Here is a 57,671-nt window from a genome sequence, read left to right as displayed (position 1 = left end):
ATGGCACACAACTGCAAACAAATGAAAAAATCGTGCAAAATGGAAGAGAAGTATATAAATGGGCAACACGCACGGTGCCAGCAGGTATAAAAGAACTATTACATACCGCAAATATGCAAATAGATGATATAGACTGGTTCATACCACACAGTGTTAACTTACGAATGATTGAATCTATTTGTGAAAAGACCGAAATTCCAATTCAAAAAACTTTAACAAGTGTAAAATACATGGGAAATACATCTTCAGCTTCCATTCCACTCGCTCTAGATTTAGCTAGAAAAGAAGAAAAATTAAATAATGGAGACACACTTTTACTATACGGATTTGGTGGTGGTCTTACGCATTTAGGGCTTATTGTGGAGTGGGATTTAAACTAACATTTTTCTTTTATACAACTAACTACAAAAAAGCTGCATTCAAGGATTGGTTACCTCCCTTTGAACGCAGCTTCTTTTATCTTAACTTTATTTACCTGTCCGAGACCATATCACAACAGGAATAAGCATGAAAGCTAAAACTCCTTCAGCTAATGACAATGACGCATAACTTGAATTTGCCACTACCATACCTGACATCGCTCCGCCTGAAGCTCCAGCTAATGCAATGAACACATCTATTTTCCCTTGTGTTTTTGCACGTGTGGAAGGTATAGTTGCATCAACAATTTGAGCCGTACCACTTATTAAACCGAGGTTCCATCCTAATCCAAGTAAAGATAAAGCAACAATTAATAGTATTAAAGAATCACTCGGCGCGATTGCAGCTATGACACCTGCTGCTAGTAAAATTACTCCGCCAGCTATACTCATCGTAGTTCTTCCAATTTTATCAATTAACATTCCAGTAACGAGAGAGGGAAGGTACATTGCACCTACATGAAAACCAATCACAAGTCCTACTGCACTTAAGCCATGACCGTGATGCCCCATATGAACTGGAGTCATCGTCATAATCGCAACCATCACAACTTGAGTAAGTATCATTACGATTGCCCCAACTGTAATACCTCGCTTGTTTTCTATTGCCTCTTCTATTACTGGTTGCCCTTTATATGTATGCTCTTGTTTATATGTTTCTATCATATTAGCAATAAGTAACGGATCTGGACGAAGCATAACAAATAAAACAAGACCAGCCAGTATAAATGCCGCTGCCGATAATATAAACGGACCAGCAAGTTCAGGAATTCCAATTGAATGAGCAAATCTTCCCATTACACCTACTAAATTGGGACCTGCGACTGCACCAAAAGTCGTCATTACCATAGTGATACTAATAGCTGTTGCTCTTTGCTTCTTATTCGCTAAATCCGTTCCAGCATAACGCGCTTGTAAATTCGTAGCTGTGCCCGCGCCATATATAAGTAAAGAAACTAGTAAAAGAATAATACTATTTGTTAAAGCTGCCATCACAACTCCAATAGCCCCTAACCCACCTACTATAAAACCTCCTGCAAGCCCTACGCGGCGACCATACTTTTGCGATAACTTCCCAACAAAGAAAGCTGCTACCGCAGATCCCATTGTAAACATAGCTGCCGGTAATCCTGCATATGCATCTGTCCCAAGCATTTGTTGCGCAAGAAGTGCACCTACTGTAATCCCAGCAGCTAACCCTGCTCCTCCGAACATTTGTGAAATACTTACGATTAGTAATGTTCGTTTGTATAATTTTTGTTGTTCTTCTTCTGTATATATACGATTACTTATTGAAACATCTGCTGTATCTATCATTTTCTCACCCTCTCTATAAAACTAATATCTCTTGTTAATGTACTATAGAACAACAAAATCCCCAAATTTAAAATGCTGAAATTTATTTATACATGTAAAAAACCCCACGGTTTATATTTTTCCCATTACCGAGGGGTTCCCAAAATTACAGGGTGACTCTACTTTATATTTCATATACAAACTTTGTACTATTTTACAACTTTATCTTGATTAGTTTCAAAGCCTTCTATCTTTCCCTCTTTTATTTCATAATAATAAGAAGGTAATTCTATATTATGTTCTAAAAGGTAATCCTCAATTAATGAAATAATTACTTTCAACGTTTTCAATCGAGCGTATAATTTATCGTTACTTGCAATAATTTGCCATTTTGCATTTAGTTTATTTGTTTTTTCAAACATGTCTTCCATTGCTTCAACATACTCGTCCCATTTTTCACGGTTACGCCAATCTTCGTCTGTAATTTTCCATCTTTTTAAAGGATTGTTCTCTCTATCTTTAAACCTCTTTAATTGTTCATCTTTACTAATATGATAGAAGAACTTCCCGATTATATAATGATCATCTGTTAATAGTTTTTCAAAATCATTAATCTCATCATACGCTCTCGTCCACTCTTCCTTTGTAGCAAAACCTTCAACCCGCTCAACTAACACACGGCCGTACCATGAGCGATCAAAAATAGTAATCTGCCCGTACTGAGGAAGTTTTCGCCAGAAACGTTGCAAGTAATGGTACCGTTTTTCATGAGGTGCCGGTGCTCCGATTGGATTTACTTGAAACCCGCGCGGATCAAGGTGTTCCGTCACTCGCTTAATCGCTCCGCCTTTTCCAGCCGCATCCCAGCCTTCCATAACGAGCATAACTGCGATTTTTTCTTCTTTTACAATTTGCTGCAACGCTAATAAACGTCTTTGATATTTTTCAAGTTTCTTATTGTACTTAGATTTCGATTCAATTCTTTTCGTTACATCTACTTTAGCAAGATATCCATTCTCCATAAAACAAATCCCCCTTGTTGTATGACAATGTTATTTTAACATATTATTGGAAATAATTTCACATTAGAAAAAACTGTGTAGAAAAATCTCTACACAGCTTCCTTCTCTAATTGCACATCTACTTCAATATTCTCATTTTTATTTTTCACAGCTTTCATAAAGAACACAGCAGTTAATATAACGGTAATAATTGTACCTACAATATAAGATGTATTTAGCGGAATGTTAAAACCAATTTTTGCATTTAAAATGTAAATGACAGTCATGAGCGTCATAAATATCGCTGGAATTAAGGCAACAACATACGGTTTTCCTTTTATGAATAAATACATCGTTCCAATCCATAACGCAATTGCTGCAGTCTATTGGTTAAACCAAGAGAAATATCTCCATCTTATTCACTAAAAGAGACTATATTTTTTACAATTGAATTATGGTATACCCTCTCACAAAAAGAAGATAATAACAAATAAATCCGTTACAGAATGGGAGCTCTCTAAAAATGAACCGAAAAATATTTTCTCTCTTTGCACTAATCTGTTTAGCACTACCAATACAAGCTAGTGCATACACATTTCAATCACTACCAATTGAATCAAAGTCAAAACAGTGGTATATCGAAATTGACAAATCTCATAACGCAAACAAGCAAGCAGTGCAACAAAAACAGGGTGTGTATGATACATATCGTTTACTCGTAAAAAACATCGGTAATGATGTGTCAAACGTAGCTGTAGAAATAGTTGATAACACTCCCTCTAAAGCTACTTTTAATCCTACTACATTACATAACAACGTTTCAAAAAGTCAGACAAGCTTTGACTATATCGTATTCCCTTTAGATTTTAACAGCCATAATTTCAAAGTCGTCATCACTTGGGAAGAAAAGAATTTCTCTTACAACGGCCATCCGGTAAATGAGGGTAAAAAAATGAAACAAACATTTGTATTTAATGAAGAGTAAGCCCTAATTTGATTAGGGCTTACTCTTTATTTATAAAACCAGATTGAATTGCTTCTGTCACTTCTTTTGTAATGTCCAGCTTTGTTGCTTCGGTGCTAATTTTCTTATACCAAATATGTACGGAAGGCTTTTCGTTACAAAAATGTTTTATTAATACTAGTTGGTTATATGCTAACTTATTTTCTCTATGGGTAGCGATATAGACTGTAAAATTTTTTGCTTCAAAGACCTTTTCTTGCAAAGCGTATTGGCTGTCCAATTCCTTTGCGACTATATCTTTCAAGTTTTCTATCATCATATAAGTCGTTTCTCCCTCCCTTATATCATCAATCAAATCGTCGAATACTCGGTACACATAATGCTACTCCAATTGTTACAAGTACTAAAATAGCTAATGTTATAATCGTTATCTCGCCACCTATGACAGTAGCTAACCATCCTACAACTACATAACCTAGTGGCAATAAAGCAAATGAACCTAACATATCAAGGCTTGCCACTCTTCCAAATGCTTCTTCTGGTACAAGCTCTTGTAAACTCGTTTCCCAAATGAGTCCAAATATCATCATACCGAAACCTTCCATTGCCATTAACCCAATTAAAGCAGGTGCCCAAGAAATAAAAGGCATTATTAAAAGCGCACAACCACTTATTAATACACCACCATAGGCAAGTAATCCCCGCTTACGCCACCGTTCCCTCCCGCCAAATATTAGCGCGGCAAGTACAGCTCCAACACCAGAGGATGCCATTCCTAATCCATACACGTATGCTTCAAAATGATGATGAACATTAAATAACCATGGAATTAATACGACGATAATTCCTGCATAACAAATATTGATGAAAGAAAAGACTAATATTGTAATCCATAGCCACGGATGACTTTTTAAAACGAAAACACCTTCCATAAACTCTTGTTTGTAATCGATTTTACTCTTTTCAATGGGTTTTACTTTTTTAAACTTTATTTCTCTTAAAAATAATAAACAAAAAAATGATAACAAATACGTTACTGCATCTAGTCCAAATCCTATTCCGGCAGATGCCACTGAAACGATCAATCCTCCAAGAGCCGGTCCAATTAGTCGTATACCTTGATTACTCATTTGCGTTAATGCATTAGCAGCATTTCGAATTTCCGGTACAAATACTTTCGCTCTTACAGCCGCATACGCTGGCTGAAATATCCCTTCCATAAGTCCATATAATGCTACGAGTACATATAGAAGTGGAATTGTTAATACATCCATAAATATAAGTGTTGCAAGTAATAGCATTAATATGCAGCGAATTATATCTGTAAATAACATTAATTTCACTCGATCAATTCGATCTACGACTAATCCAGCAAACGGTAACGCAAGAATATTAGGAAGCATGTACATCGCCATCGTCATTCCCATTACAACTGTTGAACCAGTCAATGAATACACAACGACGGGCAAAATAACCATCGTTATTGAACTACCTAAAGTCGAAAGCAATTGCCCAATCCACAAAAATTTAAAATGTGGTGACGCTTTAACTGGCAATAACAATTTACCGACATAACTTACATTTTTCTCTGTTTGTATTTCTCCTTGCATACTTCTCTCCTCTTTTCAAATTAAGTTAATACTAAATATAAAACAGAAAATTCAATCTTTAATACTTATAATTATATATGAAACTGTTAAATTATTGATAAAAATATAAAAAGGTGTTTTCATAAGTGAAAACACCTTTTTTGTCTATAATTTTAAGTTCTTCTTCAATGTCCAATATTTTTCTTGAGTATTTTCAAATGAAAATTCTACCCAACCGTTTGGATCTTCACGGTATACATTTACTTTCTTGCCATTTTCTAATTTTCCAACTTCATTTTGTGTAACATTTGGTACACTCTTAATTGGATTGTTAAACGGGAATGGAACTTGGTAGTAAGATCCTACCGATTGAACTGTAGCTTTTGCATCTTTTGCATAATCTTTATATGGAATCGCTTCGCCTAGTGCATTTACATTTAATGTATTAGGATTTTTCGCTAATCGTTTTACATTTTGATAATCTTTGTTATTGAAAGGCTTAATACGTTCCATAATATTAGCTATTTTTCCAGCCCATGCTTTATCTGTTGCATACTTAACATTCATATCAGGTAATGTGTAACCATTGAAATGAGGAGCGCCTTCTTCTAAGTAGTTCTTTCTTACATAATCAGCATTGTACGAAATACTTTGCCCGTACGATGGTAAATATTTTGCATATGCAAATGGATCCCAATCAAATGCCTTTAGTCCAAATAGATTATGTTTCCGATATGCAATTTCTGATTTCCCGTAACCAGATTCTAAGATTGCATGTGCAGCTAAGTATAATGCGCTCACACCATACTCATTTTGTGCTTGAATAAAATCTTTACCCGTTCCAATAAGCGGACTGTCAGGATGATACTTTCCAATGAAATTATCAATCTCTTGTGCTGTTACGTTAGATGGTAATGTTACATTTAGATTAATGTACGATGGCTGTTCAACAGGAACATCCTTTTTAATTTGCATCGCTTTATATAATAGTTGTGCATAGCTTTCACGTGTTAATACACCTGATGGATCAAATCCTCCAAGGTTATTCCCTGCTGCTACACCATTTGATTGCAATGCACTAATTGATTCTTTCGCCCACCAATATGTTGCATCTATATCATTAAATGTATGTGGTGCTTTAACTTCTAATTTAAATGCTTTTTGCAAAATAACAGACATCTCAGCACGAGTTAACGATTCTTTCGGTCTAAACGTCCCTTTACCATCACCTACAAAAATCCCCATATCTGTTAGCGCTAAAATTTCTTTTTGGAACATCGTCGTTCCTGCACTAATATCAGAGTATGGATTTTTATAATCGCTTTTTGCTTCTGGTTTTAATGCGCGATACATTAATGCTGCTACTTGCTCACGAGTTACAACATCTCCAAAGCCAAATTTACCATTATCGTAACCTGCAATAACCCCTTTTGACGTTAAATCATTAATCGCTTCAAGTGCCCAATGATTTTTCGGAACGTCTGGAAATTCTTTTGTAGATGCAAACGAAGTTGCCGGAGCCATCACTACTTGAAGTGCGACTGTCACTGCTAACACATTAGAAATAACTTTTTTCATAATTTTTTAACACGTTATGTATATGCTTGTCCCGTGTTAACTTGCCTCCCTTTATCGTATAATTTTCCCTATTAAACTAACAAACTCTTAATTAGTCAACAGTAAAAGTATACGTGATAAAAATAAACTAATCTACCATTATTTTATTTATAATTAGCATAATACGATGTATCTTTTTATTCCGATATAAAATTACAAAAGTTCACACGAAAAGCCCATCTCTATATAGACGATGGGCTTATCAATCAACATTGTTATTTAGCTAAACGATATTTGGAAACATCGAAACCTTTCCATTCATAATAATCTAAAATACCAGCATAAACTGCCTCAGCAGCAATTTGTCTTCCTGATTCAGTAGCTAATTTACCATTATCTATATCATTATCAATAAAGGCAAGCTCTGTTAAAACTGCTGGTACTGTATTATTATTTACTACATAAAGTGAGTGATCGTCTTTTATCTTTCTATCTCTTGTATGTAGTGCTTCTACTACTCTATTTTGAATTTTCTTCGCTAATACTTCGCTATCCTTTTCAATCTGTGTCTCTTCTCCACGCTTGGATTTTTTATAATAATATGTTTCCGTTCCATGACCATCATGTTTTTCAGAAGAATTTGCATGAATGCTTACAAATATATCCGCATTGTTCTCTTGACCAAATTTCACTCGATTCGCAAGAGATTCATTTTTGTTACTTCCTGGATTTCCGTTCTCTTCACGTGTTAACAAAGCTTTTAAAGGTGTATTTTTTTCTAGCAACTTCTGTAATCTTAAAGATGTATCAAATACAATTTTACTTTCTTCTACACCTTGTCCTGGATTCCCTGGATCAAATCCTCCATGACCAGGATCAATAATAACTACCTTTTCTACTAAAGGGTTTCCTATTTTAAGCGAATCTGCTTTTTTAATAAATTGAGCTGCTTCTGCTTTAGTTAGAATTTTCTTAGGTTCCCATTTGTCACCAGTACCAACTGAAATCCCTAATTCAACTAAGATGTTAGCTTTTTCTTTACCCCAGTTTAATGTTTCTAAATCTTTGAATTTAGTTGCTGGAGTACCGTTTACTTTAGACTCTAATTTGTAAGCTTCTACAAGAAGAGATGCCATTGAAACACGGTCGATTTTTCCATTTGGATCGAATACGCCTTCGCCTTTTCCTTTAACAACGCCAGCTTTTTCTACAGCTGCGATGAATGGAGTATACCATTGTTTTTGAGAATCGCCGAAAGATGGTTTAGCATCTTTATCGAATGGTAAGTTTAAGATTTTAACCATCATTGTAGCTGCTTCTGCACGAGTGATCTCTTTTCCAGGCTCGAACATTCCTTTCTCGTTACCTGTAACTGCGCCTTTTGCTGCTAAGTAGTTAATAGAATCTTCTGCCCAGTGCCCTGCTTGGACATCTGGAAACGTTTTTGTTTGTGCGAAACTACTAGATGAATAAGATAATATACTAGCTGCAATTAATCCTGCTGCGATTATTCTATTTTTCATAGAATATATTCCCCTCTCAAGTACAATGTATTTATGTAACAGACTAATTATAGTTCTGAAAATTAGTAATAGTCAATTGTAATTTGTATAATTTTGTATTATTATTGTATTTTTTGTCATATATAACTATAGTTAAAAACTATAAGGTTTTAAAAGGGAGAGATTCGTATGAGCAACAATTGGAAAGATATAGAACACCGTATTTACACGATGTGTATGATTCAGCGGAATAACGAAGTATTGCTAATACAGCGCCCCGATCATCTAGGCTTCCCTGGCTACATCGCTCCTGGCGGAAAAGTAGATTTCCCAGAAAGTATCGTTCAAGCTGCTAAACGAGAAGTAAAAGAAGAAACTGGATTACTTGTTTCAAATTTAACTTTTAAGGGATTAGATGAATACGTAAATCCGAAAGAAAATGTTCGATATATGGTATTTAATTATTGGACAGACTCATTTGAAGGCGAACTTCTTATGAATCCTCCAGAGGGCGAATTATTATGGGTACCAATCGATACAGCATTAAATCTTCCTATGCAAAATTGGTTTAAAGAGAGATTCCCATTATTTTTTGAAAAAGGTACGTTTGAAATTCAACGTGTTTGGGACCGCGACTTAGATAAACAAGTTGCTATGACAATTACGCATACGTAAAAAAGCTTGGAATCTCTCCAAGCTTTTCTTACTTCTCCTCTTTTTTCTTAATCTTATAATCAATTTCTAAAAACTTAACTCCAAATATCCACATTCTATGATTAGCTTCTAATATGTGATCCGTGTTCTCTTTAATAATAAAAGTCTCTGCTAACGGTAAACGTATTGTAAAGAAACGAGTATGTAAATAAATCCCCTCATCTCCCTTCCCATTTCTTCTCAGCTTACTAGTAATGATTAAATCATTACTCTTATTACATACTTTCAAAATCCCTGTCATATTCGAATATGGCAAAGGTAATGCAATATTCATATACGTCTCGTCCTCATATGTATGTTTTGAGTAAAGAGCTACAAAAATAGATTCTTCTGCTTCATTTTTTCTTAGCCAAGCCCTTACATTCTCTCTCCCATCCTTCTCATCTATTACCCCGATGATAGAGCCATGCATCATTTCCCACTTGCCGCCCATTCCTAAATGTATTTGCCCTATACGTTTACTCATTTTCTCATAGCAAAATGCTACCGGACGGAACCAGCGAGTCCATTTAATATGTGATTGTAACTCATACTCTTTTGTATTTTCATAAAAGCGAATAATACTTAAAGGAATCTTCGTCACGTCAAATGCCTCACTATGAAAATCATTCATATTATCAACTAAACCTTTGTATTCTTTACTATCTATTAAATTTCTGTTATGTAAAAATGCTTCACCAACTGTCGCATTTCCTCTTAACCCGCTCATTGGCTTCCCGTAATATTTATAATTTGGAGCACTATTTTCAATCATCCAGCCGACAAATGCTGGTAACGCTACTCCAATTCCATTGACAACACCGTGAATCCAAACCATTTGAGCAATTGTAATCGTCATTACATGTTTCAAATTCCCATACGAATATATAAGTGAAAACATAATTGTTACCATGAGTGTGCTAGACGATATGATCAGGAGAATCTTTGCACTAATAGCATTAAATTTCGTGCGCCAAACATAAATACCATACACATAAATCGCACATAAATATAGCAACACAGCAAAAAATTCAAATACCCTTGAGTATGTAATCCCGATCGCAACTGACATAGGTGAAATGACGATGACAAACATAATGGCATCATATACTTTACTTCTCTTTTCTCTTTTTCTCCCAATTAAACCAGCTGATAACGGCAATAGAAATGCCGAATAATGAAAATGTGCAGCTGTGAGTAAAACAATGTCAGAACTAAAGTGCATAATGGAGAGTTTTGATACAGAAGCAAAAAACCAAAAACCACCTAAAAACAAATATATAAACGCACTATCGATAGCTGTCTCTTCTAGCGGTTTCCATCCTCTTTCTAGTAATCTACTCACACCAAATAATGTAACAATTCCTGTATATACAAACCAAAGTAACGCAAAAAAATAGTGGTTTGTTACGAAAGCTAACATTGCACTAATTGCTGCGATTGGATATAACAACGATATAAATTTATAAAAAAACATATATGATCCATTTCTTGTTTTCTTATCAATGATGCAAAATGACATCGGTATAAATAACAAAATAGATAATAAAATAATTGCTTCAACTGGGTTTACATTTGACCACTCACATATTAGAAAAATAATATAACAAGCAAGTCCAACTATTATATTTTTCATATCATTTATTTCCTTTCCACAAATGTCCCCTTATATGAAAATAATGAACCAATTAACGGATTTCGTACTTGTACATGAATTCGAAAGCATTGCCTTGTTTCATCATAACTTTCTACAATGTCGGCCTCTCCATATAAGAATCTAGGCAACGGGACTTTTCTTCCAAACATGTAAAACCATTGTTTCTTTGAAGAAATATGCATTGCCCCCACTTCATCAATATGAAAATTCAGAGTAGAAACAAGTATGTGTGGTTCACCAAAATAATCCACAATTTCATTATTCTCTTCATCCCACTGCATAACAGCGTTAAAATATCTTTTTTTATTTTGAAAATAAAAAGTACGATTCCATCGTACAAATTCATTTCCATTTTCATCTCGCTCAGCGGTATTATGTATTGTAAATGGCACTTCCTTCCCCCGCTCAGAGAAAAACATTCTAAACTTCGATGCAATTTTTAATATCAATTTTACGAAAAAAGAACCTCCGTAAATTTCATCCATATTTCCTTCTCCAGTAAAGCTATTTTCTTCCGTAATTTCATAGCGTTTCTGTAATTTCGGATGAAGTTTTGTATAAGAATCCCCTAATAGTCTTTCATACATATTAGCCATACATTATTCCTTTCTTTTCCTCTTGCAATTTTTTGCACTTGGCAAATTCGCACTATTTATATAACCGACAATTGATAACCCCATTAGTAGAACGTTTAATGTAATTGGATTAAACGGCTCTGTAAAGCTTGCGACATTCGTAAATCCTGCCGCTATCGTTAAAGCTATTAACATAAAAATATGTACGATAAATACTTTTCGTTTTTGAAATGGCAACAGCCATAGGACACCAAAAATAATTTCTAGTAATCCAATTATTTTAACTAGAAAAATACTATGCGCAGTTGAACCAATTATCACAGACAACATTTTTACTTCTTCTGAATGAGTAAACACTAGTTTCGGCACTATCCCTTGATACATCCATACAAAAGCAATAAAAAAACATACGAGCCAATATGTCATTGTTCTTCTAATTAGTAACCTTGGATGGAGTCCCTTTTCTAACCATAACTTTAAAGCATCAAAACTCCAAGCAGTCGCCCAGCCTAATAACGGCCGAAATATATAGAAATCTATTACATTCCCTATACGACCAAACCTCGTATCATAATCATATTGCGTCTCAAAATGAATGTGTTCTTTACGCGGTGTATACTTCCAATAACCACGCCCTGTTTGAATAAGAGATAATCTATTATCCGTCCAAAATTTTAAAGAAGAAATACGTTCTCCCGTTTCTTTTCTTATTTCACCTATCGATTCCCCTTCACCAGCTATTTCAAGTCCAAATCCGATTTTTGTTTTATATAAAAACTTCTGTGGTTCTCCTTCTTTTTTCTCTAAATACGAAATTTCAGTAAAGCGGGCATCCCATTCTGTATGTATACGTGGTTCTTGCGTGTATTCCCATAATTTCTCCATTGTTGTGTTCATTTCTGCCGAAACATAAATAGGCTTTTTCCTCTTCATTCTTCCACCTCCAATGCACTATAATTTTAATGTACATGCAATGAATTTATTTTGCTACATTTTTCACAAACTCCCTTTATAAAAGAAAGAATTTTTAAAATTTATACAAAACACTTGATTCCCCGAAAAATTTAAATTATTATAAAACAAATGTTACCAACAACTTCATAAATCAAACACTCTCGCCTAAAACGTGAGATAGAGGTTGCGATACTTATGAGTATTCTAATGGAGACACAGAGATGTCTATGAAATTAGATGAAAGGAAGTATTGCCGAAATCGATAATTTTCTCTGCATTTATCGATTGGGGCTGTTTTCGAATAGAAACAGAACTGTCATATGTACAGACGTGTACGTATGAAGAGCTATCTACAAAAAAGAGATATCATTTTTATGATATTCCTTTTTTGGCGGTTTTTTTATTAGCTCCGTTTTCTGTTTCCCTTTTCCTGTAACAGCACCATCCTCACTTATTTGAGATGGTGTTTTTTGTTTTTCTCTGGTAACTACAGGAATATTGGGATTAATATATGTCCTGATCTATTCTTAAAAATGGATGAAAGAAGGAATTCGTAATGGAAACGATTGTACAAAAATTTGGTGGCACTTCTGTTGGAAGTGTTGAGCGTATTCAACATGTAGCAAATTTAATTATTGAAGAATATGAACGAGGACATAGTATCGTCTCTGTCGTTTCAGCAATGGGAAAAAGTACAGATGAACTTGTCGCACTTGCTAACGCTATTACAGAAAATCCAAGTAAACGCGAAATGGATATGCTTCTATCAACAGGAGAGCAAGTGACTATTTCATTATTAACGATGGCACTACAAGCAAAAGGTTATAACGCAATTTCATTAACAGGATGGCAAGCTGGTATTACAACAGAATCTGTACATAGTAGTGCACGGATTACTGATATTCAGACAGATCGAATTCAATCTTATCTTACTGAAGGTACGATCGTTATTGTAGCTGGATTCCAAGGAATGAGTGAAAATCATGAAATTACAACGCTTGGACGCGGTGGTTCTGATACGACTGCTGTTGCATTAGCTGCTGCACTGAAAGCAAAAAAATGTGATATTTACACAGATGTGACCGGCGTATATACGACAGATCCACGAGTTGTAAAAGATGCTTATAAATTAGATGCAATTTCTTATGACGAAATGTTAGAACTTGCAAACCTCGGTGCTGGTGTATTACACCCGCGTGCTGTTGAGTTTGCTAAAAATCATAATGTCATTTTAGAAGTTCGCTCAAGTATGGAACAAGAAAACGGAACAATTGTAAAAGGAGAATGTAACATGGAACAACAATCAATCGTTAAAGGTATTGCATTTGAAGATAATATTACACGCGTCACAATGAAAGGATTGGAACAAGGTGCACTTTCAACAGTTTTCTCTACATTAGCAGCGGCACATATTAATGTAGACATCATCATTCAAAGTATTACAAATGAAGGAACTGTTCATCTCTCCTTCTCAATCCATTCTAATGATTTAAAAGAAACATTAGAGGTATTAGAACAAAATCAAGAAACACTTCACTATGAATCTGTAGAATATGAAAATCATTTAGCAAAAGTATCAATTGTAGGATCTGGTATGGTCTCTAATCCTGGTGTTGCTGCGAATATGTTCACTACTTTAAAAGAAGAAAATATTCATATTAAAATGGTAAGTACATCAGAAATTAAAGTGTCTGTCGTTATTGACCGTCTTCATTTAGTAACAGGTGTTGAAGCGCTGCATCAATCATTTATGGCGAAAATTGAGCCTTTAGTGCAGATGAGTTAATTTCCACTAGTAAAACTTAAAACAAATTATATGAATCTATTTTCTTCCTATATAAATAGAAACAGGGTAGGACTATTTTGTTGGAAAGTCGAAGTTCTTTTAGTGAATAGCAATTACAGTATCAAATTCTTGAAACTACTTGAACATAATAAGTTCGCGCATATTTATATCATAGAGGGTTTACGACGTCTTGTTCGTTAACAAGATATTATATGCTATACCCGAAAACACCTTTTCACATTTTCATACACTGTGACAAGGTGTTTTTTGTTTAGACGGAATTTTGTATAATTACAAAGATAGTTAGATAATAAATTTATACATATAAGGAGATACAGACTATGGCAAGCAACAGATTACTAAGAATGGACAATGTCAGCATCGTTGTAGAATCACTTGATAACGCAATCTCTTTCTTCGAGGAGATTGGATTAAAACTCGAAGGGCGAGCTACTGTCGAAGGTGAATGGGCTGGTCGCGTAACAGGACTCGGTTCTCAGTGCGTAGAAATTGCTATGATGGTAACCCCAGATGGCCATAGCCGAATTGAACTTTCACGATTTCTCACACCACCTACTATTGCAGATCATCGGACAGCTCCTGTAAATTCCCTCGGTTATTTACGCGTCATGTTCACCGTTGAGGACATTGATGAAATGGTATCGAGACTGACTAAGCATGGTGCTCAGCTCGTTGGTGAAATAGTTCAGTACGAGGACTCATATCGACTCTGCTACATTCGCGGAACCGAAGGAATTTTAATCGGTTTAGCGGAAGAACTCGGTAACAAATAAGTAATGTTTTACTGAAGTAAAAATATTTGAAAGAAATTCTTTCTTAATAAAGCTTAGATGTTCAACCCCGTCCTAGCTTTAGAACGGGGTTATGCTTGTTTGGACTTTTTAACATACTATCAATATCTCAAAATTATTATAAAACAATTCAATTGCTTGTTATACTCTTTCCTAGGAAATATAACCGACCCTTCTCACTTCTTATCATACATATCTTTTCTTTTAAAAAACGATCTGAACTCATTCAAAATCACTTTCTTTACGTCAGAGTAAAAAACCATCATGAATAGTGCAACTCCTAATACAACTACCTGTATTTTTTCATAATCAATGAAAGCACTCATAATTAACAAACCACATCCAATATAAAAACCAAACTCATTCTCTTTCTCAAAATCCCCATCTTCATCAATATGTATTTTCCCTTTTAAATTTCGGCTCCCTTTTACTAACTCATCGAGCGTAACATTATACATTTCGCTCAATAAAATCAAGTTTTCAATATCAGGGCAACTTTTATCATTTTCCCACTTACCCCGCTTTAACAGGCAATAAATCTCATCAAAGCTTTTAAGCACAATCAAGGCAGCCAGATGCGATTAACTGCCTATAAAAGCCCGATTGGTTCAACTAATAATCAGTAGGATAAATCGCCCACTGATTAAAGTTTCACTTTATACACTGCTTGCCTCGTTATACCAATCTTTTTAGCAACATCTTCCTGTGAAAACTCTTGTGACTCTCGTAATCTTTTAAGTTGTTGTCCTAAGCTCATAACGTCCCCTCCTTTAACAAATTATTACATAAAAGGGTCCGAAAAAGAAAGAAACCATTAGTAAAACTCACTGTAAACCATTCGTTTACACAATAAAAAAAGAGGATAACTCTTGAAGTTATCCTCTCCCTTCTATTAAAACAGATGAATGTTTTCTTTCTTGCAAGCTTCACGTAAATCGTCAGGCCATACAGAAGATTGAACTTCACCGATATGTGCTTTACGTAAGAAGTACATGCACATTCTTGATTGTCCAATACCACCGCCAATTGTTAATGGTAGTACGTCTTCTAAAATACCTTTATGGAAATCATACTCACGTTTGAAGTCTTCACCTGTTTTCGTTAACTGCTTATCAAGTGATTTACTATCAACACGAATTCCCATTGATGATAATTCGAATGAAGATTGTAATACTGGGTGCCAGAATAAAATGTCACCGTTTAATTTCCAATCATCATAATCAGCTGCGCGCCCATCATGCTTTTCACCTGAACGAAGTGCATCACCAATTCCGATAATGAAGACTGCACCGTGCTCTTTCGCAATTGCATGTTCACGATCTTTCGGTGTTAATTCTGGATATTTATCTTCTAGTTCTTGGGAAGTGATGAAAACAATTTCTTCTGGTAAATACTTTCCTAAGAACGGATATTTTTCAAATAAGTGGTCTTCTAAATCTTTGAATATTCCATAAATTATTTGTACTGTTTTTTGTAAGTAATCTACAGTACGCCATTCTTTTTGAACGATTTTTTCCCAATCCCACTGGTCAACGTAAATAGAATGTGTTGCATCAAGTTCTTCATCACGACGAATCGCGTTCATGTTTGTATATAAACCTTCACCAGCTTCATATCCATATTCATGTAATGCGAATCTTTTCCACTTCGCTAGTGAATGAACAATTTCTAATTCTTCTCCTGAATGTAACATATCAAATTCAATTGGACGTTCTACACCGTTTAGGTGATCGTTCAATCCTGATTTTTTCGTTACGAATAATGGTGCAGATACGCGGAATAGTTCAAGGCGTTTTGCTAATTGATCCTCGAAAAATGTTTTAACTTCCTTAATTGCGATTTGAGTCTCTCTTACTGTCATTAATGATTGATACATGGTGGTTTCCTCCTAAAATGTTTGGATGTTGTGAAAAGAAGCCAACAAAAAAAGCCCTTCTTTCCCAAAAAACTGGGACGAAAGGCTTTGGTTCCGCGGTACCACCCAAATTAGCAACAGAGGTTGCTCACTTATACAATACGGAGATGAAATATCTCGATACTGTTCTTCTTGTAACGGCGAAGTTCCCGGCTAAGTCTACTTTCCTGTAAAGGATTTCGGTTAGCAACTCCAGGAGGTTCTTCATAATAGGCTTCGTATCAGGCTCACACCACCCCTGACTCGCTTAGACTACATCCTACTACTACTCGTCCTTTCATAGTCGTTTTGTTGTCACATCTCTGAAACATTTTATTAATGATTATTCTATACAAAAAATAAAGAAAGTCAATAAAAATTTAAAAATATTTTTCAATTCTTTATTTTACGGCTTTATTGATTGTTTTCAATATAACATCTTCACTTATTTTGCCTTGTCAATCCACAAAACGTTTCACTAACCGAAACTAACGTATACACAACAAGTAATGTAATCGTTCGAAATATAGAATCCGCAGTATTTCGTATTATTTTCATTTTCTTTGTAATTCCTTTCAGTTTACGTGCAAATTCGTGTTATACTATAGCATTCAAGCAGTTTATTTTTACTTAAAGCAATCATAGTCATTTATAAAGAGTATGTTCTAAATCATTGACTATTATCAAATAAGATTTTTATATAATGGAGTGATCATATGAGTAAAACGAAAGCAAAACCGAAAAAAGGTGTAGGACAAGGTACAGGAAGTAAAGGATGGAATCGTTGGCAATCAAGTGCAAAGAAAAAGGCAGCTGCCAAGCCATATAAAAGTAAAGGGACTAAAAAGTAAATTCTGTATTATCTCTTTACTTTGTTCAAAACAAATTATAATTATTATACTAAAAAAGCTATGCTCTCATATATTTGAAAGCATAGCTTTTTATATTAAATCATTAAAATATCTCGTATTTCTTCCTCCGTGATTGATGATAATTTCTCTTCTCCTGGCTCAATCACTTCAGCGATTAAATTTTTCTTACTCTCCTGCAGTTCATGCATCTTTTCCTCAATGGTTCCGTGAGCCACTAATTTAATAACTTGTACCGTATTTTTTTGTCCCATTCGATATGCCCTATCTGCCGCTTGTTGTTCAACAGCTGGATTCCACCATAAATCGTACAATATAACCGTATCAGCACCCGTTAAGTTAAGACCTGTACCACCAGCTTTTAAAGAAATGAGAAATAGATCCCCTTCCCCTTCGTTAAACCGGTCACATAGCTCTACACGTTCCTGCGAAGGTGTATTTCCATCTAAATAAAAGTATGGAACCGCTTGACGATTTAACTCACGACCAATAATGGACAGCATCTTCGTAAATTGAGAAAAGATTAAAATTCTCTTACCAGTACTTCTGCATTCCTCTAATATCTCTAACAGTTGCTCAAATTTAGCTGAGCTCCCCTTGTAATCATCAACGAATAAAGCGGGATGATTACAAATTTGTCGCAATCTCGTTAAGCCAGCTAAAATTCTAATTTTATTTTTACGTAACGTATCCTTGTCTAAATGTTTTAACGTTTCTTCCCTTAATTTCGCTAAATAAGCAGCATATAGTCTCTTTTGATCTGGTAATAATTCCGATGACTGTAAGTGCTCTATTTTATCTGGAAGCTCCTGTAATACGTCTTCTTTTAATCGTCTTAATACGAAAGGTTTTACGCGCTTTGCTATGTCTTCTCTCCTTAGATCACCGAATTCTTTTCTTCCTGGTAATAATTCTGGAAATACGACGTGGAAGATAGACCATAGCTCTTCTAATGAATTTTCTACAGGCGTTCCCGTTAGTCCGAAACGATATTCAGCTTGAATTGTTTTCACTGCTCTTGCAGTTTGCGTTGTAGGATTTTTAAACGCCTGTGCTTCATCAAGAAATAGCGTATGAAATGGCCTCGCATACGATCTTATATCTCTTCTCAGTAATGGATATGACGTAATTACGACATCAAATTCCGCTACGTCATTTAAAATTTTTCGTCGTTCTGTTTGATTTCCATCAGCAATAACCGCTCTAATATGCGGGGCGAATTTTTTCAATTCACTAAACCAATTGTAAACGAGAGAGGACGGTGAAACGACTAATATAGGTAGCTTCTTCTCTCGAATTTCAGGCAAAACAGAATCTATAAAAGCAATGCTTTGCAGCGTTTTTCCAAGTCCCATATCATCTGCTAAAATACCGCCAAAACGGTAATAGGCGAGTGTTTTCATCCACTCGAATCCGTATACTTGATACTCTCTCATTACAGCATGTAAAGTTTGCGGTACTGTAAACTTTAATTTTTTCGGATTTTGAATACTTTCAACTAAATCTTGCACAGACTCATCTAAACTTAAAACATTACCTTCGTGAAGTCCGTTCATCCATTTTACACTCCGAATAAGCGGAACATTCACTTCTTCCCCATGTAAAAATTCTTTTCGAATACCTGACTCTTTTACAAACTGATTAATTTCATTAAACTCTTTGCTCTCTAGTGATAATAAAGAACCATTCGCTAATCGGTAATATTTGCGTTTCTCTTCAAGAGCCACTAACACACCTTTAATTTCCGCTTCCGGTATTCCTTTTATATCAAAACGAAATGATAACCAATCAATTCTTTCTTTTCTTCTCACCCTTATAAGAGGGGCTGTATCCCCTTTATGAATGCGTAATTTAATTGCTGTTGTCGCGTAAATATCAACTAAACCTTTTAACGTTGGAACGACATGATATAAAAAGTTATACTCAGCCTCTTCATTATGCATAAAATAACCGCCTTCTGTTTTCGCGAAGGCACTTTCACTCATAATGTCTAAAACCTCTTTTTCCTTTTTCTCATCACGATTAAAAACAGATGGTTGCCCATCTTCTTCTAGCGGATTGATCACGACGTTTCCATAATGGAATTCAAGACCTGCTAACAAACGATTTTTCACTCGATCTAAATACAGTTTTGCTTTTAAAGACGGCGTTTCAACACGATCGGATATTACTTCATCAATGCGTACCGTTCCAAGTTTCATTAATCCAGGCACAACTTTCGCTACGAAATGTTCCATCTTACTTTCAGGAATATAAAATTGATTACTATTTGAGCGACTCATCATTTTTTGCAATTCAATAAGCCGCATACAATCTTCCATAGGTAAATCATATAATTTCCCATCGTAAAGAGCGTTGTTATACATCTCCATCACTTGAACACGATTTAGGCCATCTATATGAAGTGTAAATCCACCATTATTTCCTTTCGTAAATTCAAAATGTAATGGCAATAAACCGTTTGACATTTGCAAGCCATGAAACAGTTGCTCATTGTGTTTCATCTGTACATACTCCACTTTAGAAAGTGAAGAGAGCATATCTTTCCACGAAGTTGGCGGTATGAATATCATACTTTCATCTTGTTTCGCATGTACTTCTAACGCATCTTCATACATTTTTTCGTTATGATATATTTTAATGAGTTGTTGTATAATCGCGTCCGTTTCTTGTTTAAGACTATGTACATCTGGCGTGTATGTAAATTCATTGGAACAATGAAAAGCCTCTCTTTTCTCCACTTTAGAAAGAAATTCTCTAATATGCTTTATAAAATATGTTTTCGCAAGTTTTAACTGAATTCCAAGAAGGGCCCCACCACTTTTCGTTGCTACTGGTGAACATATAAACGCAACATCTAATATTTCACGTGTATCAAAGCGGTGTTGTTTACTTTTGGGCCGCAGTGGTTTGTCTGCAAACAACTGAAACATCCCGCTCGTTAATTGATCATTTCTGCTCATTTTTTCGGCCGTGCCGCCCGTTTGCTGGTTATAATTTATTTGTATTAGTACGGCTGCAACATGTTGACAGTACGTTTGAAAAGACGCTAATGAAGGACAACTACATCTCGCAACTACATCACCTTTTTTAGCTTTTGCTACTGTAACATGAAAATCTTCATTCCCTTTTACCGTCGCCTCACAAATTTCTCTCGTTTCATCATAATGATTCACGATTACTTTATTTGCTTTATAATACGCTTCGCCTCTTTTATATGAGGTCTCTCCGCATACTTCTTTTATAATCGATTTATTTAATGTAAAACCCATTGTTTTGACACTTCCTTAATTTGAAACCATTTTCTCTTACTTAACATTTTACATGCTCTATATGTTAAATGTTAAGTAAGTATTATTTTCACTTTCTTTTCTCTAAAAAATATAAATCTATTCAATATGAAAACAATCTTTATTTATATAAGTTCTTTTATGCCTTTTACAGCCTCATATCCAAAATATATACCAAACCCCATTAAAATAATTCCAGCTATAATAGAAATCCATTTCATTATATTATTGTTCACAAATTTCCTTCCGAAGTGGATTGAAGTCGCCATAAATAAGTCCCAAATCATAATTCCAATAAATATTGTAATACTATATAACAATGCTTGTTCTTTCCCCAATGTACTAATAGCACTTGTTAAAACAGCACCGTATATTCCAATCCAAAATATAATATTAAGTGGATTCGAGATAGCTATAAGAAAACCTGATATACACGATTTCATCGGATGTTCTTTTTCTACATTATCTATCCCCTCAATTTTTTTTGAAGCGTCTTTTATACTTTCATAACCAAGATATAAAAGTGTAAAGAACCCAAATACCCAAATAATTAATTTTGCAATAGGTGTTGTTAAATAAACTGATATACCAAAATAAATTAAGAGCATCATAATTACATCTGCAAACATTGCTCCAATTCCAACCAACCAAGCACTTAAAAATCCATTCTTCATTCCTTTATTAATTTGAGCCACATTAATTGGTCCAACAGGCGCGGATAACGAAATGCCTAGTAACAAGTAACTAAACAAAGTGCTAATCACTTTCTCACATCCTTACCTCTATTATTTGTATAAATTTTACAATAGATTATACTATTTTATCACTTGTAATTAAACAGAAAATTAAAAATAAAAGAAGATGCTTTTTAGCATCTTCTTCACTCGATCTCCATCAACCGTTTCGCTTCAAAATAAAGCACCTGAATAAATTTCTTCGTATTAATTCGTATATGGCCAGAGGTTGCTATTTCATCCTTTGTCATTTCTGTCATCCGTTTTCTAACTACAGTGAAATCAAAAAATTTCGGAGCATAACTTTCAAATTTCGGATTTGAAAAGTCTGTAAGTCCGAGGGAAGCTAAATGATTCAGCGATTGATAAATCGCTCTTCTTACACGTTGTTCAGATGCTTTTCTCTCCTTATCTATATCTGCATCCGAAGCTATATGATCTAATTTTTTTAATGTTATTTGGTGAAAAATATCTTTTAACGCAGGGAATCCAAATTCAAATGTTTGCGCCTTTTCTTGCCCATATAAATATTCCAGCATATTAAGTAAATCTTTACTTCCATTCTCTCCCGCGATACCGAGTTCTGCTAGTAAGAAGCGTCCGGAATCTGATATCTTTTTTTCTTCTTGCACTGTTTCATTACGCATTTGCGGCTTTTCCCACTGAAATACATTATTTAATGATTTTTGAATGTCATATATAGAACGTTCCAAGCGAATACGCTCTATCACTTTTCGTACAACCGATACTACTTCTATTTTATTTAGTGGTTTTGTAATATAATATTCCACACCAAGTGTATACGCCTCACCAATGAGCTGTTTCGATTCAACTTGGGAAATCATAATAATTTTCCCAGTAAATGAAGACGCTATATGACGAACTGTTTCAATGCCGTCTCTCATCGGCATTAATAAATCAATAAATAATATATCTACTTTTTTATAATTTAACTGTTCTGCTTCAATAAACGCTCCATCTTCCGATTCTCCAATTACTTCCCCAAGATCGCCATCCTCAATAATTTGCGAAAGCATTGAACGGAAAACTTCATCATCATCTACGATATAATAAAACAAACCTATTCCCCTTCCCGCTTTAAACTGCACTCCGGTAAACAAACGATAAACTTACACCCTTTTCCGGTTTCATTGTCTTCTAATCTTACTTCTCCGCCGAGCTCTGTTACCATTTCATGTATGTAAGAAAGTCCAATGCCTGTTGACGGCGTTCCTGTTTGATCATACTTTGAAGTAAACCCGGGCTTAAATACTAATTTCTTATATTTTTGCGCTATACCAGGACCATCGTCAATTACTTCAAAGACTACATGTTGCTCTCGTTTATATAACTTAATATGAATGAGACCTCTATCTTCAATTGCTTCTACTGCATTCGCAACTAAGTTATTAAAGATTGATAGCACTGTATACACGTGATATGCAGCGTGTTCACCTTCTATATGTTTAGAAAAGCGTATATCTTTCTCTAGCATTTCAGCATACTTTTCATTTATTCTTACAATCATTTCTGTAAGCTCATGACCTTCTACATACTCCGCCACATTTTTATCTAATAGCAGTTTAGATAATCCTGCAAAAATCCTTTGATTATCCTTTTTTATTTCGTGCACTTCTCCTGCTATTTTCAATGCTGTTTTACTGCTGGAATCATCGTTCGCTTGTAAGTTTCGATATAGTTGATATGCTTCTTGTGTAATCAACTCTGCATTTTGTAACGTTTTTTTCAAATGAACCGATTCTACATATAAATTTGAAAGGTGCATGAACATTTTTTCATTTTCTTTTCGAACTTGTGATTCTTTTAATTTCGTTTCATATAAGTTCATCATATTTAAAAATCCAAGCGCAAAGAAACTACGGAAAATAGCAATAATAATAAGTTTATTTACTTCAGAAACTGTTATCGTTGTACCGAGCACGACCATATGATAAATCGCTAGTTCTGACATACTTGCGATAATTTCAATTGTAATTCCAAGGCAACCAATAACAATTGGTTTCTGATGAAACTTATTCACCCTACAAAGTGAAAAAAGACTTCCATAAATAAAATAATAAAAGAACACAGCATAACGCAAATAAAATGATTCTGTCATATGAAAGGAACCTTGCATAACCCAGTCAAGACATACGCGGAATAAAACGACACATATACCGACAAGGATACCTGCAGCCGCTGCTGGTATTCTTCTTAAAAATAGTAATAAAAAGAAGAAAAGCGGTGTCCCAAAGCTAACGCGAAACATATCATTAAAAGGATGAAAATTAAGCTCTCCAGCAATCGGAACAACAACCATTAATATAATTAAAAGGGATATATCTTTCTTCCATAACTGATTCCAATTCAAAGATGCCACTTCCTATACTTTTTGTCAGTAGTAAAAGTGAAAGCCCGCTTATATAATAAACGGGCTTTATTTCTATATTCTAACCTTTTCTACCGCTTTTATTTGGCGATACTCAGGCTCCCAGATTGCTTCTTTCACTGCAATCTTGATATCGTTATCACTTAAATTCTCTCTAGCTACACCTTCTGCAACAGCAACTTTCGCTACTTCAATTGCAACCATTTCCGAGATGTTACGTAACTCTTCAACTTCTGGCAAAATAGGTGCTCCTGGCTGACTAGTATCTACCATGCTTGCAACTGCTTCAGCTGCTGCTGCGAACATTCCATCCGTCATGACGCTTGCACGTACGACAATTGTTCCAAGACCAAGCCCTGGGAAAATAAGTGCATTATTTGATTGTCCAATCACATACGTTACACCGTTATATGTAACTGGTTCAAATGGACTTCCTGTTGCAACTAATGCTCTTCCTTCTGTCCACTCAATTAAATCAGCTGGTTTTGCTTCAGCAAGTGGTGTCGGATTCGACATTGGTAAAATGATTGGTCTTTCTACGTGAGAAGCCATTTCTTTAATAATCTCTTCTTTAAATGCTCCTGCAACCGTTGATGTACCGATTAAAATTGTCGGTTTTACATGTTTCACAACTTCAGCAAGTCCGATCATATCATTTTGTTTCCACTCACTTACTTCCGCTTCTTTTCTTGCATACGGCATTTGGAAATCAAGAAGATCTTCCATATTATCCGTAACTAACCCATTACGATCAATACACCAGAAACGCTTATATGATTCTTCTTCTGATACGCCTACGCGAACCATTGCATCTCTAACTTGATCTGCGATACCGATTCCAGCTGTACCCGCACCAAACACAACAACACGGTGTTCACTTAGTGGTACACCCGAAGCTTTCACTGCTGATAATACAGCAGCAAGCGAAACTGCCCCTGTACCTTGAATATCATCATTAAATGTACAAATATCATGACGATATTTATCTAAAATTTTTCGTGCATTTCGAGAACTGAAGTCTTCCCAATGTAAAAGTGCTTTCGGGAATTGTTTATTTACCGCTTGTACAAACGTATCAATAAATTCATCGTAAGCTTCACCAGTTATACGAGGATGACGATTTCCAATATAAAATGGATTGTTTAATAGTTCTTCACGGTTTGTACCTACATCTAAAATTACTGGTAATACACGACTAGGATCGATTCCAACTGCGGCCGTATAAACAGCTAACTTTCCGATGGCGATGTTAATACCACCAACGCCCCAGTCACCAATTCCAAGTATGCCTTCTCCATCTGTAACAACGACTAAATCAATATTTTCTGCTGTTGCACCGATATTGGCGAATGCTTCTTCAATGCCCGATGGATCGTTAATTGATAAATACACACCACGTGGTTTACGGTATTCATGACTATATCTTTGAATCGCTACACCGACTGTTGGTGTATATACAATTGGTAACATTTCGCGCAAGTGATCTGTTAAAATGCGATAAAATAGTACTTCATTTCGATCATGTAACGCTGTTAAGTATACGTTCTTTAATAAATCATCCGGCTGAGAGCAAAATTGTTCATATGCTCGACGTGCTTGTTCTTCTAATGTTAAAACTGCTGGCGGTAATAACCCTTTTAAACCTAATTCTTCTCTCTCTTCTTGCGTGAAAGCGACCCCTTTATTTAAAAGTGGTGTTGATAATACTTCTACTCCTCTTAATGTCGTTTCTAATGAACCATTAGAAGCTACTGTAAACTTGCTCATAACATCCCTACCTCTATTCATATATAGCATTTCTATATTGTAAACAAAAAAGAGGGGCTTGTCCCCCTCTTCTTTTAATTTTTCTTTAAAAGAGTTGCTCCTGCAATCCCTGGGTGTGTCATTTCGAATGGATCTAGAATTAACTCTAAGTCTTCTTGTGACAGTACACCATTTTTCACACAAAGTTCTCGAACGGATTGCCCTGTCGCGATTGCTTCTTTCGCAACGCGAGCTGCTGCTTCATAACCGATATGAGGGTTCACGGCTGTTATAATTCCTACACTCTTCTCAACATACTCTTTTAAGCGATCTTCATTCGCTTCAATTCCTTTTAAGCAATTATCTGTAAAGGCACGGAAACCGTTATTCATAATGCTAATTGATTGAAGTAAGTTGAAAACAAGTACTGGTTCCATAACGTTTAATTCTAATTGTCCTGCTTCTGAAGCAAGGCAAATTGTATGGTCGTTACCAATTACTTGGAACGCAATTTGATTAATTACTTCTGGCATAACAGGATTTACTTTCCCTGGCATAATTGATGAACCTGGTTGACGAGCTGGTAGCATAATTTCCGCTAAACCAACGCGTGGACCTGATGCCATTAAGCGAAGGTCATTCGCGATTTTAGACATATTCATCATACATACTTTAAGTGCTGCTGATACTTCTGTATATGCATCCGTATTTTGCGTTGCATCTACTAAGTCTTCTGCGCCAACAAGTGGTAATTCACTAATTGCAGCTAAATGTTTTACAACTGCTTCAATATATTCTGGATCTGCATTTAAGCCTGTACCAACTGCAGTTGCTCCCATATTTACTTCATATAGATGTTGACGTGATTGCTTAATACGTTTCATATCACGTTCAAGTACGCGAGAGTACGCTTTAAATTCTTGTCCAAGACGAATTGGCACAGCGTCTTGTAAATGTGTACGACCCATTTTAATAACATGGTCAAACTGCTCTGCTTTTAATTCAAATACATCGTGCATATAACCCATCGTTTGTAATAAACCTTCTAATGCGTTTAATGTTGCGATATGAATCGCCGTTGGGAATGCATCGTTCGTTGATTGTGCCATGTTTACATGACTATTTGGACTAATATAATGATAGTCTCCCTTTTCCATTCCTAATAATTCAAGAGCACGATTGGCCATGACTTCATTTGCATTCATGTTCATTGAAGTACCTGCTCCGCCTTGAATTGGATCTACGATGAAATGATCATGCCATTTTCCATCAAGAATTTCTTGAGCGGCTTCTGCGATCGCGCCGCCCTTATTTAATTCCAATCTTCCTACATCTGTATTAGCAAGTGCTGCAGCTTTCTTTACAATTGCGAACGCTTTAATTAAGCCTTCATGAATTTTGTATCCTGTAATTGGGAAGTTTTCAACTGCACGCATTGTTTGTACGCCGTAGTATGCATAGTTTGGTACTTCTTTTTCACCTAAAAAATCTTTTTCAATTCGAACACCATTTTTAACTTCAGTTAATGTTGCCATGATTATTCACTCCTTAACGATTTCTTATGCTGCTTTTGTTTCTTTGACTGTTTCTACATATTGTTTTGCTTTCTCATTATCGAATTCGCCTTCCCACTTCGACATAACAATGGCCGCTAATGCATTTCCTAATACATTGACGGATGAGCGAATCATATCTAAAATGCGGTCAATTCCCGCAATTAATGCGATACCTTCTAGTGGTAACCCCATTGAACCTAACGTTGCTAATACAACAACGAACGATGCACCTGGAACTCCCGCCATACCTTTGGATGTTAACATGAGAACGAATAATAACGTTATTTGCTCTGTCAGTGACATGTGCACACCGTACATTTGTGCAACAAACAATGCCGCTAACGCTTGATAAATAGCCGATCCAGTCAAGTTAAATGTATAACCTGTCGGAATAACGAAAGAGGCAACTGCCTTTGGACAACCGAACTCTTCCATTTTTCTCATTATATTAGGTAAAACAGCTTCTGAACTTGCTGTCGTAAATGAAAGAATAAGTTCTTCTTTTAAAATTTTCATTAATGTAAAAATGTTTACGCCAACCATTCGTGCATTAATACCTAATACAATCACAACGAATAGTATAACAGTTACGTATACAGCTAGCACTAGTTTTCCTAAAGGAAGTAGTGTTGCTACACCAAACTTTGCAACCGTAACCGCAATTAATGCGAATACACCAAATGGCGCAAATTTCATAACTTGATTTGTAACCCAAAACATCGCTTCGAGTACACCTTCAAAGAAGTGGAAAACTGGTTTCCCTTTTTCTCCAATTGCTGCAACTCCTAAACCGAATAATACTGAGAAGAAAATGATAGGTAATAAGTCACCTTGTGCAATTGATTCAAATACGTTTTTCGGTACGATATGAACAATCGTCTCAGCGAATCCTTGCTTCTCTGTAGCATCTGCTGTTTGTTTATAAGAAGAAATATCACTTTGCTGTAAGTTGTTCATATCAACGCCAGTACCTGGCTGGAATATATTAGCCGCAAGTAATCCCATTAAAATAGCGATTGTCGTAATAATTTCGAAATAAAGAATTGTCTTACCGCCCAGTTTCCCAAGCTTCTTCATATCTCCTACACCAGCTACTGCAACAATTAATGCTGAAATAACAATCGGTACTACAATCATTTTAATTAAGTGAATAAATATATCCCCAACTGGTGTGATATAAGAAATAGCCGTTTTATTACCATAGAAGATTGCCCCTACTACAATCCCTAAAACAAGTGCAACAAAAATTTGTGTTGCCAATCCGAATTTTTTCATTTATGTTCATCCCCTTTATGCGAACGCTTTCATTTCGTATTTATAAAAGCTTACTCACACATCATATAGGCGAACCTACAAAATCATACAAAAACCTACAAGTTCGTCACAAAAAATTCAAAAATTTTTCTTTTCTTTTTCATTGACACCTTTTCGTTAAAAAGAAATAAAATATACTTGATAAGTAATCAGATTGTTTCGTATAATCAAAAAGATATACACTTACAACAAATCGAAATGAAAAGGAGTGGATAATATGAAAAATTATGTACAAAAATTCGTTCTATCTTCTTCTTTTCTTTTTCATTTTCTTAAAAAGGAACAAAGGCATTCGCCTTTGTTCCTTTTTTATTGCGATCTATATAGGGGGAATTGTTATGAGACCATATAAACGTGTCTTAATTAAATTAAGCGGCGGTGCACTTGCCGATCAAACCGGAAATAGCTTTAACTCCAAACGATTAGAACATATCGCAAATGAGATTTTATCCATCGTTGATTTAGGTATTGAAGTATCTATCGTCATCGGGGGCGGGAATATTTTCAGAGGTCATTTAGCTGAAGAATGGGGCATTGATCGTGTAGAAGCTGATAATATCGGTACACTAGGTACAATTATTAATAGCTTAATGCTACGCGGCGTTTTAACGAGTAAAACAAATAAAGAAGTGCGCGTTATGACTTCCATCCCGTTTAATGCTGTAGCTGAACCGTACATTCGCCTCCGTGCAGTACACCATTTAGATAGCGGTTATATCGTTATTTTTGGAGGCGGAAACGGGCAACCGTTCGTTACGACAGATTATCCAAGTGTTCAAAGAGCCATTGAAATGAATAGTGACGCAATATTAGTCGCAAAACAAGGAGTAGATGGCGTCTTTACTAGCGATCCAAAGCATAATAAAGCAGCAAAAATGTACAAAAAACTAAACTATAACGATATTGTTAGGCAAAACATACAAGTAATGGATCAAGCCGCTTTACTACTTGCCCGTGATTATAATTTGCCAGCACACGTCTTTAACTTCGATGAGCCGGGGGTTATGAAAAGAATTTGTTTAGGTGAGCATGTGGGGACTTTGATTAATGATGATGCTTCATTGCTTGTGCATGAAAAATAATTATTTCTCATAAAAAAGGGGGGTCTATAAAAGACTCCCTTTTCTTTAAACTTTATAAATAAAAATCAACCAATCCCGCTAACTTTTCCTTACAACGCTCCCAAAACGATAACTTCTCAAAAAACTCTTTCGTCATCTCTTTCGAATCACGAAAATCCTCTGTTAACACCGTATTAACTTGCCCTACAATAGGACCACCATGAATATAAAAATTCATTTCATCATTTATATTGAAGCTACGCGAAGTAAAGTTTGTTGTGCCAATAACGGTTAATTCATTATCAATAAGCATTAATTTGCCATGGAACATTCCTTTTTTATACCCATATACAGTAATCCCATTATTAACAGCTTGACGTATGTATGGATACGCCGCTTCTTTTATAAGAGGTAGATCTGGTTTATATGACCAAAGTATTTTTACTGTAACACCACGCTTTTGTGCTGTGATTAAAGCATTCATTGATTCTTTATTTTTCGCTATAAAATACGGCGTTGCAATTACAATTGAGTGCTGAGCTTGTTTTATTAGCTCTATATATTTTTTAGCAACATAATGCCCATTGTAACTCACCATAGTATGCAATGTATTCCCTTTACTAGCCTTATTCGTACTCCTCTTTATATCTTCTTTCGTATCTCGTTTCCAATCTAAAGCAAATTGTTCCTCTAAATCTTTTGCACCTTCACCTTTTATCCGTACATGATAGTCTCTCCAGTACCCAAAGTGTTTATCTTTCCCTAAGTACTCATCCCCTATATTAAAACCACCCGTATAACCAATCTCTCCATCAATCGTTGTAATGCGGCGATGATTACGATGATGAAGGGAATAAAACCCGAATGGTACTTCCTGTTTTCTACTATATGTAAAATGCACACCATTTTCCTGTAATTCTTTTTTCATCTTTCTTTCAAATGATAAATCGTTAAGTAAATCAACAGATAAATATACGTTTACTCCTTCTTTTGCCTTCTCTTTTAATAAGTTTAAAAAAGTATGGCTACTTTTATCATCCGACAAAATAAAAAAATACGTATAAATAGATTGCTTCGCTTCTCTTATATCAGTAAATAACTGTTTATAAAATGACTTCCCTTCAACATATAATTGAAAATCGCTATAATGAGGCGCATACTCTGTCGGCATGTTTTTCCCGGCTTCCATTTTCCTGCCTAAAGTAACATCGATATGCATCCAAATTACAATAAAAACAAAAATAGCAATAATAATAGAAGTAACTCGCAATATTTTTTTAATCATTTTGATTTCCTTCCGCTCATTTTCTTTCCACTCTTCTATTTTGTCATTCCAATTTACATTTCATGCTTCATACAAAAAAGGATGCGACTTTACATCACACCCTTTTCATATTAAACAAAGTTCCTCGCATCATTATTTCTTCCAAACTTATAAATAGCAATTAAGAAGAATGCTACCGCAAAGGCAATTAAGATTAAAATATTTAAATACAAATCTGAAATTGGAATTCCTTGTTGTAGTTTTGATACTGTGTCTAATAGCCATCTCTGCGGAAGAAAATCAGCTACTTTTTGCACTGCTTTTGGCATAATGTCATACGGAAAATAACATCCAGCAAGTAAACATGTCGGTACAATAACCATATTTTGCATTGCATTTGCTGATGCTGAGTTTTTCGAAAAAGCGACAAGCACTAATGATATTCCAATCGCTATTAATGCAAATAGCATGAGTACGCCGATCATCACTATGAAAGGCATATTGATATTCGTATGAAACACATTCGTTAAGAATAGAACGGTAATTAGAATTTGTACTGTTAGTATCATCATATTTACCCCAACATTAGATAATATGAATTTCTTCCCATCTATCGGTGTTGATAAGAGTCTGAAATACGTTCTATTTTCTTTTTCTTTTAAAATATAACCTGATAAGTTCGCTGCTGAAAACAGCATAAACATAATAAGATAACCCATCGTTTGGTTTGTCATAGCTTTATTTTTCGAAGTATCTTCTAGTGTCTCAGACCGTACTTTAAATGAGCTTTTTTGATAACCAGCATACATATTATTAAATATACTTTGATCTGTTCCTGCTACTTTACTAATAGCTGCTACATTATCAATATAGTTATATAAATATGATTTTATAAATACTGTTACTTGATCACCTTTAATCGATGCAATTTCAACATGATCTGGTTTCCCTTCTCGAACACCTTTTGAAAAACCAGAATGTAATGTAATGACACCATCAAGTTTTTTGGAAGTGAGTTTATCTTCTACTTCCGACTCCTTAACCTTACTCACATTCACATGATTTAATCCTTCTAAAAATTTCACCGTATCATTTGCTATCGGCTCGTTTTCTTTATTTACAATCCCGATATTTAACGATCCTTGCCCTACATTTCCGTATATCGAAAAAGAGATGAGCGTTCCGATTATTGGCAAACTAATAATAATGAATAAGCCTTTTTTATTTTTCAAAAGGACAGATAACGTTTTTTGTATGAGCCATAAAATATCTTTCATACTATAGCCCCTCCCGTCTACGTAATGCAATAATCGCAATTAATAAAAAGAGTGCTGAAATTCCGAGGTTTAAACATATTACCGGCAGCGCCGCTCCTATATCATTTGCATAAATAATTTTCATGACAGCCGTGTTTGCCCACATTAATGGTGATAAGTTCGTAATGAAATTTTCTTCTACTACGACATATGCCCCACCAAAAATAGAAGCTAACTGTATAACAACAAGAATAATTGCTCTCGATGATTCAGCCGTTTTCGTAATATACCCAATACCTAAACCGAAGCTAATCGCTAGAAAAACTTGTGTTAATAAAATAATAAATATGATTCCAAGATGGTCGCCCCAATTCGCTCGAAAAACAAATTTACTAAATAACATGACGAGTAATACGCAAAGGGCATTTGCTACTAAGCTACCAAGTACTTTTCCAATGAATATTTCAGCCTTACTTATAGGCGCAGCAATGAGACGATCTCCTGTTTTACGTATTCGTTCTCCTCGAATTAAAGAACTCGCTCCCATCCCAGCATATAGTGCAATCATCGTTGTCATTACAACCGCATAGTAATCCATAGAACCTGGTTTTTTCGCAGCTTGTAAAGATGTTTCTTTTATATAATCATTATGATTTCCGTTTGAAATAACTGCGCTCACCTTACTAGGATCTACTTTTGCAACTTCGGTCGCTACATTGTACTTATCAACAAATGTTGTAAGCATACCTTCCACAATACTTCCCTCAATACTACTTTTGTCACTTCCGTATAATTTTGCACCATCTTTATTTAACTCTACATAAGCAGCATATTTATTTTGCTTCACTTCTTCTTTCCCATCTATACTATCGGAAGCTTTTTTAAAATGAATACCCGATTTATCGACTTCTTTCGTAAATGCTTCAAACGATTGAGAAAATATGCTACTCGCTTCATCTTTATATAGCACTTGTATATCCTTAATCGATTGACTATCACTATTAAATGCATTCGTTAACGCTGTTCCTAACACAAGCATTAGTACAATCGGAAATGCTAACATAAAAACTAAAGTTCTTACGTCTCTGAAATCTCTTTTAATATGCATAACTGCAATATTGAAGATGTTCAATTGATGAACCTCCCTTTACCTTTTCTTCATTTACCTTTTATTTATCTCGTAAGTTTCTTCCAGTCAACGTAAGGAATACTGTTTCTAAGTTTGGAGCCTGCTCCTCTAACGAACGAATTTCAATGTCATGATTAATGAAGTGCTGAATAATTTTATTTAAATTGTTTACTCCTGCATCCGAGTTTACTTTAATTACGTTCTCTTCAATTTGAACAGCTTTCACACCGTTTATCTCTTTTAACTGTTCTACATCTAAATTTTCTACTGACTTCACTTCAACCCAAACGTCTTTCGTATTAGTAATAATCGCTTTCAACTGCTCTTTCGTACCTTCTGCAATTACTTTACCGTGATCTACAATTGCTATTTTCGTACAAATCTCTTCTACTTCTTCCATGTAGTGGCTCGTGTAAATAATGGTACTTCCCATTTCATTTAATTTTCGAACAGATTGGAGAATATAGTTTCTTGACTGTGGATCAATTCCAACTGTCGGCTCATCCATAATAATTAACTTCGGTCTATGAGCGATTGCACAAGCGATATTCAGTCTTCGTTTCATCCCGCCTGAAAAGTTTTTCGGGTAACTTTTATGTTTATCGCTAAGCCCTACAAACTGAAGTGCTTCCTCTACTCTCGCTTTTAGTTCAGCCCCTCTTAACCCGTACAGTCCAGCAAAGAATTTCACATTTTCATAGGCAGTTAACTCTTCATAAATCGCGATATCTTGCGGAACGATACCGATATTCATCTTCGCAAATCGATTATGTTTCTTTATATTTTTTCCTAATATGCTAATTTCACCTTCATTACTTCTTAACAACCCAGCAATCATATTTATCGTTGTACTTTTACCAGCACCATTTGATCCTAAAAAGCCAAATATCTCTCCTTCTTTAATAGATAAAGACATATTATCTACCGCGATGAAATCACCAAATTTTTTTGTTAAATTTTTAATTTCTAATGTATTCATCATTTCACCCCTATTTCGGTTTCTCTGCTTTTAGTATAAACAAAAAAAATGAACCTGCTCAGTGCAAAAGTTCATTCTTTTCACATGAGATTATTCACTTTTTTCATATGAGATGATTCATCTTCGTCCGATTCTCTTATATCGGCAACAACATTGTTACTGAAAAACCACTTGTTCCATCTACAATAATTTTTCCGTTTACTGACGCTGTTCGCTCCTCCATCCCCATAATCCCGAGACCTTTCTTAACGAGAGCTACACCTTTTCCGTTATCCTTCACTTGCACTTTTACCATCTTGTTAAGTACATGAATATCGATTGAAATGACTGTCGCATCAGCATATTTCATCGCATTAGTTAATGCCTCCGTAACATTTTCACCGATAATCTTCCACTGAATCGGTGAAATCATATCTAAATTCCCTTTATATACGAAAGGAATATTTATTTCATGCTTACCGGCAAATTCCTCTATGAATAATTTCATACGATGAATGCCAATTTGCTCAGTAGGTGGCTTCATATTTTTTAATGTAACCCGAATACTTTCAATTCCATCTTTCGAAATATGAATTGCATTTTGTAATAACTCGGCAGATTTTTCTTTATCTATCCCCATTAATCTCTTTGCTGCCTCCATTTGAATTAGCGCTCCTGTCATTGAGTGGCCAATTTTATCATGAATTTCTTGAGAGAGCCGGTTTCTCTCTTCTAACTTAAATGTGTACTCCGATTGCTTTATGTACTCTTTATTTTCATGTAAGCTTTTCGTCAACCGCTGCATATCTTTTCGCATCTTATCATTTTGTGATTCAAGCTTTAATATACGCGATGTATACCGTTCTGCCATAGTTAATACAATGAAAGAAAATGCAACAATTAATCCATATGTCATTCGAATACTTTCATCTGTAAAAATAATAGGCATCATCATAATGATAAAGATCAGCCATTTCTTCTCTATATAACGAAATATAATTTCATATAAGTTCAATGGTAAAAACAAAATGAAAAACAGATGAATCTTCCATGTAAATAAAATAACTAGGCCAATTGACAGAGAAGTTAATATGCTTTTGGGCGTATCTTTTTTAAATATAGAAATGAGCACATTTACAGAAAGATATAAAAGCAAAGTAAGTATAATCCATGGTAAGTTCACGACATTTAAATAAATGTAACTAAACACAATATATATAAAGACAATTAATTTACTTACAATTAACCAAAATTCCATATCACTAATCTACTTTCCCTGTTAAATAATAAATCGCAATTTGTGTGCGATGTTCTAGTCCAGTTTTCCCTAAAACAGATGTAATGTAATTTGCAATCGTTCCTTCTGATATGAAAAGCTGCTTTGAAATTTCTTTATTCGAGAAACCTTTCGCAATTAATGCGATAATACTAAGCTCTCTTTCTGTAAAAAGACTCTTATCTATTTTACATTCGTCCTCTTTGCTTTCCATTAAATTGCACTTAATTTTATCAAGGACTACATCTTGCATAACAGTTTGACCGTTATATACTCCTTTTATTGCATCACGAATACGCTCTGGATCATTATTTTTTAATAAATAACCTTTCGCTCCGTTTTTTACTGCATCCAAAATATATTCATCATCATCGAATGTCGTTAAAATTAGCGGTTTCGTTCTCGTCTCTTCACAAATAAATTTCGTTGCCTCTACCCCGTTCATATTTGGCATACGAACATCTAAAAGAGCGATATCAACGTTGTTCTTTTTACAATATTCCACTGCTTCTTTCCCATCATTTACTGTATCTACCACTTCGAACTCTTCATATGTATTTAAAATAATTTTCATGCCTTCTCTAATAAAAGAATTATCGTCTGCTATTAATATTTTTATTTTCATGTTTGTTAGTATGGACCTTCCCCTACTAACATTCACATCCTTTCTTCCCGTAACATTTCCCACTTGCTCATTATATACTCCTTTTTACCATTTTTTCACACCTTTTTTCATATAGCCTCCTTTCTAAAAATATATTATTCTTTTTTTACAACATGTGTAGGGTGACCGGTCATTTCTTACGTCTATATAATAGAATGCGTCAAAAAGGAGGGAGAGACCCATTGAGGAAAAACAATTAATTGAAAAAGCACAGCAAGGAAGCGAACATGCTTTTCGTATCCTTGTGCAAACATATCGTCACTATATTTTCCAAGTTATCTTTTCTATTTTAAGACATGAAGAAGATGCGAAAGATGTTACACAAGAAGTATTCGTAAAAATTCACGCCTCTCTCCCTAATTATCAATTTCGTGGATTAAAAACGTGGATGGCGCGTATTGCCACCAATCACGCTATTGATTATAAGAGAAAAAAAGCTAGAGAAAACGAAGAACTCTCCTTATGTAAAAAAACTGAGGAAAATATAAAATCCTCTCATAATATTGAGGCTTTATTATTGACGAAAGAGCAAAAATTACTCATTGCTCAAAAACTGAGAGAACTTCCCGAAAATTACCGTGACGTCGTTCTCGCACATTACTTAGAAGAAAAAAGCTATCAAGAAATAGCTTTACAGGAAAACATCGAAGTGAAAACTGTCGAAATGAAACTGTATCGAGCAAGAAAATGGATTAAAAAACATTGGAAGGAGGAAGAGTTTCTATGATGCATTATTCAAAAGAAGATTGGCGCAATTATACATTAGATTTTATCGAAAACAATGAACGTGAATCTATGGAAGAACACCTTTATGAATGTGATCATTGTTTAGCACTTTATATGGAGAGTATTGATGAACACCATGAAAACCTTCCAATGATAAATGATGATTCATTTACGAACGAAGTTATGACGAAAATTGATTTTGAAACGCTACAACCTAATGAAAATGTAAAGACAAACTCACTAAAGCGAACGATTATTCACTACATAATTGCAACCGCAGCTACAATTATTTTTATGGTAAGTGGTTTATTCCAATATATTTTCACAGCGACATCAAATTTCGAGAAATCTTCAAAACATAACGAGTCTTCTATCTCACAACAAATTGTAAACAAATCGGTAGACACATCAAAAAAGGACGGAGGTTCAAAGCATGAATAAAAATCCCTTTTTAGCACTTGTATTAGGGCTAATTCCTGGGCTTGGGCATTTATATTTAAAAAAGATAGGACGGTTTATTTTATATAGTGGAGGGGCTTTATTACTATTTTCTTTTGCAGTTTTTTGCGTAGTAGAATTAGGAGAGCGCACCATTGTCTTTCTCCCCCTATTTTTACTAGCTGTTCTATGGATAATTAACTTACTAGATTTAGTTATCACCATTATAAACCAAACGAAAAAACAAGAAGCTGGAGAATTGATAAATCCCTCTAAAGAGAGCGAACGATTTTATATCATTCTTCTATCAATCATCCCTGGACTTGGACATTTTCAATTAGGACTTATGCAACGTGGACTTACATTTTTAGTCGCTTGCACAGGAATCGGAAGTATGATTATTTTCGTTGCACTTTTAACATCGCAAGAAAGTTTCCTAATCTTCCTTATTACATTACCTGTTTTATGGATTTACAATTTCTTCGATGTTGTTCAGCAACTCCAGAAAAAAGAACGTGGCGAGCGACTAGATGATCGTACAATTTTCGAAGAGTTTGAAGAGCATCGTGAACAAGGAAAGAAAAATAAAACATTCGCTTCTATTTTAGCGATGTTCCCCGGAGCAGGACATATGTATTTAGGCTTACAACGCCGTGGCCTTCAGCTTATGGCAGCCTTTTTACTTTCAATATATTTACTCGACTTATTAAGACTTTCGGCGTTTTTATTTTTAGTACCAATCATTTGGTTCTATAGCTTCTTTGACGCTTTACAACAAACTGCAAAGTATGGAAAAGAACGTGTAAATGACGAACCTATCATTGATTATTTTATCAATCATCAAAGATGGATTGGTATTGGGTTAATTACACTTGGTGGTTATTATTTATTAGATCAAACAGTCCTTCCTATTTTGAATGATTACTTTGCAACTATATTTAACATTCATCTTAGCGAGCTCTATTATCGCTATTTCCAAACATCTATCGTTGCACTCCTCTTAATTGGTGGCGGCTTTAAATTGTTAGTTGGAAATAAAGAAAACAAAGGTGGTACACAAGAATGAGAACATGGCGCGTTGGAACATTTTCAATGGGGCTTTCTATTATTTCATTAGGTTGCTTCTTACTATTTTCAGTTATAAAAGGTACTGAGGTATTAGATTCCTTAACAGCATGGTGGCCTGTTTTACTTATTATACTTGGCGTGGAAATTTTACTATACCTTCTATTTTCTAAGAAGGAACAATCCTTTATTAAATATGATATTTTTAGTATTTTCTTTATCGGCGTTTTAGGAAGCGTCGGAATTGCTTTTTACTGTTTATTATCAACTGGATTACTAGATGAAGTTCGTCATTCTATTCATACCATTCGCCAAACGAGTAATATTCCAAGTGAACAACTTGATATACCTGATTCTATCAAAAAAATTGTAGTGGATGCAGGGCAGCACCCTCTAACAATAGAGGGAAATAATACAAATCAAATTCACCTTCTTGGAACATATGAAATGACGACGAAAGGTAATGAAAAACTCAATTTAAAACAAGAAGATTTCCTTTCAGTTCAAACAGCTGGGGAAACGATGTATATCACTTTAAAATCATTACCAGTTCAACATACGTTATGGAATTCAGCACCACAGGTCAAACCGACACTTGTTCTTCCGCAAAATAAAAATGTAGAAGTTCGTGCTTCAAATAACGACCTATCCCTTTATCCAGGTCAATTACAAAATAATTGGTTTGTACAAGAAAGTTCAAATGTATCTGTCCATTTAACGAAAGAAAGCGATGTATCTTTAATCGCCGTAACAAACAAAAAAGAAGCACACGGAAACACACCTTGGGAACAAGTTGAAGATTTAACGAAAAAAGAAGAGAATACTTCAGAAGAAAATAAAGAATTCAACGGCCAAGAACATTGGTATAAAAATTCAATTAAAACAGGCAATGGGACGTACAAGTTAAATATTGAAAAAGCTTATAATATCAATATGAGTATTATTGAAAAATAAAAACCTTCCACAATTGTGGAAGGTTTTTCTCATATAATCGCTTTAATTCCTTCTAACACTAATCCAATCATAAATCCGCAAACAGCCCCGTTTACTCGGATCCACTGCAAATCTTTACCGACGTTATTTTCAATCATTTCAATTAACGTTTTATCATCTAACTTATCAAGATTTTCTTGTACAAGTTTTCCGATTTTCGAATGATTCTTTTCAACAAGTGTGACAACTTGTTTTTGTAACCACTCTTCTATTTTTTGTACAGTCTGTTCATCTTCTTTTATTTTATTCATTTGTGTTTGTAAAAATGGAATAACATACTTATCCGCAAATTCTTCGTTTTTCACAAAAGTAATTGCCCTTTGTTGTACTTGCTCCAGCATCTCTTTAATTTTGTCAGTAGCATCCCAATTGGCAATCCATTTTTCTTTCCAATTTTCTAATTCTTGTAGTAACGCTTCATTCTCTTTTACATTTATAATTTCTTGGCGAATTTTCGATAATATAAGTTGTCTTGTGCTATTATCCGCATCTTGTAAGCTGTTAATATTGCTAATAATAAACTTCTGCAAAATGCCGCCAATTTTATCTTCATCTACAATATTCATAAACGATTTCAAAGTAAACTGTAAAAATCCATCTACTTTTATGTTTTCCATCGCCTTCATACCTAAGCTTCCGAGCTGGTATCGCGCTTCATCTTGCGCTGTCCAATCTTTCACTTTTACTAAAATGTAATCAAGTGTCTTTTCATCATATTCTTGCACAACTAATTGATCAACAAGCACTTGTAGTATGTTACTTGTATTAATTGTATGCAAATACGTTTTTAGTTCTTTTTCAATAATAACCGCTAATTTTTCCGTATCTATCGTAACAATCGCCTTCTCAGCAATCGTTACAACCCCTTTTTTCACAGCTTCAGACTGCATTTCTCTCTCAGCAATTTGCAGCACCATTTGTGCTAGCTGCATTTCTTTTACTTTATTCGTAATACTTTCTTTCGTCAGCCACTCATTTTCTAACGTGTTAATGAGCCCTTTCGTTACTCGTTTACGATTTTTAGGTAATAACGCTGTATGTGGAATTGGAATTCCCATCGGATGACGGAATAATGCTGTAACTGCGAACCAATCCGCCAGTCCACCAACTAATCCAGCTTCAAATCCCCCTTGAATAATCTCTCCAGCTACCGTTCCTTGAAACGGGATAGAAGCCGCAAAACCTACTCCCATAACCCCAAGCGAAATACCCGCTATATATTTAGTCTGTAATGACATCGTATACACATCCTCTTATTATGTAAAATAAAGCATTTTTGTTATATGTATTTCATATTCGTTCTTTATATCTATACTATAATGAACTAATGCGAAAATAACAAAGAATTTTATGCACATGAAAAAAATGAGGCTGTAAAAAGCCCCATTTTTATTTTAACGTTAATTCCACACCTGTTTTATAATACCCATTCATCACGTCTTCGGGAACCATACTTCCACCAGTTCCCCACACAATATGAGCACCTTTCTTCATCTTCTCTGTTAACTGTTGTTTTTGTAAATACCTATCTTCTTTACATACTTTCACTGGCCCTATCATACCGGCTAACGCAGAAGGTTCTAAATAAATATTTTCCGTATCTGCTAGTTCTTTCAACAATCTATATAACTCTTCATCACTTACTGTGTAATTCCCACTCAAAAATGGTTCCATCGTTTTACCGACAAACCCGGATGGTCTTCCTACCGCTAGTCCGTCCGCGTCTGTTACATTATCAATCCCGATATCTTGAACAGCAATTTTATCATGAAGTCCTGTCATTAAACCGAGTAACATGCATGGAGAATGCGTTGGCTCCGCAAAGAAACAGTGCACATTGTCTTTATACAATAACTTTAAACCAAATGCGACGCCGCCAGGTCCGCCCCCTACTCCGCAAGGAAGGTAAACGAATAAAGGATGCTCTGCATCTACAACAATCTCTAACTCTTTTAATTGCTTTTGTAAACGGGATGCTGCTACTGCGTATCCTAAAAATAAATCATGTGAGTTTTCATCATCTACAAAATAACAGCTAGGATCGGCATCTGCTTGCTGACGCCCCTCTTCTACTGCTTTACTATAATCAGCTTCATACTCAATAACGTTTACACCTTTACTTCTTAGTAAATCTTTTTTCCATTCTTTTGCATCCGCCGACATATGAACAGTTACGTTAAAACCTAGTTTCGCACTCATAATCCCAATGCTTAACCCTAAATTACCTGTAGAACCTACAGCAATTGAGTATTTTGCAAAAAACTCTCTACATGTATCATTATCTAAAATAGAGTAATCATCATTTTCTGTTAATATTCCGTGCTGCAATGCTAATTGCTCAGCATGCTTCAGCACTTCATAAATGCCGCCTCTAGCTTTAATTGATCCTGATATCGGAAGCCCGCTATCACATTTTAATAGTAATTCTCCTAATATAGGTTTCCCGTAATTTTTCTCTAGAGACTGTTTCATAGTAGGTATCTTCACTAAGGGAGATTCAATAATACCGCCCGTTTCTTTCGTTTCAGGAAAAACTTTCGCAATGTATGGTGCAAAGCGTTTTAATCTTTCTTCCGCATCTTTTACATTCTCTTCATTAAGTGGCGAATCTTTTATTGCCGTTTCATACTTTTCCATGTTCGGATTCACCCAAAATACTTCTTCTGTTGCAATTAATTTATTTATTAGTGGATATTCCTCTTTTAAATTCTCTATTCCCTTCATTTCTCTTCCTCCTCATAACCTTGTAGCTTACGATTCAATAAATTATAATTAAATTAATTTTAATATAGTTTAACACAAATAATTCACTTTAGTTAATTTTAATTTAATTTATTTAAATATAATTTAATAATAAACGAGGAGTTTTTCATTATGGAAAATATAGATATTGGCAAAAAGATTGAAAAACAAAGAAAAGAAAGAGGGTTAACGAGTAAAGACTTAGCAAAGATGGCCGAGATTACACCATCTATGTTAAGTCAAATTGAGCGAGGGTCTGCTAACCCTTCTATCCAAACATTAAAAGTACTCGCTAAAGCGTTAGATGTTCCAACATTTAGCTTTTTACTTGAAGATACAAATACAGACGATTTAATTGTACGTTCTCATAGACGAAAAAAAATGATTATCGATAATTTATCATATGAATTGTTATCACCTGATTTCACAGGAAATTTAGCAACAGCGATTATGACTGTTCCTCCGAATACAGCTTCATCAGAAAATGTACTAGAACATAAAGGGGAAGAATTGGCATTTGTATTAGATGGAACAATTACATTGTATTTAAACGAAGAAGAGTACACTTTAGAAACGGGTGATAGCGTAAAAATACCCGCTTATTTAAAACATAAATGGGTAAATCAATTCGAGAAAAATGCGATTGTTTTATTTTCTGTTACCCCGCCGATTTTTTAATATAAAATAAAAAAGATAGCCACGCATGGATATACTCCATATGTAGCTATCTTTTTATTTTTTCGGGACCAACAAAATTCCTAAACTAATAATAAAGAAGCTCATTATTTGCTGTATTGATAAACCAAATACAACCGAGTGTTGTTCACTAATAAACGAAATAATAATATGAGCAATACCTTCAACTATTAGAAAAATACTTATGTTCTTTCCATTTCCGAGTCTTTCATTTTTCATCCATAACAAGCCCATTATGCAAAGAGCAAGGATGATCTCGTATACAAAAATGGGGTGATATAAAAATTTAGATTCGTATATTTTCACACCCCAAGGCAAGGTCGTTTGTACACCTACTTTTTGGTGGAATAGAAAATAAAAAACAATACTCATACATAATCCAATAGGCAAGGCATCAAGTAAAATACGAAGTGAAAATTGCTCCTTTTTACTTTTCCAAACAATGTATACACTCGCAATTATGCATCCTGCTATAATATGCTTCATACTTCCTATAGCTAATAATGCTTGCAATGGCGATTGAAAAGCCCATACTGGATTAATAATTGCCGGTGCAAATTTCCACACAAATACGATGATTAGAAATGCATTTGTTACTGTATCCATCATTTTTTCATATGGTACACTTTCGTTCTTCATCTTTCGTTTCATCAACATAAATCCAAATAGACTTCCAATTATAAGAGATACGGGTTGTAACCTCACGATCCACTCCATTAATACAAAATCCCCTCTTTAACTCTCAATTAATTTCTTAAATTTCTCTTCTAATTGATCTGGAGGTAATACGCCTCGTACTTGCTCTACTATAATTCCATCTTTATTAACAAAAAATGTCGTTGGTAAAGAAAATACTTTATAATCTAACCCAGCTACTCCATCCATATCTAGTAAAACCGGAAACTCAAACCCATAGCGATCCGCAAATGCACCTGCTTCTTGTACTGGGTCACTTACAGTTGCATTCACCGCAAAAATTTCAACGTCCTTTTTATATTTATCATACATACGAACTAAGTCAGGTGCCTCCATTTCACATGGACCACACCATGATGCCCAAAAATTAATAAGATACGGTTTTCCTTTTGCATCATTTAACGAATGCAACTTCCCGTCTAATCCTTTTAACGTTATGTTTGGCGCTTTAAATCCTACTTGTGGTAATACTTCTGTTTCTTGTAACTCCGCTTGTTTTGCTTTTCTTTCTTTTTCTTCTTTTTTTGTATTATAAAAGTTCACTCCGGCCCAAATTAGTGCCCCGGCCAGTATAATCGCAATTAGTTTCTTCACTTTTCTTCCTCCTCATTTTTAAAAACCCGTAAATCCACCAAACAGACGAATAAAGAATGCTGTAATTTTCGTCATTTGATTTGTATACAATAAAACACCTGTTATAATCATCATTCCGCCGCCAATTTTCATCATGACATTGGCATATGTAACAATCCATTTTACCTTCCCAATAAAGAATGCCATCACGAAAAACGGAACTGCGAACCCAAGAGTATATGCGGTAATATAAAGAAGTGCTCCTTCAGGATTCGTCGCACCAAGCATGAGTACAGCTGAAAATATCGGTCCAACACATGGCGTCCATCCTGCTGCATATGTCATACCGACTATAATAGAGCGAATATACCCAGTCGATTTACTTCTATACTGCACTTTTTTCTCTGCCATAAGCCACTTAGGTTGAAATAAGCCTGTCATAAACAATCCCATCAAAATAATAAAAATCCCACCAATTTGTTGAATCAATTTTTGGTTAGATGAAAATGTTATTCCAATCCAGCTTACCGATAACCCTAACGCATAAAATATAACCGAAAATCCAATCACAAAAAATACGGTATGCATAATCGCTGATTTTTGCATCATCCCACGATTTTCTTTTAAATCTTGAATAGACACACCTGTAATATATGATAAATAAGATGGATATAGCGGTAAAGAACATGGTGATATAAATGACAATATCCCTGCTCCAGCTACAAGCCAAATTGTTAAATCTGCTGCATTCATTTTATTCCCCCTAAAACACTACATAGAGTAGTGTTGATTCGTAAAAAAAAAGAGGCTATATGCACTCTCCGACAATAAGTACAACCGACATACAGAATAGACCTAATGTGACATACACCGAATTCGTATGTAACGGAATCGTAAGCTTAACAACTTTTTCATTTAACACTTGCTCGATTCGTAAATTTATTGCTGTTTTTGCAAATGAAGCTGTAACACATCGATTTTCCATCGTCTTTATTTTAATTAATTTTAATAATGCACTGCCTAACTCGAATTTAGATTTCATTTTTCGCATTGCATACTTATCTGCAGCTAACTCTTGATACACATGATAACGCTGCAATAGCCCTTTTAATATCGGGATGTATATCATTCCTTCTGCTAATAACGTAAAACAAAATAATTTTAATGGATCTCGATTCGTTTGATGATATTCTTCATGAAAAATAATCGCATCCATTTCTTCATCTGAAAATGTTTGAAGCATCCCTTCTGACATGACAACTTTCGGACGAAATAACCCAATTGTAAATGCCGCAACTTCCTCGGTCGGCAATATATATATTTGCTTTCCTTTTCGAATAAAAGGGATAAGTACTTTTTGTAACTTTTTACTATAGAAAAATTGTCGCCAAATTCTTTTGCACACGATGAATACAGTAAGTAGTAAAAATCCAGTAATTATAATACGAATGAGCGATAATTCCTTCATATGTTGTTCTAACTGGAACAAGCAAAAATTCGAAAGAAAGAACGCCTTATTTTGAAACAGAAATGGATATGTAACATAATACACTAACATACTGAAAAAGAGGGTACTAACAATGACTGCTAACAATACGATTTTACGCATTTGCCATTTCATTTTATTGATCCTCTTTTTTCAACTGACTCAATTTGTCTTCTAATTTTTTTATTAAAATCGGATCGGCCTGTTCTAACTCATCTAGCATATGATTTACAACTAAATCTCCAAACTCCCCCATCAATTCCTGTGTCATTTTCTTCGTTTGATTGGATAAGAATTCTTCTTTTGTTTGTACAGCACGATATATGCCACTTCTTTTCACAGTCTGTTTTTCTAAGTGTAATTTCTCCACTAACCTGTTCATAACTGTCATAACAGTATTAAAATTCACAGGTGATTCTTCACTTAATTTCTGCTGCACTTCTTTAATCGTAATACCTTCGTTAGACCAAACAATCTCCATAATTTTCGCTTCAAGCGGTCCAAAGAAATGATTTAACCCTTGCTCATTTAACTTATAGTTTTGAGTAAACATAGTATAGCTCCTTTCACACTACGAATTGTAGTATAAATTAAATGAAAGGTCAAATGCGAATGAGATACACTAAAATTCACTACCTATAAATACATAGGCCATTCCATTCATTTTAAACCTAATTTTTCTCCAAATGTATCAAAGAGATACTGCTCTAATATTTGTACACTAAACTTCTCATTACGCCCAAGTGCAAATAATTCCCGATCTTTTGCTACGATAGTATCTAACGGAATAACGACGTTATCCACTATTTTTGTAATTTCAATGATGTTACTTTTGACATTTACCTCTGTTTTAAATTCAATATTTTCTAATACGATATGTGAACGTCTTCCTGATGTAAAAAATGTAAAGTTAGGATTTTTTACAACACCAATTTCAGCCTCTAACGCATATAAATAGTGAAAAATTATATCTCTATGTCCATCTTTTATTATTTTTTCATCCTTCTCATCATCTAAGTATTCTTTCACTTTTGCTGCAAACTCAAATCGAAAATCCACTCTTTCACGCTCCCTCTATTCATTCTATATTAAATAGATATATTGAAATAATTTTACCATATTGCGGTACAAGTTCCTATTAAAAGTAAAAAGCACTTTTCAAACCCCTATTTTTTCTAATTCTTTTTTTAGTTCCATATTAATTACTGCGTCGTTATATTAATTTAAACATATTTTTCCTATATTTTGAAACAATAGTATGAAATATTATATATCAATAAACTGTTTCTAATTCATTTTTCTATTTAGCTATCACCACCTTTACTATTCCGATATACTGAAACTTCATTTTCTACTTATTCATTACATGAGAGAAGGAATGTAACTCTCTTCTATCGAATTTTTATATAACGAAAATGATTAGGTGGTGCTTTACTATGAAATTAGCTGTCATTGGTGGCGGTGATTTACAAGATTCAAATCACTCGCCTATTAATGAGCGACTTATAGAATTAACAAATAAACTGTATCCAAAAGTATTATTCATTCCTACAGCTAGTCATGATGATGAAAGCTATATAAAATTATTTTTAGACACGTTCGAAAAACAATTACACTGTGAAGTACAAATTTTACGCACTATAGCCGATACACCTTCTAAATATGAAATAGACGAAATGATTCAATCAGCTGATTTAATTTATCTCGGTGGCGGGAACTATATTCACATGCTTACACAATGGAAAGAACATAAACTAGATGAAAAATTATTATGTGCTTTGCAGCAAGGAACGCTCATTGCAGGCAATAGCGCTGGTGCTATGTGTTGGTTCACATCTAGCATTCGATCAGATTATGAAGGCTCTGGTTATATAGAGAGCAACGGATGGGGGATTGTAAACAAAAGATTTTGTCCACATTATAATCAATTAAATAGAATGAACGCCTTCCATTCCTTTTTACAAAACCATCAAGGTAATATAGAAGGAATTGCACTAGAGGATAATTGCGCTCTATATATTACAGAAGAATCTTTTGAAATTATCGGTGAACCTGAAAAAGCGTGGGAGTTTTATATGAGTGATAACAAACTCATTAGACAACATTTTGATATTACTTTAAAAAGCTATTTATAAAGTGAAACTTTAATCAGTGGGGATTTTGTTCATCCCCCACTGATTATCAGCCCTCACCAATCGGGCTTTTACGGGCAGTTGATCTCCCATCTAACTTCTTTGCTCCAGCCAAATTTTGAGGTGGGAATCTTACTGTCCGGCGAATAGCGGGATAAACATACACTTACAAAAAAATGTCCCTAAGTTCATTTTTATCAAGACCTAAATTGAAAAAAGTCACAAATAACAATGCCCAGACATATTAGTCATGTTTAATATGTCTGGGCATTTTATTTAGTAGAAAAAAAGCTATTTATTCAATTTTGCTTTTCGGCAACGATGGTAATTATTTCCATTATTCCTGTTTGCAATAGTAGACTCCCACTCATGCCCAATTTCGCATAACCACCAAACTTTTTTATTAGATGATTTCTTTATTTGCGAAGGTGATAAATTTAGATTCTTAGTTGGATGCCATTGTGTAGAAAGTTCAGGCGTCAATGTTGCTAAGTCTGTTTCTCCAATTATAGCTCGATTGCCAGAAAAGTAGGGGCAACCACTTTTCTGGCGGGGCCTTTGATCAACCTTTGCTTCCCATCCACCCAGCACATATCCATAATCAGGACAAGTAATAAATTGCCCTACTTCTGCTGGTTCTTTTGCTCTTGGTATCTCGGCTAAACCCCATGTTGGTTCAAACGATATTTTCTATCAAACTTTAACTCATAGCTACGCTTATCCCACTTTTTTATCTTTACTTTCTGATTTATGCAAGATAGATTCACCTTCAACATCTATATTTGGAAGAATCTTATCCAGCCATTTCGGCATATACCAAGCTGCTTTTCCCATCAATGTCATAACGGCAGGAACAATCGTCAGCCTAACCACAAAAGCATCAAATAGAACTCCAAATGCTAGACTCATCCCTATAGCCTTTACCATTGGGTCTGGCATAAGCATAAAGCCAAAAAATACAGCTATCATGATTAATCCTGCTGCAGCTACAACTTTTCCGCTGTCTCTCATCCCTGCAAGTATAGCTTCCTTTGGATTGCCTGTATGCATGTAAACTTCCCGCATACGACTTGCAAGAAACACTTCATAGTCCATTGCTAACCCAAAAAGGATACCAATTGTAAGGATTGGCAAGAAGGCAAGAATTGCGCTAGAAGAAGGGAAACCAAATAAATCAAGAAGATTTCCATCTTGAATAACAAACACGGCAAATCCTAGTGTTGCAGCCAATGAAAGGAGGAAGCCTACTACTGCTTTTAAAGGAAGTAATAGGGATCTAAATACTAACACTAACAGGACGTATGCCAGTCCTACTACAAGCACTGCGAATATAGGTAATGCTGTATTTAGCTTTTCTGTTATATCTATATTGACCGCCGTTGTACCAGTAACTAATAACTCAATGTCATTTTCTTTTTTTGTTATATTCGACTTTTCTCGAATATGCTTCACAAGATTCTTTGTTTCTATATCATTTGGTCCCGTTTTTGGGGTCACAGTGATAATAAAAACGTCACCAGAAGAATTAGGGAAAGCTGGTGTTACACTCTTAACATTCTTTAGCTCACCAATTTCTTCTGTAATCTCCGCCATTGCTTTTTGTGTCTTTTGTGGGTCTTGTTTTTTACTATCTATTTTTGCTGCCACAACTAGAGAAGAGTGAACACCTTCCCCGTATGCTTCTGTCATGAGATCATATGCTTTTCTTTCCGTTGTATCTTTTGACATGGTATCCCCGTCATCGGGCAGTCCTAGGTTCATATGGAAAAATGGAAGACTAATGACAGCAAGTAATGCAATAGCCAGGAAAGACATAACTAACGGATGTTTTGTGACAAGCTTTCCCCATTTATTCGAAGGTACTTTGCCTTCTTTTGCACCTGTAATTTTTTTCAAGAATTTATTTCCTGTAGAGGGCTGAAATCTATGCCCTACTATTCCTAGTAAAGCTGGAAGTACGATAATGGAAACCAATACAGCACATAATATACTAATAGATGATACTGCTCCCATCTTGGTTAAAAAAGGAATCTTCATGACAGATAATCCAAGAAGTCCAATTATTACAGTGATTCCAGCAAAAACAACGGCACTCCCTGCAGTACCAGTTGCTATAGCAATAGATTCTTTAACGGAATGTCCTTCGCCAAGTTGTTGTCTAAATCGAGTCATAATAAATAAAGCATAATCAATTCCAACGGCTATTCCCAACATGATAGCCACTGAAAGCGAAAGATCCTGCAATTCAATAAAATTAGAGCCTATCATCACTACGAGCATTCCAGTTCCTAATCCTATAATAGCAGTGATAATAGGCATCCCAGCTGCTAGGAAAGATGTGAATGTAATCGCCAAAATTATAAAGGCAATAACTATTCCAATAGCCTCCGATTCACCATTTGATTCGGCTACAGTAAATTTTACATCACCGGTTAACTCCGTTTGGATTCCCTCCTCACGAGTTTGTTCAATTTTGTTTAATACATTCTTCTTAGATGATTCCTTTATATCTTCAGCATCATTTTTATAATTTACAACAGCATACCCCATGGTATTATCTTTGGTTAAATTTTTAAGTTGCATAGGGGTTGCAATTGATTCAACATTTGAATCATCTTTTTTAATATCAGACAAAGTATCCGTAATCACTTTATTTACCTGTTCCGAATCTAATGTCTGATCTTTTGGTGCTTTAAAAACTATTTTAATTTGGGCACCAGCACTTTGAGATTCAGGGAATTCTTTTTCTAACAACTTGCTTGCTTTCTCAGCTGGTGTGCCTGGAATCGTTAACTCATCATTGAAAGAGGGACCTAAACTTCCAGCTAGTATCCCCAAGATGAATAAAATTCCTAAGGTACTAAAAACAATACTCTTCCCATATTTTGCTGCCCAACCACCTAATTTGTAAAGATACTTTGCTATTTTAATCTCCTCCAACTTCGTTATTTACAATAAGTAAGTACATGGTTTCAAATGACCTTTTTGTATACATTGACAGTAATCAAATTCCTTTTATAGAATAAGCATAGTCATCATCGAAACATTTGTATTAACATTAGCACTTACACATGTAAGTATAAAAGAGAGGGGTGGTTTTTCAAGCACTTTTAGATAAATAGAAGCTAAAACTAACAAAATGAAAGGATGTGTTAGCGCTGAGAAACTCACGTCAGGATGGTATATATTCCCAAGAATACATTACAGAAGCTTTGGGCCTGCTGCTGCAAGAAAAAAAATTGGAGGATATAACAGTTACGGAACTTTGCAAAAAAGCTGGAGTTGCAAGAGTTACATTTTACAAATACTATCGTACCATTTACGATGTGCTTAATGCCTCTATGCAAAAAGGTATCGACAAATTTTTAGAAGAAATTACTTATTTGGATTCTCATGATAGTCTTCAACTTTTTATAGAAGATTTAATAAGTTTTATGGCCAATGAGCGTATCCTAATGAAAAACATAATAGATTCCAATATGTCTGGTCTTCTTCTTGATTATGTTAATTCCGCAATAAAATCTATATTTGAAACAGACAATCCGATCAGTAATAACATGAGCAAAGCTCAGGCATTATTTTTTATTGGTGGATTCTTTAATGTCTTCATTGATTGGATCAAAAGATCGTCAAGAGAGTCTCCTCAATCTTTAACTGAAAAAATATATGAGATGTTCCCAATAAAAAAAGAAATATAGAAAATTTCCCCTTCTACTAACCAGCCCCTTTTTGTGACATAAAAATAGCTGCCAAAATGGCAGCTATAATCAAAGAAAGTCTTTCTTAAGGGTGTTGAAAATTTATTTAATGTTATTGGCATTCCCTTTCAAATTGAAAAATATCTTGATTTTTCGATTTTATCTCTCAATTGTTAAAAATTACTTAGCATTAGTTTTTTTATGAATATTCAACAAAAAGCCTATTTACTCTGAACGAGATGAAAATGATTCTTTTAGAGAAGATACACCACTCTTTAGTTCTGATGCAAAGATCATATAACTTTGAGATAAAGATTATTCTTATATAGTATAAGAATGTGTCTCATTTTGACCATAAGTAATAATGGTTTAAAATTAAGGTATGAGATAAAGTTAATAAATAAATCGGAGGATGAAATGTATAAATTATTGATTGTTGAAGATGAAATACATATAGCGGATACACTAAAAGAACATCTCGAAAAATATGGATATCATTGCCTCATTGTAGAAGATTTTCAAAAGGTATTAGAAATTTTTCAAGATTTCCAACCCCATCTCGTCATAATGGATGTTACCCTTCCTGCCTTTGATGGTTATTATTGGTCCCGTAAAATAAGACAAATATCGAATTGTCCCATTGTGATTCTCTCTGCTCGTATGAGTGAGACGGATCAAGTGTATGGCATTGAAAATGGAGCTGATGATTTCATTACCAAACCTTTTTTATTAGGAGTAGTTCTTGCAAAAATTAATGGACAAATTCGTCGTATATATGGCGAATATGCCAGAAATGTACAGGAGAAAATTTTCAAAATAGAAAATACAATTTTAAACTTAGATACTGTACGATTATGCGCACCTAATCAGGAGGAGCTATTAACGATAAAAGAATTCCAGCTATGTACAATGTTCTTTGAAGCATATCCTAATGTTGTAACAAGACAGCAACTCCTTACAGCCATTTGGGATGAGGAAGAATTTGTAGAGGAAAATACATTAACAGTAAATATTGCAAGATTACGAAAGAAATTAGAAGCCATTCATTCTACTTTAGAAATTAGAACTATTCGAGGAATTGGCTATCAATTAACGGAGAAACTCACATGAAGTTATTTTTAAAAGACCATTTGAGTTTTATTATTCTTTATATTATTACATTTATTAGCTTACCAATCGTTATTCATCGATTAGATGGTTTTGAAAATCATTATACCTATTTTATATTTCTAGCCTGCTCTCTATTAATCGTATTACTTTTTGGTCGTTATTTACGTCGTAAAAAAATGTATGCACATATTGGGAACAAGAACATCCATACGGACAGTTTCATGATTTATCAGCCAATTGCTCCATACGAGAAAGCATACGCAACTCAATTGCAATATATTCAATCCTTATTTTTATCAAAAGAAGAGAAGTATAAGAGTTCTTTACATAATCAGCAATTAATGATTTCTCATGCAGTTCATCAAATGAAAACGCCACTTTCTGTCATTCAACTGCTTATACAATCCAATCAGTTTAAGGAACCAAATTCCCTTGCAGAATGGCTAAAAGTAAAAGTTGAATGTGATAAACTGAACTTCTCTTTAAATCAGTTACTAATGTATAGTCGCTCTACTAAATTATTAGCAGATTTAAAAATAGAACCAATTCCGTTAAAACATGTCGTACAGGAAGTTATTAACGATTTAAAAGATTATTTTATTGAGAAAGAAATATTTCCTAAAAGCACCATACCGGAGCATATATTGCTTTATTCAGATCGTAAATGGCTAAAAGTTGTGGTTTACCAGTTATTAAGTAACGCTGTTAAATATGGCGAAAAACACTCTTCTATTATGATTCATTATGAAAATGGACAGTTATTCATTCAAAATAAAGGAGAAACGATACCTGAAAGTGAAATAAAACGTGTTTTTGAATTATTTTACACAGGAACGAAAGGACGTACAAAAGAGGAAGCAACTGGTATCGGTCTTTATTTAGTAAAAAGGATCCTTACTACATTAAATCATCCATACCACCTACATTCTAAAGATAATGAAACAACATTTACAATAGATTTCTCAAGAAGTATAGAAACGGCTACCAAATAAGGTAGCCGTTTTGAATGTGACAATTTTGTCATCTTGCTGTCACATTGAGAGATGTTAAGAAGTTACAAGCATATTTATACTAAAATACTGAAAGATACAAAGGAGTGAAATATTAATGTTAAACACAATCTTAAATGTAAAGAATCTTCAAAAGGACTATACAGGGGAAATTATTTATAAAGCATTAAAAGGGATTGATTTTCATTTAGAAAAGAATGAGTTTGTTGCCGTAATGGGTCCTTCCGGTAGCGGTAAAACAACATTCCTTAACTGCATTTCCACAATCGATCCTCCAACTAAAGGATTAGTTACAATTAATTCGAAAAATCCTTATGAATTAAATGATACTGAACTAGCAAAGTTTCGTCGTACAGAATTAGGGTTTGTCTTTCAAGATTTTAACCTTGTTCATACTTTAACAGTAGAGGAAAATATTTTATTACCGTTGACACTCGACTCTATACCGGCTACTGAAATGAGTAAACGTTTAGAGAAAGTTACAACTTTCCTAGGGATTAAAGGAATTTTAAAGAAGCGTACATTTGAAATTTCAGGAGGACAAAAACAACGTGTGGCAATTGCGCGAGCTGTTATTCATGAACCTGGATTATTATTAGCCGATGAACCGACTGGAAATCTAGATTCTAAAGCGGTAAATGATGTTATGTCGTTATTTGAATCAATTAATAAAACCTTTAATACAGCTATTTTAATGGTGACTCATGATGCCTATGTTGCAAGTTTTGCACATCGTGTAATCTTTATAAAAGACGGCATCCTTTATAACGAAGTATATCAAGGTAATAATAAAAAGGAGTTTTATCAGGAAATCATGGATACACTTACATTTTTAGGTGGTGGTCAGCGTGAGCTTTAATCATATAGTCCTTCAAAACATTTTGCGCGATAAATGGACTTATATTTCCTATTTTTTAAGCAGTGTATTTTCCATTTTAATATTTTTCTTATTTTCGATTATAGCATTTCATCCAATGGTGATGACCATTCAAATAGGAAGTACACTTAGCCTTGTAATGATGCTTACGAGCTTTATTGTGTATATTTTTTCATTCGTGTTCATCATTTATTCGATGTTTTCGTTTTTGAAAAAGAAAACGAAAAATCTTGGAATTTTTATGATTACTGGAGCATCTATGCAGCAAGTTCGTAAGATGTTGTTCAGAGAAAATATGCTTATTGCTTGTGTAGCAATTCTAACAGCGATTGTACTTGGGCTTGTAATTGCCCCTTTGTTTTTAATGATTACTAAAAGGTTGTTACAAGCGAGTAGCTTTGGTATGTATATACCAGTACAAGCTATCGCATTAACAACTGTTCTATTTACAATTTTATTCTGTATCGTTTCTAAATTTATAACACGTTTTATTAACAAAGAAGAAGCTGTTCGTCTATTAAAAGCAGATGTAACACAGGAAAAGTTAATAGCACCTGCACCATGGAAGTTGTTACTATCTGTAATAACGAGTGGATTTTTAGCACTATCACTTATATTAGAAATGAATTGGGTTGAATCACTTGGAATGGTCTATTACATTTTACTATTTGTCAGTTCCCTATTAGCCATCTATTTTATTATCACACAGGGAATGTTGTTTTCGATTCGTGTATTACAAAACAGACCGTCGTACTACCAAAAGACAAATATGCTTTACGTTTCGAACCTAAAAGCCAAAGGACGCTCACATGCCCACCTTATCTACTTATTAACAGTTTTGTTGTTAGGAGTATTTGTATGTACAAACGTACTGTTCAGTTCTTATTACAATATAGATAAGAGAGTTGAATCAATAGAACCGTACAGCTTTCAATATCTCTCACTTCCGGGAGATACACCGGAAGTTGAGAAGGAAGATGTTGCATTTATTGAAGATGCATTAGCAAACCAAGGTAAATACGATGCATATTATTCTGCATTTAAAACAGATAAAAATTATAATATCGGCTTTATGTCAGTTTCGAATTATAATGCACTTGGCTTTCATAAAACGATTTCATTAAAAGATGATGAGTACTATGTTGCGGCAGGATATCAAAATATTCTTCCAAGTACGGAATTAATTCATGACTATCCGTTTGGAGAACTTAAATACGCAGGTATTGAGAAACGAAATATTTTAATGTCAGGCGTTCAAAAGGTATACTATGTCGTCCCGGACGCAGTTTATGAAACCATTGATTATCCTATATTTAAAGTATTTTCTTATGAGGTTGAGAATTGGACTGAAAAACTCGAATTGGCTGAAACCATTTTCTCTAAAATTACCCCAAAACAGTATGAACGCCAAATTCATTCAAAAATTGATTTATACAATACAGAGAAGTTCACGGTGAGCCTTTTATTCTTTATCGGTTTTATGATGAGCCTTATCTTTTTGAGCGCAGCAATGAGCATACTTTATTTTTACCTGCAAATGGAATTTGAAGGAGAAAAAGAAAAATATGCTGGAATTCGAAAAATTGGATTTTCTGTAAAAGAATTAACTTCTGTTGTGACCAAAGAGTTAGCAACTTTAATTTTTACACCGTTTGTCCTTGCATCTATCCTTCTATGTGGAGCTATGTTTGGACTGCGTAACCAGTTTCCATCAGGAATTTATGGAGTCACAGCAATAGGTGTAGGAATCTTTTTATTGCTATTTGTTATAAGCTTTTTCATCATACGACGAAACTATTTGAAAAAACTAATGAATTAACAATACATGTATTTAATGTTTTAGATACTTCATCTAAAAATAATATAGCAAGTTTACCCAAAGTTTTACTATTCGAGAGGTTCTATTTTTTTATAAAAGAACCTCTTGGACAAAAAATAATACTTTTTTATGAAAGTATATTTTGTATGTAAGAAAACAAAACTGTGTTTTCAAAAGATTAATAGTATCTGAGTAACATGTAAAGTGGAGGTTTTATATTTTATGAGGTTAAATGCTTTTCAATTAAAGATTTTTGCAATGATCCTTATGGTCATTGACCACGTGTATACTTACATTCCGGGTATGCCAATGTGGATGCATCATCCAGGACGTATTGTAGCGCCAATTTTCTTCTATTTTGTAGTGGAAGGATTCTTCTATACACGAAATCGTACAAAGTATGCTACACGTGTATTTATGTGGGCAGCGATTATGTTTGCAGGTTCAGCGCTAATTCAGTACTTGTTCCCAAGGGAAGGTGGACTTCACAATAATATTTTCTTGTCACTTGGAATGAGTATTGTTTTACTTTGTACGATTGATTATACGAAACGTACAAAAAACTATTTACTAGGAATTCCAGCTACCATTATTGCGGCTATATTAGGACTGTTTACAGAAGCAAGTGATATTGGCGTGATCATGACATTAATCTTCTATTTCTTTAGAGAGAAGAAAATGTGGTTAATTATCACATGTGTATTACTTTCATTAATAGAGGTACCGACATCACTTATGTCTGGAGAAATTTTTACGGAAATGGGTTTATTTGGGTTTAACAACCAATGGATGATGATATTTGCGTTACCATTCTTCTTCTTATACAGTGGAGAACGTGGTGTAAATAATTCATTAACAAAATATATGTTTTATATTTTCTATCCGGTCCACTTATGGATTATCTATACAATTGGATATTTTGTGAGTAAATAAAGAGAAAGCTTTGCATAATATGCAAAGCTTTCTCTTTTATTAAAGTATCCTTATTTTACTAGGAACTTATCCCCCTGGCAAAAACACAACTTTGTATACAAACCCTTTTCATCCTATTCGTATATAAAATCCCATTATTTTTCAAGTTTCTAAATGAAGTTGTAGGGAATGCATCTTACGGGAAGTTTTTAGTACATTCAAATTTTGCTTAGCGTGCGAAATTCGCGTTTTGTTGGTGGTACTCCATCGCTATCAAGTTAAAAAATACATTCTTCCCCAAAACGAAAAAAATAACATGAGTTCTTATAAACAACAGTAGAAATATAAAATTTTGTTTTGGGGATATCTTAAAATCTTAGCTTGATGTGGTGCTACCCCACATCCATCAACTTAAGGTATATTTTCAAACAAAATGCGGTCTTTCCATATAGTTTTTTATTATCTTTTGTAGATTTTATAAAAGCAGGCATAT

Annotated in this window: 54 protein-coding genes, 1 pseudogene, 1 riboswitch and 1 other annotated feature (1 of these 57 running past the window's edge); of the genes and pseudogenes, 19 read left to right on the top strand and 36 right to left on the bottom strand. The window is 34.5% G+C overall.

What is annotated here, in order from left to right:
- Positions 1–380, top strand: partial view of a ketoacyl-ACP synthase III gene (locus ACUXEY_RS10510; RefSeq protein WP_429602952.1) — the 3' portion only. The gene continues 604 nt to the left of window position 1, outside the view; 380 of the gene's 984 nt are visible here — the last part of the coding sequence; its start codon lies beyond the left edge, outside the window; the stop codon is at positions 378–380.
- A gap of 87 nt (positions 381–467) precedes the next feature.
- On the opposite strand, the gene ACUXEY_RS10505 is transcribed toward ACUXEY_RS10510, so the two are convergent.
- From ACUXEY_RS10505 to ACUXEY_RS10495, 3 genes and pseudogenes are all read right to left on the bottom strand, one after another.
- Positions 468–1,736: an MFS transporter gene (locus ACUXEY_RS10505; protein ID WP_461300626.1), complete on the bottom strand. Its 1,269-nt coding sequence runs from the start codon at positions 1,734–1,736 to the stop codon at positions 468–470.
- A gap of 188 nt (positions 1,737–1,924) precedes the next feature.
- The gene (locus tag ACUXEY_RS10500; protein WP_429602955.1) at positions 1,925–2,737 is read right to left on the bottom strand and encodes a polyphosphate kinase 2 family protein; all 813 of its coding nucleotides are present in this window, start codon (positions 2,735–2,737) and stop codon (positions 1,925–1,927) included.
- Positions 2,738–2,826: 89 nt separating this feature from the next.
- Positions 2,827–3,129, bottom strand: a pseudogene (locus ACUXEY_RS10495) (carbon starvation CstA family protein); the annotation flags it as partial.
- 110 nt (positions 3,130–3,239) lie between these two features.
- On the opposite strand from ACUXEY_RS10495, the gene ACUXEY_RS10490 reads away from it, so the two are divergent.
- Entirely contained in the window at positions 3,240–3,701 is a 462-nt protein-coding gene (locus tag ACUXEY_RS10490) for a hypothetical protein (RefSeq protein WP_088092051.1), read from the top strand.
- Between the two features lie 19 nt (positions 3,702–3,720).
- On the opposite strand, the gene ACUXEY_RS10485 is transcribed toward ACUXEY_RS10490, so the two are convergent.
- The 4 genes from ACUXEY_RS10485 to ACUXEY_RS10470 all read right to left on the bottom strand — a co-directional run bounded on the left by ACUXEY_RS10485 (position 3,721) and on the right by ACUXEY_RS10470 (position 8,349).
- Positions 3,721–3,999: a hypothetical protein gene (locus ACUXEY_RS10485; RefSeq protein ID WP_088092052.1), complete on the bottom strand. Its 279-nt coding sequence runs from the start codon at positions 3,997–3,999 to the stop codon at positions 3,721–3,723.
- Positions 4,000–4,027: 28 nt separating this feature from the next.
- The gene (locus ACUXEY_RS10480) at positions 4,028–5,290 is read right to left on the bottom strand and encodes an MFS transporter (RefSeq protein ID WP_429602957.1); all 1,263 of its coding nucleotides are present in this window, start codon (positions 5,288–5,290) and stop codon (positions 4,028–4,030) included.
- A 144-nt stretch (positions 5,291–5,434) separates the two neighbouring features.
- Positions 5,435–6,847, bottom strand: a complete 1,413-nt coding sequence (locus ACUXEY_RS10475; protein ID WP_461300625.1) for an S-layer homology domain-containing protein — start codon at positions 6,845–6,847, stop codon at positions 5,435–5,437.
- 254 nt (positions 6,848–7,101) lie between these two features.
- On the bottom strand, positions 7,102–8,349 hold the full coding sequence (locus ACUXEY_RS10470) for an N-acetylmuramoyl-L-alanine amidase (protein WP_166702465.1): 1,248 nt from the start codon (positions 8,347–8,349) through the stop codon (positions 7,102–7,104).
- A 168-nt stretch (positions 8,350–8,517) separates the two neighbouring features.
- On the opposite strand from ACUXEY_RS10470, the gene ACUXEY_RS10465 reads away from it, so the two are divergent.
- Positions 8,518–9,003: an 8-oxo-dGTP diphosphatase gene (locus tag ACUXEY_RS10465; RefSeq protein ID WP_144610915.1), complete on the top strand. Its 486-nt coding sequence runs from the start codon at positions 8,518–8,520 to the stop codon at positions 9,001–9,003.
- A gap of 28 nt (positions 9,004–9,031) precedes the next feature.
- On the opposite strand, the gene ACUXEY_RS10460 is transcribed toward ACUXEY_RS10465, so the two are convergent.
- Genes ACUXEY_RS10460 through ACUXEY_RS10450 form a run of 3 tightly spaced genes read right to left on the bottom strand, consistent with a single transcriptional unit; the run spans position 9,032 to position 12,186 of the window.
- On the bottom strand, positions 9,032–10,657 hold the full coding sequence (locus tag ACUXEY_RS10460) for a YndJ family protein (RefSeq protein WP_461300624.1): 1,626 nt from the start codon (positions 10,655–10,657) through the stop codon (positions 9,032–9,034).
- Positions 10,658–10,662: 5 nt separating this feature from the next.
- Entirely contained in the window at positions 10,663–11,274 is a 612-nt protein-coding gene (locus tag ACUXEY_RS10455) for a DUF4166 domain-containing protein (protein ID WP_166702461.1), read from the bottom strand.
- A 3-nt stretch (positions 11,275–11,277) separates the two neighbouring features.
- The gene (locus ACUXEY_RS10450; RefSeq protein WP_429602961.1) at positions 11,278–12,186 is read right to left on the bottom strand and encodes a DoxX-like family protein; all 909 of its coding nucleotides are present in this window, start codon (positions 12,184–12,186) and stop codon (positions 11,278–11,280) included.
- Between the two features lie 191 nt (positions 12,187–12,377).
- Positions 12,378–12,564, top strand: a riboswitch (Lysine riboswitch).
- Between the two features lie 199 nt (positions 12,565–12,763).
- Here ACUXEY_RS10450 and ACUXEY_RS10445 point away from each other — a divergent pair.
- Positions 12,764–13,993 (top strand): aspartate kinase, encoded by a 1,230-nt coding sequence (locus ACUXEY_RS10445; RefSeq protein WP_461300623.1) that lies wholly within the window; start codon positions 12,764–12,766, stop codon positions 13,991–13,993.
- Between the two features lie 341 nt (positions 13,994–14,334).
- Positions 14,335–14,787, top strand: coding sequence for a VOC family protein (locus ACUXEY_RS10440; protein WP_461300622.1), 453 nt, complete (start codon positions 14,335–14,337; stop codon positions 14,785–14,787).
- 194 nt (positions 14,788–14,981) lie between these two features.
- Here the strand turns inward: ACUXEY_RS10440 and ACUXEY_RS10435 are convergent, their stop codons facing one another.
- The 3 genes from ACUXEY_RS10435 to asnA all read right to left on the bottom strand — a co-directional run bounded on the left by ACUXEY_RS10435 (position 14,982) and on the right by asnA (position 16,681).
- Positions 14,982–15,365 (bottom strand): helix-turn-helix domain-containing protein, encoded by a 384-nt coding sequence (locus tag ACUXEY_RS10435; RefSeq protein WP_166702454.1) that lies wholly within the window; start codon positions 15,363–15,365, stop codon positions 14,982–14,984.
- Between the two features lie 83 nt (positions 15,366–15,448).
- On the bottom strand, positions 15,449–15,562 hold the full coding sequence (locus ACUXEY_RS10430) for a helix-turn-helix transcriptional regulator (RefSeq protein WP_461300621.1): 114 nt from the start codon (positions 15,560–15,562) through the stop codon (positions 15,449–15,451).
- Positions 15,563–15,697: 135 nt separating this feature from the next.
- On the bottom strand, positions 15,698–16,681 hold the full coding sequence (asnA, locus tag ACUXEY_RS10425; protein WP_461300620.1) for an aspartate--ammonia ligase: 984 nt from the start codon (positions 16,679–16,681) through the stop codon (positions 15,698–15,700).
- A 70-nt stretch (positions 16,682–16,751) separates the two neighbouring features.
- Positions 16,752–17,010 (bottom strand) — a binding site (T-box leader).
- A 405-nt stretch (positions 17,011–17,415) separates the two neighbouring features.
- Between asnA and ACUXEY_RS10420 the strand changes: the two genes are divergently transcribed.
- A complete protein-coding gene (locus ACUXEY_RS10420) occupies positions 17,416–17,550 on the top strand; it encodes a DUF3934 domain-containing protein (RefSeq protein WP_000047588.1) in 135 nt (44 codons plus the stop codon).
- 95 nt (positions 17,551–17,645) lie between these two features.
- Here ACUXEY_RS10420 and ACUXEY_RS10415 read toward each other — a convergent pair whose 3' ends face one another.
- The 7 genes from ACUXEY_RS10415 to ACUXEY_RS10385 all read right to left on the bottom strand — a co-directional run bounded on the left by ACUXEY_RS10415 (position 17,646) and on the right by ACUXEY_RS10385 (position 28,558).
- The gene (locus ACUXEY_RS10415; protein ID WP_461300619.1) at positions 17,646–20,840 is read right to left on the bottom strand and encodes an SNF2 helicase associated domain-containing protein; all 3,195 of its coding nucleotides are present in this window, start codon (positions 20,838–20,840) and stop codon (positions 17,646–17,648) included.
- 143 nt (positions 20,841–20,983) lie between these two features.
- Complete coding sequence (locus ACUXEY_RS10410; protein ID WP_166702451.1) at positions 20,984–21,622, bottom strand: LysE family translocator; 639 nt, start codon at positions 21,620–21,622, stop codon at positions 20,984–20,986.
- Positions 21,623–21,738: 116 nt separating this feature from the next.
- Positions 21,739–22,671, bottom strand: coding sequence for a response regulator (locus tag ACUXEY_RS10405; protein WP_429602964.1), 933 nt, complete (start codon positions 22,669–22,671; stop codon positions 21,739–21,741).
- A 2-nt stretch (positions 22,672–22,673) separates the two neighbouring features.
- Positions 22,674–23,972, bottom strand: coding sequence for a sensor histidine kinase (locus ACUXEY_RS10400; RefSeq protein ID WP_461300618.1), 1,299 nt, complete (start codon positions 23,970–23,972; stop codon positions 22,674–22,676).
- A gap of 63 nt (positions 23,973–24,035) precedes the next feature.
- Positions 24,036–25,748 carry an oxaloacetate-decarboxylating malate dehydrogenase gene (gene malS / locus ACUXEY_RS10395; RefSeq protein WP_429602966.1) on the bottom strand — a complete coding sequence of 571 codons (1,713 nt, stop codon included), beginning with the start codon at positions 25,746–25,748 and terminating at the stop codon, positions 24,036–24,038.
- A 74-nt stretch (positions 25,749–25,822) separates the two neighbouring features.
- On the bottom strand, positions 25,823–27,262 hold the full coding sequence (aspA, locus tag ACUXEY_RS10390) for an aspartate ammonia-lyase (RefSeq protein ID WP_061676611.1): 1,440 nt from the start codon (positions 27,260–27,262) through the stop codon (positions 25,823–25,825).
- A 24-nt stretch (positions 27,263–27,286) separates the two neighbouring features.
- Positions 27,287–28,558 carry a cation:dicarboxylate symporter family transporter gene (locus tag ACUXEY_RS10385; protein ID WP_000713281.1) on the bottom strand — a complete coding sequence of 424 codons (1,272 nt, stop codon included), beginning with the start codon at positions 28,556–28,558 and terminating at the stop codon, positions 27,287–27,289.
- A gap of 377 nt (positions 28,559–28,935) precedes the next feature.
- Between ACUXEY_RS10385 and pyrH the strand changes: the two genes are divergently transcribed.
- A complete protein-coding gene (pyrH, locus tag ACUXEY_RS10380; protein ID WP_048527234.1) occupies positions 28,936–29,679 on the top strand; it encodes a UMP kinase in 744 nt (247 codons plus the stop codon).
- 52 nt (positions 29,680–29,731) lie between these two features.
- On the opposite strand, the gene ACUXEY_RS10375 is transcribed toward pyrH, so the two are convergent.
- The 6 genes from ACUXEY_RS10375 to ACUXEY_RS10350 all read right to left on the bottom strand — a co-directional run bounded on the left by ACUXEY_RS10375 (position 29,732) and on the right by ACUXEY_RS10350 (position 36,166).
- The gene (locus ACUXEY_RS10375) at positions 29,732–30,943 is read right to left on the bottom strand and encodes a phospholipase D-like domain-containing protein (RefSeq protein ID WP_461300617.1); all 1,212 of its coding nucleotides are present in this window, start codon (positions 30,941–30,943) and stop codon (positions 29,732–29,734) included.
- A gap of 110 nt (positions 30,944–31,053) precedes the next feature.
- A complete protein-coding gene (locus ACUXEY_RS10370; protein WP_461300616.1) occupies positions 31,054–32,199 on the bottom strand; it encodes an ABC transporter permease in 1,146 nt (381 codons plus the stop codon).
- Between the two features lies 1 nt (position 32,200).
- A complete protein-coding gene (locus ACUXEY_RS10365) occupies positions 32,201–33,310 on the bottom strand; it encodes an ABC transporter permease (protein ID WP_461300615.1) in 1,110 nt (369 codons plus the stop codon).
- A gap of 37 nt (positions 33,311–33,347) precedes the next feature.
- On the bottom strand, positions 33,348–34,286 hold the full coding sequence (locus ACUXEY_RS10360; RefSeq protein ID WP_332297575.1) for an ABC transporter ATP-binding protein: 939 nt from the start codon (positions 34,284–34,286) through the stop codon (positions 33,348–33,350).
- Positions 34,287–34,422: 136 nt separating this feature from the next.
- Positions 34,423–35,523, bottom strand: coding sequence for a sensor histidine kinase (locus ACUXEY_RS10355; protein WP_461300614.1), 1,101 nt, complete (start codon positions 35,521–35,523; stop codon positions 34,423–34,425).
- A 4-nt stretch (positions 35,524–35,527) separates the two neighbouring features.
- A complete protein-coding gene (locus tag ACUXEY_RS10350; RefSeq protein WP_429603063.1) occupies positions 35,528–36,166 on the bottom strand; it encodes a response regulator in 639 nt (212 codons plus the stop codon).
- A gap of 283 nt (positions 36,167–36,449) precedes the next feature.
- Here ACUXEY_RS10350 and ACUXEY_RS10345 point away from each other — a divergent pair, with 283 nt between their 5' ends.
- From ACUXEY_RS10345 to exsE, 4 genes are read left to right on the top strand one after another with little or no spacing between them, the layout of a single operon-like run.
- Entirely contained in the window at positions 36,450–36,932 is a 483-nt protein-coding gene (locus ACUXEY_RS10345) for an RNA polymerase sigma factor (protein ID WP_461300613.1), read from the top strand.
- On the top strand, positions 36,929–37,372 hold the full coding sequence (locus ACUXEY_RS10340; protein ID WP_461300612.1) for a hypothetical protein: 444 nt from the start codon (positions 36,929–36,931) through the stop codon (positions 37,370–37,372). The genes ACUXEY_RS10345 and ACUXEY_RS10340 overlap by 4 nt, the downstream gene beginning before the upstream one ends.
- On the top strand, positions 37,365–38,435 hold the full coding sequence (locus tag ACUXEY_RS10335) for a hypothetical protein (RefSeq protein ID WP_001039108.1): 1,071 nt from the start codon (positions 37,365–37,367) through the stop codon (positions 38,433–38,435). The genes ACUXEY_RS10340 and ACUXEY_RS10335 overlap by 8 nt, the downstream gene beginning before the upstream one ends.
- A complete protein-coding gene (gene exsE / locus ACUXEY_RS10330) occupies positions 38,432–39,388 on the top strand; it encodes an exosporium protein ExsE (protein ID WP_461300611.1) in 957 nt (318 codons plus the stop codon). Before ACUXEY_RS10335 ends, exsE begins: the two co-directional genes overlap by 4 nt.
- Positions 39,389–39,417: 29 nt before the next feature.
- On the opposite strand, the gene ACUXEY_RS10325 is transcribed toward exsE, so the two are convergent.
- Positions 39,418–40,665, bottom strand: coding sequence for a DUF445 domain-containing protein (locus tag ACUXEY_RS10325; protein WP_166702427.1), 1,248 nt, complete (start codon positions 40,663–40,665; stop codon positions 39,418–39,420).
- Between the two features lie 151 nt (positions 40,666–40,816).
- The gene (locus ACUXEY_RS10320; protein WP_461300610.1) at positions 40,817–42,151 is read right to left on the bottom strand and encodes a D-serine ammonia-lyase; all 1,335 of its coding nucleotides are present in this window, start codon (positions 42,149–42,151) and stop codon (positions 40,817–40,819) included.
- Between the two features lie 150 nt (positions 42,152–42,301).
- On the opposite strand from ACUXEY_RS10320, the gene ACUXEY_RS10315 reads away from it, so the two are divergent.
- Positions 42,302–42,847 carry a helix-turn-helix domain-containing protein gene (locus ACUXEY_RS10315; RefSeq protein ID WP_461300609.1) on the top strand — a complete coding sequence of 182 codons (546 nt, stop codon included), beginning with the start codon at positions 42,302–42,304 and terminating at the stop codon, positions 42,845–42,847.
- Positions 42,848–42,901: 54 nt separating this feature from the next.
- On the opposite strand, the gene ACUXEY_RS10310 is transcribed toward ACUXEY_RS10315, so the two are convergent.
- From ACUXEY_RS10310 to ACUXEY_RS10285, 6 genes are all read right to left on the bottom strand, one after another.
- The gene (locus ACUXEY_RS10310) at positions 42,902–43,582 is read right to left on the bottom strand and encodes a prolipoprotein diacylglyceryl transferase family protein (RefSeq protein WP_461300608.1); all 681 of its coding nucleotides are present in this window, start codon (positions 43,580–43,582) and stop codon (positions 42,902–42,904) included.
- Positions 43,583–43,600: 18 nt separating this feature from the next.
- Complete coding sequence (locus tag ACUXEY_RS10305) at positions 43,601–44,155, bottom strand: TlpA family protein disulfide reductase (RefSeq protein ID WP_048527220.1); 555 nt, start codon at positions 44,153–44,155, stop codon at positions 43,601–43,603.
- Positions 44,156–44,173: 18 nt separating this feature from the next.
- A complete protein-coding gene (gene ccdA / locus ACUXEY_RS10300) occupies positions 44,174–44,887 on the bottom strand; it encodes a cytochrome c-type biogenesis protein CcdA (protein ID WP_078418489.1) in 714 nt (237 codons plus the stop codon).
- A gap of 55 nt (positions 44,888–44,942) precedes the next feature.
- Positions 44,943–45,755, bottom strand: coding sequence for a M56 family metallopeptidase (locus ACUXEY_RS10295; protein WP_461300607.1), 813 nt, complete (start codon positions 45,753–45,755; stop codon positions 44,943–44,945).
- Between the two features lies 1 nt (position 45,756).
- Positions 45,757–46,173 (bottom strand): BlaI/MecI/CopY family transcriptional regulator, encoded by a 417-nt coding sequence (locus tag ACUXEY_RS10290; protein ID WP_078418487.1) that lies wholly within the window; start codon positions 46,171–46,173, stop codon positions 45,757–45,759.
- A gap of 107 nt (positions 46,174–46,280) precedes the next feature.
- Positions 46,281–46,679: a DUF3942 family protein gene (locus ACUXEY_RS10285; RefSeq protein ID WP_078418486.1), complete on the bottom strand. Its 399-nt coding sequence runs from the start codon at positions 46,677–46,679 to the stop codon at positions 46,281–46,283.
- Between the two features lie 377 nt (positions 46,680–47,056).
- Here ACUXEY_RS10285 and ACUXEY_RS10280 point away from each other — a divergent pair, with 377 nt between their 5' ends.
- Positions 47,057–47,755 (top strand): peptidase E, encoded by a 699-nt coding sequence (locus ACUXEY_RS10280; RefSeq protein WP_166702413.1) that lies wholly within the window; start codon positions 47,057–47,059, stop codon positions 47,753–47,755.
- Between the two features lie 288 nt (positions 47,756–48,043).
- Here ACUXEY_RS10280 and ACUXEY_RS10275 read toward each other — a convergent pair whose 3' ends face one another.
- Together ACUXEY_RS10275 and ACUXEY_RS10270 are read right to left on the bottom strand one after the other, a co-directional pair.
- Positions 48,044–48,343: a zinc-ribbon domain-containing protein gene (locus tag ACUXEY_RS10275; protein WP_461300606.1), complete on the bottom strand. Its 300-nt coding sequence runs from the start codon at positions 48,341–48,343 to the stop codon at positions 48,044–48,046.
- Positions 48,344–48,469: 126 nt separating this feature from the next.
- A complete protein-coding gene (locus ACUXEY_RS10270) occupies positions 48,470–50,677 on the bottom strand; it encodes an MMPL family transporter (protein ID WP_461300702.1) in 2,208 nt (735 codons plus the stop codon).
- 224 nt (positions 50,678–50,901) lie between these two features.
- Here ACUXEY_RS10270 and ACUXEY_RS10265 point away from each other — a divergent pair, with 224 nt between their 5' ends.
- The 6 genes from ACUXEY_RS10265 (at position 50,902) to ACUXEY_RS10240 (ending at position 57,199) form a co-directional block, all read left to right on the top strand.
- Positions 50,902–51,450 (top strand): TetR/AcrR family transcriptional regulator, encoded by a 549-nt coding sequence (locus ACUXEY_RS10265; RefSeq protein ID WP_461300605.1) that lies wholly within the window; start codon positions 50,902–50,904, stop codon positions 51,448–51,450.
- 417 nt (positions 51,451–51,867) lie between these two features.
- Entirely contained in the window at positions 51,868–52,560 is a 693-nt protein-coding gene (locus ACUXEY_RS10260) for a response regulator transcription factor (protein ID WP_461300604.1), read from the top strand.
- Positions 52,557–53,552, top strand: a complete 996-nt coding sequence (locus ACUXEY_RS10255) for a sensor histidine kinase (protein WP_461300603.1) — start codon at positions 52,557–52,559, stop codon at positions 53,550–53,552. The genes ACUXEY_RS10260 and ACUXEY_RS10255 overlap by 4 nt, the downstream gene beginning before the upstream one ends.
- A 115-nt stretch (positions 53,553–53,667) precedes the next feature.
- Positions 53,668–54,429, top strand: a complete 762-nt coding sequence (locus ACUXEY_RS10250; protein ID WP_098297908.1) for an ABC transporter ATP-binding protein — start codon at positions 53,668–53,670, stop codon at positions 54,427–54,429.
- Entirely contained in the window at positions 54,419–56,266 is a 1,848-nt protein-coding gene (locus ACUXEY_RS10245; protein WP_461300602.1) for an FtsX-like permease family protein, read from the top strand. Before ACUXEY_RS10250 ends, ACUXEY_RS10245 begins: the two co-directional genes overlap by 11 nt.
- 222 nt (positions 56,267–56,488) lie before the next feature.
- Positions 56,489–57,199 carry a TraX family protein gene (locus tag ACUXEY_RS10240; RefSeq protein ID WP_461300601.1) on the top strand — a complete coding sequence of 237 codons (711 nt, stop codon included), beginning with the start codon at positions 56,489–56,491 and terminating at the stop codon, positions 57,197–57,199.
- Positions 57,200–57,671 lie beyond the last annotated feature (472 nt).

Source organism: Bacillus sp. F9_6S_D1_P_5, assembly GCF_054823925.1.
The sequence above is the reverse complement of the archived record's forward strand: the minus strand, read 5'-3'. Positions and strand labels throughout refer to the sequence as shown.

What these genes read in the sequence shown, in the direction of transcription:
- ACUXEY_RS10505 (WP_461300626.1), bottom strand. Translation starts at nt 1,736, where the DNA reads ATGATAGATACAGCAGATGTTTCAATAAGTAATCGTATATATACAGAA.
- ACUXEY_RS10500 (WP_429602955.1), bottom strand. Translation starts at nt 2,737, where the DNA reads ATGGAGAATGGATATCTTGCTAAAGTAGATGTAACGAAAAGAATTGAA.
- ACUXEY_RS10490 (WP_088092051.1), top strand. Translation starts at nt 3,240, where the DNA reads ATGAACCGAAAAATATTTTCTCTCTTTGCACTAATCTGTTTAGCACTA.
- ACUXEY_RS10485 (WP_088092052.1), bottom strand. Translation starts at nt 3,999, where the DNA reads ATGATGATAGAAAACTTGAAAGATATAGTCGCAAAGGAATTGGACAGC.
- ACUXEY_RS10480 (WP_429602957.1), bottom strand. Translation starts at nt 5,290, where the DNA reads ATGCAAGGAGAAATACAAACAGAGAAAAATGTAAGTTATGTCGGTAAA.
- ACUXEY_RS10475 (WP_461300625.1), bottom strand. Translation starts at nt 6,847, where the DNA reads ATGAAAAAAGTTATTTCTAATGTGTTAGCAGTGACAGTCGCACTTCAA.
- ACUXEY_RS10470 (WP_166702465.1), bottom strand. Translation starts at nt 8,349, where the DNA reads ATGAAAAATAGAATAATCGCAGCAGGATTAATTGCAGCTAGTATATTA.
- ACUXEY_RS10465 (WP_144610915.1), top strand. Translation starts at nt 8,518, where the DNA reads ATGAGCAACAATTGGAAAGATATAGAACACCGTATTTACACGATGTGT.
- ACUXEY_RS10460 (WP_461300624.1), bottom strand. Translation starts at nt 10,657, where the DNA reads ATGAAAAATATAATAGTTGGACTTGCTTGTTATATTATTTTTCTAATA.
- ACUXEY_RS10455 (WP_166702461.1), bottom strand. Translation starts at nt 11,274, where the DNA reads ATGGCTAATATGTATGAAAGACTATTAGGGGATTCTTATACAAAACTT.
- ACUXEY_RS10450 (WP_429602961.1), bottom strand. Translation starts at nt 12,186, where the DNA reads ATGAAGAGGAAAAAGCCTATTTATGTTTCGGCAGAAATGAACACAACA.
- ACUXEY_RS10445 (WP_461300623.1), top strand. Translation starts at nt 12,764, where the DNA reads ATGGAAACGATTGTACAAAAATTTGGTGGCACTTCTGTTGGAAGTGTT.
- ACUXEY_RS10440 (WP_461300622.1), top strand. Translation starts at nt 14,335, where the DNA reads ATGGCAAGCAACAGATTACTAAGAATGGACAATGTCAGCATCGTTGTA.
- ACUXEY_RS10430 (WP_461300621.1), bottom strand. Translation starts at nt 15,562, where the DNA reads ATGAGCTTAGGACAACAACTTAAAAGATTACGAGAGTCACAAGAGTTT.
- asnA (WP_461300620.1), bottom strand. Translation starts at nt 16,681, where the DNA reads ATGTATCAATCATTAATGACAGTAAGAGAGACTCAAATCGCAATTAAG.
- ACUXEY_RS10420 (WP_000047588.1), top strand. Translation starts at nt 17,416, where the DNA reads ATGAGTAAAACGAAAGCAAAACCGAAAAAAGGTGTAGGACAAGGTACA.
- ACUXEY_RS10415 (WP_461300619.1), bottom strand. Translation starts at nt 20,840, where the DNA reads ATGGGTTTTACATTAAATAAATCGATTATAAAAGAAGTATGCGGAGAG.
- malS (WP_429602966.1), bottom strand. Translation starts at nt 25,748, where the DNA reads ATGAGCAAGTTTACAGTAGCTTCTAATGGTTCATTAGAAACGACATTA.
- aspA (WP_061676611.1), bottom strand. Translation starts at nt 27,262, where the DNA reads ATGGCAACATTAACTGAAGTTAAAAATGGTGTTCGAATTGAAAAAGAT.
- ACUXEY_RS10385 (WP_000713281.1), bottom strand. Translation starts at nt 28,558, where the DNA reads ATGAAAAAATTCGGATTGGCAACACAAATTTTTGTTGCACTTGTTTTA.
- pyrH (WP_048527234.1), top strand. Translation starts at nt 28,936, where the DNA reads ATGAGACCATATAAACGTGTCTTAATTAAATTAAGCGGCGGTGCACTT.
- ACUXEY_RS10375 (WP_461300617.1), bottom strand. Translation starts at nt 30,943, where the DNA reads ATGATTAAAAAAATATTGCGAGTTACTTCTATTATTATTGCTATTTTT.
- ACUXEY_RS10370 (WP_461300616.1), bottom strand. Translation starts at nt 32,199, where the DNA reads ATGAAAGATATTTTATGGCTCATACAAAAAACGTTATCTGTCCTTTTG.
- ACUXEY_RS10360 (WP_332297575.1), bottom strand. Translation starts at nt 34,286, where the DNA reads ATGAATACATTAGAAATTAAAAATTTAACAAAAAAATTTGGTGATTTC.
- ACUXEY_RS10355 (WP_461300614.1), bottom strand. Translation starts at nt 35,523, where the DNA reads ATGGAATTTTGGTTAATTGTAAGTAAATTAATTGTCTTTATATATATT.
- ACUXEY_RS10350 (WP_429603063.1), bottom strand. Translation starts at nt 36,166, where the DNA reads ATGAAAATAAAAATATTAATAGCAGACGATAATTCTTTTATTAGAGAA.
- ACUXEY_RS10340 (WP_461300612.1), top strand. Translation starts at nt 36,929, where the DNA reads ATGATGCATTATTCAAAAGAAGATTGGCGCAATTATACATTAGATTTT.
- ACUXEY_RS10335 (WP_001039108.1), top strand. Translation starts at nt 37,365, where the DNA reads ATGAATAAAAATCCCTTTTTAGCACTTGTATTAGGGCTAATTCCTGGG.
- exsE (WP_461300611.1), top strand. Translation starts at nt 38,432, where the DNA reads ATGAGAACATGGCGCGTTGGAACATTTTCAATGGGGCTTTCTATTATT.
- ACUXEY_RS10325 (WP_166702427.1), bottom strand. Translation starts at nt 40,665, where the DNA reads ATGTCATTACAGACTAAATATATAGCGGGTATTTCGCTTGGGGTTATG.
- ACUXEY_RS10320 (WP_461300610.1), bottom strand. Translation starts at nt 42,151, where the DNA reads ATGAAGGGAATAGAGAATTTAAAAGAGGAATATCCACTAATAAATAAA.
- ACUXEY_RS10315 (WP_461300609.1), top strand. Translation starts at nt 42,302, where the DNA reads ATGGAAAATATAGATATTGGCAAAAAGATTGAAAAACAAAGAAAAGAA.
- ACUXEY_RS10310 (WP_461300608.1), bottom strand. Translation starts at nt 43,582, where the DNA reads ATGGAGTGGATCGTGAGGTTACAACCCGTATCTCTTATAATTGGAAGT.
- ccdA (WP_078418489.1), bottom strand. Translation starts at nt 44,887, where the DNA reads ATGAATGCAGCAGATTTAACAATTTGGCTTGTAGCTGGAGCAGGGATA.
- ACUXEY_RS10295 (WP_461300607.1), bottom strand. Translation starts at nt 45,755, where the DNA reads ATGAAATGGCAAATGCGTAAAATCGTATTGTTAGCAGTCATTGTTAGT.
- ACUXEY_RS10290 (WP_078418487.1), bottom strand. Translation starts at nt 46,173, where the DNA reads ATGTTTACTCAAAACTATAAGTTAAATGAGCAAGGGTTAAATCATTTC.
- ACUXEY_RS10280 (WP_166702413.1), top strand. Translation starts at nt 47,057, where the DNA reads ATGAAATTAGCTGTCATTGGTGGCGGTGATTTACAAGATTCAAATCAC.
- ACUXEY_RS10260 (WP_461300604.1), top strand. Translation starts at nt 51,868, where the DNA reads ATGTATAAATTATTGATTGTTGAAGATGAAATACATATAGCGGATACA.
- ACUXEY_RS10255 (WP_461300603.1), top strand. Translation starts at nt 52,557, where the DNA reads ATGAAGTTATTTTTAAAAGACCATTTGAGTTTTATTATTCTTTATATT.
- ACUXEY_RS10250 (WP_098297908.1), top strand. Translation starts at nt 53,668, where the DNA reads ATGTTAAACACAATCTTAAATGTAAAGAATCTTCAAAAGGACTATACA.
- ACUXEY_RS10240 (WP_461300601.1), top strand. Translation starts at nt 56,489, where the DNA reads ATGAGGTTAAATGCTTTTCAATTAAAGATTTTTGCAATGATCCTTATG.